43 protein-coding genes and 1 pseudogene (1 of these 44 cut by a window edge) are annotated in these 47872 nt (G+C 70.3%); 17 read left to right on the plus strand and 27 right to left on the minus strand.

Annotation, left to right across the window (positions count from 1 at the left end):
- Together H537_RS0127940 and H537_RS0127945 are read right to left on the minus strand one after the other, a co-directional pair.
- Positions 1-292, minus strand: partial view of a DUF2269 family protein gene (locus H537_RS0127940; RefSeq protein WP_029000487.1) — the 5' portion only. Its footprint begins 173 nt before the window's first position; 292 of the gene's 465 nt are visible here — the first part of the coding sequence; it begins with the start codon at positions 290-292; its stop codon lies beyond the left edge, outside the window.
- Entirely contained in the window at positions 292-1614 is a 1323-nt protein-coding gene (locus tag H537_RS0127945; RefSeq protein WP_029000488.1) for an SDR family oxidoreductase, read from the minus strand. The genes H537_RS0127940 and H537_RS0127945 overlap by 1 nt, the downstream gene beginning before the upstream one ends.
- Positions 1615-1713: 99 nt before the next feature.
- Here H537_RS0127945 and H537_RS0127950 point away from each other — a divergent pair, with 99 nt between their 5' ends.
- A complete protein-coding gene (locus tag H537_RS0127950; RefSeq protein WP_043460359.1) occupies positions 1714-2217 on the plus strand; it encodes a hypothetical protein in 504 nt (167 codons plus the stop codon).
- Positions 2218-2339: 122 nt separating this feature from the next.
- Positions 2340-4211 (plus strand): molecular chaperone HtpG, encoded by a 1872-nt coding sequence (gene htpG, locus H537_RS0127955; protein ID WP_029000490.1) that lies wholly within the window; start codon positions 2340-2342, stop codon positions 4209-4211.
- 98 nt (positions 4212-4309) lie between these two features.
- On the opposite strand, the gene H537_RS0127960 is transcribed toward htpG, so the two are convergent.
- On the minus strand, positions 4310-5335 hold the full coding sequence (locus H537_RS0127960) for a serine/threonine protein kinase (protein WP_029000491.1): 1026 nt from the start codon (positions 5333-5335) through the stop codon (positions 4310-4312).
- 65 nt (positions 5336-5400) lie between these two features.
- Positions 5401-6054, minus strand: coding sequence for a GNAT family N-acetyltransferase (locus H537_RS45960; protein WP_043460362.1), 654 nt, complete (start codon positions 6052-6054; stop codon positions 5401-5403).
- Between the two features lie 316 nt (positions 6055-6370).
- Here H537_RS45960 and rplM point away from each other — a divergent pair, with 316 nt between their 5' ends.
- From rplM to erpA, 3 genes are all read left to right on the plus strand, one after another.
- The gene (gene rplM / locus H537_RS0127970; protein ID WP_029000492.1) at positions 6371-6799 is read left to right on the plus strand and encodes a 50S ribosomal protein L13; all 429 of its coding nucleotides are present in this window, start codon (positions 6371-6373) and stop codon (positions 6797-6799) included.
- Between the two features lie 9 nt (positions 6800-6808).
- Positions 6809-7201, plus strand: a complete 393-nt coding sequence (rpsI, locus tag H537_RS0127975) for a 30S ribosomal protein S9 (RefSeq protein WP_029000493.1) — start codon at positions 6809-6811, stop codon at positions 7199-7201.
- Positions 7202-7430: 229 nt separating this feature from the next.
- The gene (gene erpA / locus H537_RS0127980) at positions 7431-7808 is read left to right on the plus strand and encodes an iron-sulfur cluster insertion protein ErpA (protein WP_029000494.1); all 378 of its coding nucleotides are present in this window, start codon (positions 7431-7433) and stop codon (positions 7806-7808) included.
- Between the two features lie 88 nt (positions 7809-7896).
- Here the strand turns inward: erpA and H537_RS0127985 are convergent, their stop codons facing one another.
- Together H537_RS0127985 and H537_RS0127990 are read right to left on the minus strand one after the other, a co-directional pair.
- Positions 7897-9045, minus strand: coding sequence for an anhydro-N-acetylmuramic acid kinase (locus H537_RS0127985; protein ID WP_029000495.1), 1149 nt, complete (start codon positions 9043-9045; stop codon positions 7897-7899).
- Complete coding sequence (locus tag H537_RS0127990) at positions 9042-10406, minus strand: M23 family metallopeptidase (RefSeq protein ID WP_029000496.1); 1365 nt, start codon at positions 10404-10406, stop codon at positions 9042-9044. Before H537_RS0127990 ends, H537_RS0127985 begins: the two co-directional genes overlap by 4 nt.
- Before the next feature lie 214 nt (positions 10407-10620).
- Between H537_RS0127990 and tyrS the strand changes: the two genes are divergently transcribed.
- The 3 genes from tyrS to dtd all read left to right on the plus strand — a co-directional run bounded on the left by tyrS (position 10621) and on the right by dtd (position 13297).
- Positions 10621-11874 (plus strand): tyrosine--tRNA ligase, encoded by a 1254-nt coding sequence (gene tyrS, locus H537_RS0127995; RefSeq protein ID WP_029000497.1) that lies wholly within the window; start codon positions 10621-10623, stop codon positions 11872-11874.
- Positions 11875-11963: 89 nt separating this feature from the next.
- On the plus strand, positions 11964-12860 hold the full coding sequence (locus tag H537_RS0128000; protein ID WP_029000498.1) for a cation diffusion facilitator family transporter: 897 nt from the start codon (positions 11964-11966) through the stop codon (positions 12858-12860).
- Positions 12857-13297 carry a D-aminoacyl-tRNA deacylase gene (gene dtd / locus H537_RS0128005; RefSeq protein WP_029000499.1) on the plus strand — a complete coding sequence of 147 codons (441 nt, stop codon included), beginning with the start codon at positions 12857-12859 and terminating at the stop codon, positions 13295-13297. Before H537_RS0128000 ends, dtd begins: the two co-directional genes overlap by 4 nt.
- Positions 13298-13354: 57 nt before the next feature.
- Here the strand turns inward: dtd and H537_RS0128010 are convergent, their stop codons facing one another.
- Positions 13355-14323: a tripartite tricarboxylate transporter substrate-binding protein gene (locus H537_RS0128010; RefSeq protein WP_029000500.1), complete on the minus strand. Its 969-nt coding sequence runs from the start codon at positions 14321-14323 to the stop codon at positions 13355-13357.
- 371 nt (positions 14324-14694) lie between these two features.
- Between H537_RS0128010 and H537_RS0128015 the strand changes: the two genes are divergently transcribed.
- Positions 14695-15516, plus strand: coding sequence for a GNAT family N-acetyltransferase (locus H537_RS0128015; protein WP_029000501.1), 822 nt, complete (start codon positions 14695-14697; stop codon positions 15514-15516).
- A 974-nt stretch (positions 15517-16490) separates the two neighbouring features.
- On the opposite strand, the gene H537_RS0128020 is transcribed toward H537_RS0128015, so the two are convergent.
- The 3 genes from H537_RS0128020 to H537_RS0128030 all read right to left on the minus strand — a co-directional run bounded on the left by H537_RS0128020 (position 16491) and on the right by H537_RS0128030 (position 20491).
- On the minus strand, positions 16491-17696 hold the full coding sequence (locus H537_RS0128020; protein ID WP_029000502.1) for a hypothetical protein: 1206 nt from the start codon (positions 17694-17696) through the stop codon (positions 16491-16493).
- Positions 17697-18099: 403 nt separating this feature from the next.
- Positions 18100-19455, minus strand: coding sequence for an erythromycin esterase family protein (locus H537_RS0128025; protein ID WP_029000503.1), 1356 nt, complete (start codon positions 19453-19455; stop codon positions 18100-18102).
- 154 nt (positions 19456-19609) lie between these two features.
- A complete protein-coding gene (locus H537_RS0128030; protein WP_029000504.1) occupies positions 19610-20491 on the minus strand; it encodes a PhzF family phenazine biosynthesis protein in 882 nt (293 codons plus the stop codon).
- Between the two features lie 488 nt (positions 20492-20979).
- Here H537_RS0128030 and H537_RS0128035 point away from each other — a divergent pair, with 488 nt between their 5' ends.
- The 6 genes from H537_RS0128035 to H537_RS0128060 all read left to right on the plus strand — a co-directional run bounded on the left by H537_RS0128035 (position 20980) and on the right by H537_RS0128060 (position 27672).
- A complete protein-coding gene (locus H537_RS0128035; RefSeq protein ID WP_029000505.1) occupies positions 20980-21414 on the plus strand; it encodes a c-type cytochrome in 435 nt (144 codons plus the stop codon).
- Between the two features lie 4 nt (positions 21415-21418).
- Entirely contained in the window at positions 21419-22861 is a 1443-nt protein-coding gene (locus H537_RS45965) for a cbb3-type cytochrome c oxidase subunit I (RefSeq protein WP_043460365.1), read from the plus strand.
- Positions 22862-23013: 152 nt separating this feature from the next.
- The gene (locus H537_RS0128045) at positions 23014-23820 is read left to right on the plus strand and encodes a CbbQ/NirQ/NorQ/GpvN family protein (protein WP_029000506.1); all 807 of its coding nucleotides are present in this window, start codon (positions 23014-23016) and stop codon (positions 23818-23820) included.
- 21 nt (positions 23821-23841) lie between these two features.
- Positions 23842-24915 carry a 4Fe-4S binding protein gene (locus H537_RS0128050; RefSeq protein ID WP_238446827.1) on the plus strand — a complete coding sequence of 358 codons (1074 nt, stop codon included), beginning with the start codon at positions 23842-23844 and terminating at the stop codon, positions 24913-24915.
- Positions 24916-24961: 46 nt separating this feature from the next.
- Positions 24962-26824, plus strand: coding sequence for a nitric oxide reductase activation protein NorD (locus H537_RS0128055; RefSeq protein WP_029000508.1), 1863 nt, complete (start codon positions 24962-24964; stop codon positions 26822-26824).
- Positions 26825-26979: 155 nt separating this feature from the next.
- On the plus strand, positions 26980-27672 hold the full coding sequence (locus H537_RS0128060) for a Crp/Fnr family transcriptional regulator (protein ID WP_029000509.1): 693 nt from the start codon (positions 26980-26982) through the stop codon (positions 27670-27672).
- A 41-nt stretch (positions 27673-27713) separates the two neighbouring features.
- Here H537_RS0128060 and H537_RS0128065 read toward each other — a convergent pair whose 3' ends face one another.
- From H537_RS0128065 to H537_RS0128100, 9 genes and pseudogenes are all read right to left on the minus strand, one after another.
- On the minus strand, positions 27714-29300 hold the full coding sequence (locus tag H537_RS0128065) for a nitrite reductase (protein WP_051243479.1): 1587 nt from the start codon (positions 29298-29300) through the stop codon (positions 27714-27716).
- A gap of 59 nt (positions 29301-29359) precedes the next feature.
- Positions 29360-30586, minus strand: coding sequence for a heme d1 biosynthesis radical SAM protein NirJ (gene nirJ, locus H537_RS0128070; protein ID WP_029000511.1), 1227 nt, complete (start codon positions 30584-30586; stop codon positions 29360-29362).
- Between the two features lie 2 nt (positions 30587-30588).
- On the minus strand, positions 30589-31071 hold the full coding sequence (gene ahbB, locus H537_RS55135; protein WP_211235100.1) for a siroheme decarboxylase subunit beta: 483 nt from the start codon (positions 31069-31071) through the stop codon (positions 30589-30591).
- Positions 31072-31236: 165 nt separating this feature from the next.
- Positions 31237-31671 (minus strand): annotated as a pseudogene (locus H537_RS56595) (Lrp/AsnC family transcriptional regulator); the annotation flags it as partial.
- Positions 31664-32650, minus strand: coding sequence for a siroheme decarboxylase subunit beta (ahbB, locus tag H537_RS0128080; protein ID WP_029000513.1), 987 nt, complete (start codon positions 32648-32650; stop codon positions 31664-31666). The gene ahbB (H537_RS0128080) and the pseudogene H537_RS56595, both read right to left, overlap by 8 nt.
- Entirely contained in the window at positions 32647-33855 is a 1209-nt protein-coding gene (locus H537_RS0128085; RefSeq protein WP_029000514.1) for a cytochrome D1 domain-containing protein, read from the minus strand. Before H537_RS0128085 ends, ahbB (H537_RS0128080) begins: the two co-directional genes overlap by 4 nt.
- Positions 33852-34181: a c-type cytochrome gene (locus tag H537_RS0128090; protein ID WP_029000515.1), complete on the minus strand. Its 330-nt coding sequence runs from the start codon at positions 34179-34181 to the stop codon at positions 33852-33854. The genes H537_RS0128085 and H537_RS0128090 overlap by 4 nt, the downstream gene beginning before the upstream one ends.
- A gap of 10 nt (positions 34182-34191) precedes the next feature.
- Complete coding sequence (locus tag H537_RS0128095; RefSeq protein WP_029000516.1) at positions 34192-34506, minus strand: c-type cytochrome; 315 nt, start codon at positions 34504-34506, stop codon at positions 34192-34194.
- 102 nt (positions 34507-34608) lie between these two features.
- On the minus strand, positions 34609-36345 hold the full coding sequence (locus H537_RS0128100; RefSeq protein ID WP_029000517.1) for a nitrite reductase: 1737 nt from the start codon (positions 36343-36345) through the stop codon (positions 34609-34611).
- Positions 36346-36495: 150 nt separating this feature from the next.
- On the opposite strand from H537_RS0128100, the gene cobA reads away from it, so the two are divergent.
- Positions 36496-37326, plus strand: coding sequence for a uroporphyrinogen-III C-methyltransferase (gene cobA / locus H537_RS45970; RefSeq protein WP_051243389.1), 831 nt, complete (start codon positions 36496-36498; stop codon positions 37324-37326).
- A 103-nt stretch (positions 37327-37429) separates the two neighbouring features.
- On the opposite strand, the gene H537_RS0128110 is transcribed toward cobA, so the two are convergent.
- From H537_RS0128110 to ppk1, 5 genes are all read right to left on the minus strand, one after another.
- Positions 37430-39646 carry a PhoX family protein gene (locus H537_RS0128110; protein WP_043460367.1) on the minus strand — a complete coding sequence of 739 codons (2217 nt, stop codon included), beginning with the start codon at positions 39644-39646 and terminating at the stop codon, positions 37430-37432.
- A gap of 122 nt (positions 39647-39768) precedes the next feature.
- Positions 39769-40599, minus strand: coding sequence for a PPK2 family polyphosphate kinase (locus H537_RS45975; RefSeq protein ID WP_051243391.1), 831 nt, complete (start codon positions 40597-40599; stop codon positions 39769-39771).
- Positions 40600-40624: 25 nt separating this feature from the next.
- Positions 40625-41152, minus strand: coding sequence for a hypothetical protein (locus H537_RS0128120; RefSeq protein ID WP_029000519.1), 528 nt, complete (start codon positions 41150-41152; stop codon positions 40625-40627).
- Positions 41153-41271: 119 nt separating this feature from the next.
- Positions 41272-41736 (minus strand): phosphohistidine phosphatase SixA, encoded by a 465-nt coding sequence (sixA, locus tag H537_RS0128125; RefSeq protein ID WP_029000520.1) that lies wholly within the window; start codon positions 41734-41736, stop codon positions 41272-41274.
- A 6-nt stretch (positions 41737-41742) separates the two neighbouring features.
- Positions 41743-43887 carry a polyphosphate kinase 1 gene (ppk1, locus tag H537_RS0128130; RefSeq protein WP_084150994.1) on the minus strand — a complete coding sequence of 715 codons (2145 nt, stop codon included), beginning with the start codon at positions 43885-43887 and terminating at the stop codon, positions 41743-41745.
- Between the two features lie 248 nt (positions 43888-44135).
- On the opposite strand from ppk1, the gene H537_RS49785 reads away from it, so the two are divergent.
- Positions 44136-44897 carry a winged helix-turn-helix transcriptional regulator gene (locus H537_RS49785; protein WP_156901988.1) on the plus strand — a complete coding sequence of 254 codons (762 nt, stop codon included), beginning with the start codon at positions 44136-44138 and terminating at the stop codon, positions 44895-44897.
- 56 nt (positions 44898-44953) lie between these two features.
- Here the strand turns inward: H537_RS49785 and H537_RS0128140 are convergent, their stop codons facing one another.
- The 3 genes from H537_RS0128140 to H537_RS45985 form a co-directional block, all read right to left on the minus strand.
- Positions 44954-45934, minus strand: coding sequence for a sulfite exporter TauE/SafE family protein (locus tag H537_RS0128140; RefSeq protein WP_029000523.1), 981 nt, complete (start codon positions 45932-45934; stop codon positions 44954-44956).
- Between the two features lie 126 nt (positions 45935-46060).
- A complete protein-coding gene (gene phoR / locus H537_RS0128145) occupies positions 46061-47422 on the minus strand; it encodes a phosphate regulon sensor histidine kinase PhoR (protein WP_043460369.1) in 1362 nt (453 codons plus the stop codon).
- A 4-nt stretch (positions 47423-47426) separates the two neighbouring features.
- Positions 47427-47872 (minus strand): winged helix-turn-helix domain-containing protein (locus H537_RS45985; RefSeq protein ID WP_043460467.1); only part of this gene is annotated, 446 nt, incomplete at its 5' end.

The following is a 47872-nucleotide window of genomic DNA, read 5'->3' on the forward strand; positions in this document are numbered from 1 at the left end:
GCAGCCAGCAGGCGCCGGCCACGAAGTACAGGACGAAGGTCCAGAAGATCCACGGCGTGGTGAGCGGGATGCCGGCCAGGTGCACCATGTACCAGCCGCTCAGGGGCTGGAAGATGATGGTCGTGGTGGTGAACAGCCAGTCCGCCAGCACCACGTAGCGCACCACGATGGCCACGGCCCGCGGGTCGCGCGTGAGGCTGGTGAAGAACATGTAGTAGGCCGATCCCAGCCCGGTGCCGAACAGCAGCGTGCTGGAGAGGATGTGCAGCCACTTGGCGACGAGGTAGTCCATCAGCGGGTCTCTTTCGGAGCGCCTGCCTCGCGCGGCTCCAGCGCGGCCAGCAGGGCCAGCGCCGCCAGGATGGGCAGGTTCTTGGTCAGCGGTCCGTAGGGGTGGAGCCAGAACTCGGGCAGCCGCCACGTGATCAGCAGCGTGTAGAAGCCGATCAGCCCGGCCTGCGTGGCCCACAGCCAGCGCCGCGCGCGCGGGCGCAGCGGCCACAGCGTCAGGATGCCCAGCACCAGGTCGAAGCCCGCGGCGCCATAGAGCATGAGCGGCTGCAGCGCCGGCGGGATGCCGGTGCGCGCCAGCAGCTCATAGCTCTGCTGCACCGGGTACAGGCCGAAGGAGACGGCGGCCGTGATGAGCCACACCAGTGCCAGCGACAGGCGCAGCAGCGGCAGCGTCCAGCCCAGCCGCGCCTGCACGCGGGCGCCGGCGGCGCGCTCGGGCGGGATGAAGGCCTGCGGCGGCCGGGGCGCGCGGCCCAGCAGCGCGGTGATGGCCTCGGCCGAGCCGGCGTTGCCCTGCTGCAGCATCGCCCAGCTGTCGGCGTCCAGCATGGAGCTGCCCAGGCGGCCGGCAAGGCCGGCGCCCAGGGCCGCCAGCGGCGCAGGCACGCGCAGCACCGGCGCGCGCGGCAGGCCCTGGGCGGCGCGCAGCGCCTGCAGGTATTCGGTCAGCGACAGCGGCTGCGGCCCGACCAGCGGCACGCGGCGCGCGCTCCAGGCCGCGGCCGGGGCGCGCAGCAGCGCTACCAGCGCCGTGACGGCATCGTCCACGTGCACCGGCTGCAGCGCGCCGCTGCGCGGCAGCGCCAGCAGCGGCAGGCTCGCCAGCATCAGGAAGAAGCCGGCGCTGGGGCCCTCCTCGCCGAAGACCAGCGAGGGCTGGACGACGGTGGCGTCCAGCGGCAGCGCCAGCAGCGCCTCGTCCGCGGCGTGCTTGCTGCGCTGGTAATCGGTGGCGCCGGCCTGCACGCCCAGCGCCGAGATCTGGATCACCCGCCGCACGCCGGCCTGGGCACAGGCCTGGAACAGCGCCACGGGCGCGCGGTGGTGCAGCGCCTCGAAGGTCTGGGAGCCCCTCTCGCGGAAGATGCCCACGGCGTTGACCACCGCTTCCACGCCCTGCAGGTGCGGCAGCCAGTGCTCGGGCGTGAGGGCCTGGGCGAAGTCCAGCGCCAGCCCGTGCAGGCGCGGCGGCGCGGTGCCGGGCGGGGCAGGGCGTGGGACGTGGCGCGAAACGGCGACCACCTCGTGGCCGGCCGCCAGCAGGGCCTGGCACAGCCGGCGTCCGATGAAGCCGGTGGCGCCGGTAAGCAGCACTTTCATTCGTCAGGAAGCAGGCAGAAGCCCGGGGAACGGCGCTTGCCGAATTGGCGTGCCGGTTCGGCAAGCCGCATTCCTTTAATCACAGCAGAGGTGACTTCCATGGGCCTGACTACCCAATTCCTCGTTAACACGGCGCAGCGCGCGATCAAGGACGGCCTGCTGGCCGCGGCCCTGTCCGGCGGTTCGATGGCCGCGCGCAGCAAGGCCGACAGCGGCAGCGCCGTGGCGGGCGTGAACGCGCCGGCGCACTGGGTGCATGGCGAGGAGTCGATCCAGCGCGAGGACGTGTCGGCCAAGCACACGCTGGTGGGCGCGGCCATTCACACCGCCTCGGCCATGCTGTGGGCCGGGCTGTACGAGGCGCTGCAGACGCGGCGCGAGCGCCGCACCGTCGCCGGCGCGCTGGTGGACGCTGCCGGCGTGGCGGCGCTGGCGGCGGTGGTCGACCTGAAGCTGGTGCCCGAGCGGCTGACGCCCGGCTTCCAGCACCGCATGAGCAAGGAAAGCCTGTGGATGGTCTACGGCAGCTTCGCGCTGGGCCTGGCGCTGGGCGGGCTGCAGCGGCGCGGGGAGGCACCCACGGTGCGGGACCTGCGCGAGTGAGCGCGGCGGCCCTCGGCGCGTGAAGTGGTGTTTTGATGCGCAGCCGGCTCTTGAAGCCGCGCGGGGGTGTCCCCATCTGGGGCCCGCCCCGCGCTGGAGCGGGTTGACGACTTCACAACACCATGCACAAACAGACGCTTTCGTTCCAGGCCGAGGTCAAGCAGATCCTGCACCTCGTCACGCACTCGCTGTATTCCAACAAGGAGATCTTCCTGCGCGAGCTGGTCTCCAACGCCTCCGACGCCTGCGACAAGCTGCGCTTCGAGGCGCTGAACAACAACGGGTTGTACGAGGACCAGCCGAACCTGGAAGTGCGGGTGAGCTTCGACGCCGAGGCGCGCACCATCACCATCAGCGACAACGGCATCGGCATGAGCGCCGAGGAAGCCACCGCGCACCTGGGCACCATTGCCAAGAGCGGCACGCGCGAGTTCATGTCGCGCCTGGAAGGCGACCAGAAGAAGGACGCCTCGCTCATCGGCCAGTTCGGCGTGGGCTTCTACTCCGGCTTCATCGTGGCGGACCGCATCACGGTCGAGTCGCGCCGCGCGGGGCTCTCGGCCGACGAAGGCGTGCGCTGGAGCAGCGAGGGCGCGGGCGAGTTCGAGGTCGAGGCCATCACGAAGGAAAAGCGCGGCACGGACGTGACGCTGCACCTGCGCGAGGGCGAGGAGGAGTTCCTCTCCACCTGGCGGCTGAAGTCGATCGTCGGCAAGTATTCCGACCACATCTCGCTGCCCATCCTGATGCGCAAGGAGGTCTGGGACGCCGAGAAGAAGGAGCAGGTCGTCACCGACGAGTGGGAGACGGTGAACAAGGCAGCGGCGCTGTGGGCGCGCAGCAAGAGCGACGTGACGGACGCCGAGTACAAGGAGTTCTACAAGCAGCTGTCCTACGACAGCGAGCCGCCGCTGGCCTACACGCACAACCGCGTCGAGGGCCGCACCGAGTACACGCAGCTGCTCTACATCCCGTCCAAGGCGCCGTTCGACCTGTGGAACCGTGACAAGCGCGGCGGCGTGAAGCTCTACGTCAAGCGCGTGTTCATCATGGACGACGCCGAGGCGCTGATGCCGGTGTACCTGCGCTTTGTCAAGGGCGTGATCGACTCGGCCGACCTGCCGCTGAACGTCAGCCGCGAGCTGCTGCAGGAGAGCCGCGACGTGAAGGCCATCCGCGAGGGCTCCACCAAGCGCGTGCTGTCGATGCTGGAGGACCTGGCGGAGAACCAGGCCGAGCAGTACGCCAAGTTCTGGGAGCAGTTCGGCGCGGTGATCAAGGAAGGCGTCGGCGAGGACCAGGCCAACCAGGAGCGCCTGGCCAAGCTGCTGCGCTTCGCCTCCACGCACGCGGACTCGGGCGTGAGCTTCGCCGACTACGTGTCGCGCATGAAGGAAGGCCAGGAGGCCATCTACTACATCACCGCCGAGACGCTGGCCGGCGCGAAGAACAGCCCGCAGCTGGAGATCTTCCGCAAGAAGGGCCTGGAGGTGCTGCTGCTGTCCGACCGGGTGGACGAGTGGATGCTCTCGCACCTGTACGAGTTCGACGGCAAGCCGCTGCAGAGCGTGGCCAAGGGTGCGGTGGACCTGGGCAAGCTGCAGGACGAGGAAGAGAAGAAGCACGCCGAGGAGGCGGCCGAGGCCTTCAAGCCGGTGCTGGAGAGGCTCAAGGAAGCGCTCAAGGACCGCGCCAAGGACGTGCGCGTGACGAGCCGCCTGGTGGAGTCGCCCGCGTGCATCGTGGTGGAGGAGGGCGACATGAGCGCGCACCTGGCGCGCCTGCTCAAGCAGGCCGGCCAGCAGGCGCCGAAGTCGCAGCCGATCCTGGAGGTCAACGCCGAGCACCCGCTGGTGAAGAAGCTCGAAAGCGACGACGGGCGCTTCGACGACCTAGCGCACCTGCTGTTCGACCAGGCCTGGCTGGCCGAGGGCGGCCAGCTCGACGACCCCGCGAGCTACGTGCAGCGCGTGACGCGGCTGCTGAGCGCGTAAGCGTCAGACGCTGACGCCGGCAGGAAATGCCGTCATGCCCGCGAAGGCGGGCATCCACGAACCACGCGGTGCCGCCCGGACCGCGTGGTTTTTTCTTGTCAGTACATCTCCAGCGGCGGCTCCGCCATCGCCGCGAGCTGTTCGCGCAGCTGCGAGGTCTGCTGCGACCAGTAGGCGGCGGTGCCGAAGAAGGGGAAGGCGGCCGGGAAGGCCGGGTCGCTCCAGCGTTCGGCCAGCCAGGCGCTGTGGTGGATCATGCGCAGGGTGCGCAGCGGCTCGATCAGCGCCAGCTCGCGCGTGTCGAAGGGCATGAACAGGCGGTAGCCCTGCAGGATCTGCCCCATCTGCGCCGCCATGGCCGGGGGCTCGCCCGAGAGCAGCATCCACAGGTCCTGCACCGCGGGGCCGGTGCAGGCGTCGTCCAAATCCACCACGTGCGGACCCTCGTCGCGCCACAGGATATTGCCGGGGTGGCAGTCGCCGTGCAGGCGCAGCCGGCGCACGGCGCCGGCGCTCTCGAACAGCTCGCGCACCGCCGACAGCGCCGCGTCGCAGGTGCTGCGCCAGCCCGGGAGCTGGTCCGGCGGGATGAAGTCGCCGTCGAGCAGCCGCTGCCGCGCGGCCTCGCCAAAGGTTGCCACGTCCAGCGTGCGGCGGTGCTCGAAGCTTGCCTGCGCACCCACCGCATGCAGCCGGCCCAGGAAGCGGCCCAGCCACTGCAGCACCATCGGATCTTCCAGATCGGGCGCGCGGCCGGCGCGGCGCGGGCTCACCGAGAAGCGGAAGGGCTCGCCGTCGAAGCGGATGGTGGCCAGGGTGGGCGGGTCGCCGTGCAGCGTGAGGAGGTGGTCGTCGTCGCGGGGCTGCAGCGGCAGCGGCGCCACCACCGGCACGTCGGCCGCGTCCAGGGCCAGCGCGAAGGCGTGCTCTTCCAGGATCTGCGCGTCGCTCCAGCGCTCGGGACGGTAGAACTTGGCGACCACCACCGCGCCGTCCTCCAGGAAGACCTGGAACACGCGGTTCTCGTAGGAGTTGAGCTGCAGCAGCCGGCCGTCGGGATCGAAGCCCGCGGCGGCCACGGCATCGAGGACGGATTCGGGGCGCAGTGCGGCGTAATGAGGCATGCGCCGATGCTAGCCCGGGCCCCGCAGCGTGCCGGGCGGCAGGGCCAAGCGCTGTTTGACGCGGCTCAGTTGGCCGTGCGCGGCAGCATCATCCGCCACCACTGCTGCAGGCGCAGCGCCTGGAGCTTGAGCTGGTAGTCGAACTCGCCGGCCTGCTGCGCCACCAGCGCATCCATGTGCGAGCTCGCGTCCTCGGGCGGCAGGCGCAGCATCGCCTGGGCCTCGCCACCGTCGCGCTCGATGGTGGCGCCGGCCTTGCGCGCGATGCGCAGCATGGGCGTGTTCTCGCTCAGGGCGTGGATGATCATCATCTCCGCGCCCCAGTTGCGCGCGTGCAGCACGGCGCGCTCGAACAGCCGGCTGCCCCAGCCGCGGCCTCGGGCGCGCGGCAGCACCGAGACGCCGAACTCGGCCATCGGTGCGGCGCCGTTGGTGCCCTCGATGCGCGCCAGGTGCGCCACGGACACCAGCTCCAGCGCCTCGTCGAAGATGCCCACCACCTCGTCGCGGCCGAAGTCGATGCCATCCACGTAGCGGCGCACCTGCTCGTCGCAGGCCTTGTAGCCGAAGCGCAGGTAGCGGTCGCTGTCGGTCAGCGCCAGCAGGTGCGCCAGGATCAGCGGGCGGTGCCGCACGGCCAGCGAGCGGATCGGCACCCAGGCCGGACGCGAGGCGGGCGTGGCGGGGCGGCGGATCGGCGTGAGGGTGCTGGCGGACATACGATAACTACGGGTTTCCCCGGTGGGGTTTGCCCGGATGTTACCCCATGCGAGGGTTAACCCTATCCTTGCTTCAAGCGAGGCGGATGTTCCGTGAAGCCTGCACGCTAGGCACGCCGGATCTTTCTGGGATAGAATGCTCGGCTTTCCTGTCAACGGCGGGGAAGTTGCGCCTGTTCCAGCGTTCCATCGAATGCCTGGGACACGAGCCCAGAGGCGGCTGGTTTTCCAGCTGCACCGGGGCCGAGCGCAGCAAAAGCAGCCGTAGCCGGGTCGTCCGCTTCAATTGGGCGGCCCACAACCGAAAGATCCCCTCATGAAGACCTTCAGCGCCAAGCCGGCCGAAGTCGTGCACGAGTGGTTTGTGATTGACGCCACCGACAAGGTGCTCGGACGTGTCGCCAGCGAAGTGGCACTCCGTCTGCGCGGCAAGCACAAGGCCATCTACACGCCCCACGTGGACACCGGTGACTTCATCGTCGTCGTCAACGTCGACAAGCTGCGCGTGACCGGCAACAAGGCCAACGACAAGGTGTACTACCGTCACTCGGGCTTCCCGGGCGGCATCTACGCCACGAAGTTCAAGGACATGCAAGCCAAGCATCCGGGCCGTGCCCTGGAAAAGGCCGTCAAGGGCATGCTGCCCAAGGGCCCGCTGGGTTATGCGATGGTCAAGAAGCTGAAGGTGTACGCCGGTGCCACGCACCCGCACACCGCCCAGCAACCCAAGGTCCTCGAGATCTAAGGAGCGGTGATGATCGGAGAATGGAACTACGGCACCGGCCGCCGCAAATCGTCGGTGGCGCGCGTGTTCATCAAGCGCGGCACGGGCCAGATCGTGGTCAACGGCAAGCCGGTCGACCAGTATTTCGGCCGTCAAACCTCGATCATGATCGTCAAGCAGCCCCTGATGCTGACGAACAATGGCGAGGCCTTTGACATCAAGGTCAACGTCGAAGGCGGTGGCGAGTCCGGCCAGGCCGGCGCCGTGCGCCACGGCATCACCCGCGCCCTGATCGACTACGACGCGACGCTCAAGCCCGAGCTGAGCCGCGCCGGCTTCGTCACGCGCGACGCGCGTGAAGTCGAGCGTAAGAAGGTCGGTCTGCACGGCGCCCGTCGCCGCAAGCAGTTCAGCAAGCGCTGATCGATCTTGCGCCGCCGCGACACCCTCACGGGTGCCGCGGCGCCAGGGTGGCGTGCCCTGCAATCCACGCCCCGCAAAGGCCGCTTCTCACCGAGCGGCCTTTCGCTTTTTGTGTGGCGGAATTGGCCTTTTGCCTGAAGGTTCTATCTCCGCTGCCGCGCCGGTACCCGAGAAGATTCATGGACAATTCCGGTGCTTCGCGTTTTCTAGATTCCCAGGAGAGCACCGCATGAGCGCAGTCGCTGAACAAAGCACCGACCTCACCACCGACGGCATGCCCGCGCCGATCGTCTTCACCGACAGCGCCGCGGCGAAGGTGGCCGACTTGGTGGCCGAGGAAGGCAACCCGGAGCTGAAGCTGCGCGTGTTCGTGCAGGGCGGCGGCTGCTCCGGCTTCCAGTACGGTTTCACCTTCGATGAGATCGCCAACGAGGACGACACCCAGATGCAGAAGAACGGCGTCACGCTGCTGATCGACGCCATGAGCCTGCAATACCTGATGGGTGCCGAGATCGACTACAAGGAAGACCTGCAGGGCGCGCAGTTCGTCATCAAGAACCCCAACGCCACCACCACCTGCGGCTGCGGCTCCAGCTTCTCGACCTGAGCCTCGCATCCTTGCGCACATGGAAAAGCCGCCCTCGGGCGGCTTTTTCGTTGCCTGCGCGACGATGTGGCGCGCACCGGGATTTCGTTCAGGCCGGGTACAGAGCGCCCAGCACGCGCGGGCCGCGCGCACCCGTGACTTCCACGCGGTTGCCGGTCTGGCGCAGCACGTGCGCATGCGCCAGCCAGGCGAAGGCCGCGGCCTCGACCTGCTCCGGGTCCAGGCCGCGCTCGGCGGTGGTGAGCACCGCCACGCCAGGCAGCAGGGCGCGCAGCCGCTGCAGCAGGTCCAGGTTGAACGTGCCGCCGCCAGCGGCCAGCAGCTCGCGCGTGCGCGGTGCCTCGCGCCGCAGCGCGTCGGCCACAGTGCGGGCAACGAAGGCGGAGAGGGTGGCCTGCACGTCCTGCGGCGCCGGCATCGCGGCCAGCGTCGCCAGCCGCGCGTCCAGCCAGGCCAGGTTGAAGTCGTCGCGCCCGGTGCTCTTGGGCGGGCGGCGGGCGAAGAAGGCATCGCTCAGCAGCGCCGCTAGCAGCGTCTCATCCACCCGGCCGTCGGCGGCCCAGCGGCCGGCGCCGTCGAAGCGCTGGCCGGTGTGGCGCTCGCACCAGCCGTCCAGCAGCGCGTTGGCCGGGCCGCAGTCGAAGCCGCAGATGCCGCCATCGGCGCGCAGCAGCGTCAGGTTGGACTGCCCGCCCAGGTTCAGCACCGCGACGTCCACCTCCTCGCGCGCGAACAGCGCCTGGTGGAAGGCGCACACCAGCGGCGCGCCCTGGCCGCCAGCGGCCACGTCCCGGCTGCGGAAGTCGCACACCACGTCGATGCCGCAGAGTTCCGCCAGCAGGGCGCCGTTGTGCAGCTGCAGCGTGTAGCCGCGACCGTCGTGCAGTCCGGGCTGGTGGCGCAGCGTCTGGCCATGGGCGCCGATGGCGCGCACCGCCGTGCCCTCGACGCCGGCGCTCTCCAGCAGCGCGCGCACGACGACGGCTTCCAGCTCGGACAGGGCATTGGCCGCGAGCGCGGCGCGGTGCAGCTCGTCCGCGCCGCTGTGGTTCAGTGCCAGGAACTCGGCGCGCAGCGCCGGCGGCAGCGGCCGGTGTGCGTGGGCCAGCACCCGCAGCGCCGCGCCGGTAGGCTGCGGCGCGAAATCGACCAGCACGCCGTCCACGCCGTCCAGCGAGGTGCCGGACATCAGGCCGATGTAGAGCGCCGAGGCGGCGCCCGGCGCGGAATCGCTCACTCGGCGCGGACCGCGCCGATGCTGCGGGCCGCCGCGATCTGGGTGCGGGCGCTGATGGCGAACTGCTGCAGCTCGGCGCGCGACACCGACGCCATCGGCGACTGGGTGGCCTTGGCCACCTGCAGCGGGTCCTGGTGCACGCCGCGGATGCGGAATTCGAAGTGCAGGTGCGGGCCGGTGGCCCAGCCCGTGGCGCCCACGGCGCCGATGCGCGTGCCCTGGTCCACGCGCTCGCCCTGGTGCACGTCGATGCGGCTCAGGTGCGCGTAGAGCGTGCTGCGCTCGCCGTCGTGCTGGATCTCGACCACGTTGCCGTAGCCGTTGCGCCAGCCGGCGAAGTCCACCACGCCACTGCCCACGGTGCGCACCGGCGTGCCCACCGGCGCGCCGTAGTCCACGCCCTGGTGCGCGCGCATGGTCTGCAGGATCGGATGCATGCGCATGGCGAAGCCCGAGGTCACGCGCGAGAACTCCATCGGGCTGGCGAGGAAGCTGCGCTGCTTGGGCTGGCCGTCCATGCCGACGTAGGCGCCGCGGCCCATCGCGTCGCGCACCCACATGCCCTGGTACACGCGGCCGCGGTTGATGTACTCGGCTGCCAGCAGGTGGCCCGCGCCTTCGTTCCAGGTGATGGGCTCGCCGTCGGCGGTGAGGGTCTCGTAGGCGACGCTGAAGGTGTCGCCCTTCTTGATCTCGCGGTGGAAGTCCACCTCTTCGGAGAACATCTCCGACAGCTGCGTGGCGATGGTGTCCGGCAGGCCGGCGTCGTCGGTGGCGGCGAAGAGCGAGTTGCGCACCGTGCCGCTGCCCAGGCGAACCTGCGACTCCAGCGCCGCCTGCTCGCGGTTCACCTTCCAGCCGCCGTGCCCGTCCGGCTGCAGCGTCACGCGCGTGAAGTGCGTGGTGATCTGGTCCTGGCGTTCCGCCGGGGTGCGGGCCACCAGCTCCTTCAGGCGGCCGCTTTCATCGGCGCGCGCGGTGAACAGGCGCGGCACCTTGCCGTCGAGCAGCTCGCGCACGCTGCGGTCGCGGCGCAGGAAGGCAGCGGCGGAGGCGTCGCTCACGCCCAGCCGCGACAGCAGCCGGTCGACCGTGTCGTTGGCACGGCCGGCGGTGCTGCGGTTGAGCTCCAGCTGGTGCGCGGCCAGCGCTTCCAGCTGCTCGTGCACCGGCAGCGGCTGCACGTCCTCGCTGACGATCTGCTGCGCGATCTCGGTGCCAGGGGCCGAAGGCGAGGCCACACCAAAAGCGGTGGCGGCGAATCCGGCCAGTGAAAACATCACCCCCGCGGCCACGGCCCGGGGATTGCGTTGAGCAAATTTGTGCGCGTTTTCGGCCGCGCGGTCGAGCCATCCCGTCATTTGAACTTCAATGCCGGGCGAAGCCCGCTAGGTTTGCAGCACGGAAGTGAGACTGGCTGCAGGTGTCTGAAAAAAACCTCAGGGCCAATCGCTAGAATTGCGACTTTCGGCCGGAAGTTGTACGTCTTTGGGTCGCGTCAATGCCGCAACCCCGCGGAGTATATCAACCGCGTGACGGGCACTTACATTCAAAAATCCTGCAAATCTCTGTGCCATGTCAGAAAACGTGACGCCCACCACGCCCTCGGCGCCTGTGAACCACCCGGTGACGGACGAAGTGCGCGCCGCGCTGGCCGTGACGCTGCGAGGCTGTGAAGAGTTGTTGCCGCAGCCGGAATGGATCGCCAAGCTGGCGCGCTCGCAGGCCACCGGCGTGCCGCTGCGCATCAAGCTCGGCCTGGACCCCACGGCGCCCGATATTCACCTGGGCCACACGGTGGTTCTCAACAAGCTGCGCCAGCTGCAGGACCTGGGCCACCAGGTGATTTTCCTGATCGGCGACTTCACCTCGACCATCGGCGATCCCTCGGGCCGCAACACCACGCGTCCGCCGCTCACGCGCGAGCAGATCGAAACCAACGCCCAGACTTATTACAAGCAGGCCAGCCTGGTGCTGGACCCGGCGCGCACCGAGATTCGTTACAACTCCGAGTGGTGCGACGCCCTGGGCGCGCGCGGAATGATCCAGCTCGCCGCCCGCTACACGGTGGCGCGGATGATGGAGCGCAACGACTTTGCCGAGCGCTTCAAGGCCGGCACGCCTATCAGCGTGCACGAGTTCCTGTATCCGCTGATGCAGGGCTACGACTCGGTGGCGCTCAAGTCCGACCTGGAGCTCGGCGGCACGGACCAGAAGTTCAATCTGCTCGTGGGCCGCGCGTTGCAGGCCGAGTACGGCCAGGAGCCGCAGTGCATCCTGACCATGCCGCTGCTCGAAGGCCTGGACGGCATCGAGAAGATGTCCAAGAGCAAGGGCAACTACATCGGCATCAGCGAGCCGGCCAACGACATGTTCGCCAAGCTGCTGTCCATCAGCGACACGCTGATGTGGAAGTACTTCCAGCTGCTGAGCTTCCGCTCCGAGGCGGAGATCGCCGCGCTCAAGGCCGAGGTCGAGGGCGGGCGCAACCCGAAGGACGCCAAGGTGCTGCTGGCCAAGGAGATCACCGCGCGCTTCCACTCGCCGGCCGCCGCCGAGGCCGCCGAGCAGGACTTCAACAACCGCTCGCGCGGCGGCATCCCGGACGACATCCCCGAGCTGTCGCTCTCCGGCGCGCCGCTGGGCATCGGCGCCTTGCTGAAGCAGGCCAACCTGGTGCCGTCGTCCAGCGAGGCCATGCGCATGGTCGAGCAGGGCGGCGTGCGCGTGGACGGCTCGGTCGTCGGCGACAAGGGCCTGAAGCTCGAAGCCGGCACCTACGTGCTGCAGGTGGGCAAGCGCAAGTTCGCGCGCGTCACGCTGGGCTGAGCCGAGCGGCGGCAGCGCGCTTGCTGTGGTGAGCGGCACAAGCCCGCAGCGTCGGGCGGGCGCCGTGGGCGCGTACTGACAATCACGCCATGCAGGTCAGCAGCTATCTGAAACTCTCGGTGGGCGTGGCGGTGGTGACCATCGCGCTCAAGACGCTGGCGTGGTGGCTCACCGGCTCGGTGGGCCTGCTCTCCGACGCCATGGAGTCGCTGGTCAACGTGGCCGGCGCCAGCTTCGCGCTGGCCATGGTGACGCTGGCGGCGAGGCCGCCGGACGAGGAGCACCCTTACGGCCACCACAAGGCCGAGTACTTCTCCAGCGGCTTCGAGGGCGTGCTGATCCTGGTGGCGGCGCTGGCCATCGTCTACGCCGCCGTGGGGCGGCTGCTGCATCCGCAGCCGCTGGAGGCGCTGGGCGGGGGCCTGGCGCTGTCGGTCGTGAGTTCGGTGCTCAACGGCGTGCTGGCCTGGGCCATGCTGCGCAAGGCGCGCGAGCACCGCTCGATGGCGCTGGAGGCCGACGCGCGACACCTGTTCACCGACGTGTGGACCTCCGCCGGCGTGGTCGGCGGCCTGATCGCCGTTCACTTCACCGGCTGGCTGTGGCTCGACCCCGCGCTGGCCATCGCCGTGGCGCTGAACATCGTGCGCGAGGCGCTGCACCTGCTCAAGCGCTCCGCCGACGGGCTGATGGACCACGCGCTCGATCCGCAGGACCAGGCCCACATCGAGCAGACGCTGCAGCGCTTCTACAGCCCGCAGGTGCGCTTCGACCACGTCACCACGCGCCGCGCCGGCCAGCGCCGCTTCGTGGACCTGCACCTGCACCTGCCGGCCGAATGGCCCCTTGGGCGTGCCGTGGCCATGCGCGGCGACGTGGAGCGCGCGCTGATGGAGGCCGTGCCGGGCCTGCGCGCCACGATCCAGCTGCTGTCCAGCGACGTGGAGGCGGCCCAGGTGGAAGAACAGGAGGAAGTTGCATCGTGATGGCGTTGATTCAGCGCGTGCGCCGGGCGCGTGTGCAGGTGGGGGCGGAAACCGTGGGCGAGATCGGCCAGGGGCTGCTGGTGCTGGTGTGCGCGCAGCCCGCCGACACCGAGGCCCAGGCGGTGAAGCTGGTGGACAAGCTGCTGAAGCTGCGCGTCTTCGGCGACGACGCCGGGAAGATGAACCGCAGCGTGCAGGACGTGCAGGGCGGGCTGCTGATCGTTTCGCAGTTCACGCTGGCGGCCGACACCAGCGGCGGCAACCGGCCCAGCTTCACCGGTGCGGCGCCGGCGGACTTGGGGCGCCACCTCTACGAGCGCGTGCTGCAGCTCGCGCGCGAGCGCCATCCGCGGGTGGCGGCGGGCGTCTTCGGTGCCGACATGCAGGTGGAGCTGGTCAACGACGGGCCGGTGACGATCCCGATGACGGTCGTTTGAGGCGCCCATGAAAAAGCCGCCCGAGGGCGGCTTCTGCTTCGGCGATGCGGGCCTGGATCAGTCCGCGTACTGCCCGGCGGCCTTGATGACCGGGCCCCACTTGGCGATCTCGTCGGAGACGAACTTCTTGTGCTCGGCCGGGTTGACGCGTGCGTCCGTGACCACCACGGCGCCCAGGTCCTCCTCGCGCTTGATGAAGCCCGGGTCCTTCAGCGCGGTCTTCAGCGCCGCATTCACCTTGTCCGCCACCGCCTTGGGCGTGCCCTTGGGCGCGTACAGGCCGTGCCAGATGGTCACGTTGAAGCCCTTGAGGCCCGATGCGTCCAGCGTGGGCAGCTTGGACAGCGCCGGGGTGCTCAGCGGCTTGAGCGTGGTGACGGCGTAGGCCTTGACCTTGCCCGAGGCGATCTGCGCCGAGGTGTTGGTGGTCTGGTCGCACATCAGGTCCACCTGGCCGCCCATGATGTCCGTCATGGCCGGGCCGGTGCCCTTGTAGGGCACGGTGGTCATTTCCATCTTCAGGCTCTGCTGGAACAGCAGCCCGCACAGGTGCGAGGCAGCGCCCAGGCCGGCGTGCGCCAGGTTGACCTTGCCCTGGTTGTCCTTGAGCCACTTCTGCAGCTCGGCCCAGTTGTTGGCCGGCAGCCCGGGCTTGCCGATGATGGTCATCGGCACCTCGTTGATCAGGCCCAGGTACTCGAAGTCCTCCACGGGCTTGAACGACAGGCTGCGGTACAGCGCCGGCGAGGTCGCCATGCCGATGTGGTGCAGCAGCAGCGTGTAGCCGTCCGGCGCGGCCTTGGCGACCTTGGCCGCACCCAGCGTGCCGCCGGCGCCGCCGACGTTCTCGATGACGATCGTCGCCTTCAGCGGGCCGCGCAGTGCCTCGGCCAGGTCGCGCGCGACCTTGTCAGTGGGGCCGCCCGCGGCGAAGGGCACGATGATCGTGACGGGCTTCTCGGGGTACTCCGCCAGCGCGGCGGAAGTGGCGGCCAGGGCCATCGTGGCCAACAGCATTTTTTTCATCGAATGTCTCCTGAGCTTTGAGAGGACGGACGGGAATCGGCCCGGCTGCGACGCCCTGGCCGCGTTTTCCGGAACGGCGGCCAGCGGGAAAAACTCCCCGCGTCGGGTTTGACGGGTCTGCATCGGCCCTAAGTGGCGAGCGCGTCTCCATTGCAAACCGGATGCCATGGGCACTGACAGCGCCAAGTGCTTGACGGGCCGCGGTTTTGTCACTGGGACACGGCGCGGGTCGTCCGACATTCCGGACAAATGTGGCTTTCTCGGTCCGGTCAGCCGGACGCCGAGCCGAGCTGGGGACCTTCGGTTTCCTTCACCAAGCCGTCACGGCGGCTTCATGGCCTTGTCATGCTCGTTTCAGAGCATGACCGGCCATGGAACCGACGACGCTCCTCCTCCCCACCGCCGCGAGCTCCGTGCCCGCCGCCGATGCCACGCCCGCCGACCGCGCCCGTCCCGCGCGGCTGGAAGCCGTCTGGGCCCGCCACGAGGACGAGGTGGCGCAGGCCCAGCGGCTGCGCTACCGGGTGTTTGCCGAGGAGATGGGCGCGCGGCTGCGCCCGCCCGGTGGCACGCCCGAAGGGCATGACGCCGACCTGTTCGACCGCTACTGCGAGCACCTGCTGGTGCGCACGCTGCCCAGCGGCGACGCGCCCGCGCAGGTGGTGGGCACCTACCGTGTGCTCACGCCCGAAGGCGCGCGCCTGGCCGGCGGCTTCTACAGCGACCTGGAGTTCGACCTCGTGCGCCTGCGCCCGATGCGGCGCCACATGGCCGAGCTGGGCCGCTCCTGCATCGACGACCGCTGGCGCAGCGGCGGCGTGATCCTGCTGCTGTGGTCGGCGCTGGCGGCCTTCATGCAGCGCAACCGCTTCGAGCACGTGATCGGCTGCGCCAGCCTCTCCATGCGCGACGGCGGCCATGCCGCGGCGAGCCTGTGGGAGCGGCTGCGCCGCACGCACCTGGCGCCGGTGGACCTGCACGTGCGCCCCCGCCTGCCGCTGCCGCTGGCGTCGCTGCGCTGCGACCTGCCGGCGGAGGCGCCGGCGCTGGTGCGCGGCTACCTGCGCTGCGGCGCCCGCGTGCTGGGCGCCCCCGCCTGGGACCCCGACTTCAACACTGCCGACCTGCCGCTGATGCTGCGCCTGCAGGACTTGCCGACCACCTACCGCAAGCATTTCGGCGCCGGGGACTGATCGGATCGGGACGGGCTTTCAGCCTCGGCCGCGCAACGGGCGAGAGGCGGCTGACACCGCGGCAGGCGGGTGCCGGCGGGCTTGCCGCGCCGTCCCGGCGCCAGGGCGTCGATGCGGCGATCCATGCAAGGCTCCCCTCGCCTGCGAATCCGGTTGCGGCAGCAACAGGAAGCCGAAGCCGGTGGCCTGTTCGGGAATGGCCCGGTCGTGTTGCAGGTTGCAGGGCAGCGCCCGGCCGGCAGCCATCACGCGCTGCGTCCTGGCCTCGCGCAGCGGGCCGGGGTGAGCGGGACGCGGCGGCAGCATCGCTCCCGCTCCAGGACGGGCAAGTGAGAACCGTTGTCATTCCTGGGTACAAGTTGCCACCGTGAGCGTGGGGAAGCGCTTTGAAAGGGGATTGACCAACGCTGCCAGCGTCACGCTGGGTTACAGCTTCACCGGCATTTGCGGATCCGGGAGCCGGTCTCAGCGGCGCTTGCACTGTCCTGTGGTGCGGCTGGCATGCGACGTTTCGCCGGGTATTCAAGCGCTTGAGGGGTACCTGGACTGGCCGCGGTGCGGGCGATGCCGAGGTGTCGCCTGGCTCGGTCAGGCACGCGCTGGCCGGCCGGCACAAGAGACAGGGATGGAGAACAAGTTGCTTTGGCAACGAGATGGGCGGCCCGCGCGCCTGGCTTGGCGGGTCCGTGTGCGGACTGCATCCATCTCAGGCGGCGTGGAGGCCGCTGCAAGGGCTTGCGGCGCGGTTCATGTAGGGAGGTAGAGGCACGGCCGGCACGGGCCGCTGGTGACCTGCAAAGCCGGTGGCAACGCGGCGACGGATCGGCTGCACGAAAAAAGGGCCGGCAATGCCGGCCCTTCGGAGTTGAGATCACGGGAGTTGCCGCGGATGGCGGCGCTGGCGGGTTTGCAGCAGCCGGCGCCGGGATTTCAGGAATTCGCTATTTCCCGCCGGCGCCCGGCCTCGGCGGCAATTACAGCCTGGGCGCGCAGGACGCGAATTTCGACGGGCAAGCCGCGTTCAATCCGCCGGCGCTGCCGCTGGGGAAAGCCTCGCCCTTGAACATCTGCAGCACGTCCTGCCAGGGGTTGTGCTTGGCGGTATAGCGGTTCCAGAAGATGTAATTGCTGTGCAGGCGGTCGCGGGCAAAACTGTAGATCTTGCGCACGTCAACCTTGGTATACGGGCCGCCGTGCCTGACCGCGTTATAGCAGTCGGATTCCACCTTCATGCCGATGGGAATCACGCCCCTGGCCTTCGGGTTGAACACATAAGCCGAGCGTTCCAGGTCCGGGTCGTTGATGAAAACGTCCGGGCCGCCCATGCCCACGCCCTTGTCCTTCATGTTCTCGAACAGCGGCGGGACCAGATTGGACGGGTAATTCATGAACTGGATCACCACGCTGTTGGAAAATGCGGACCGCGTGGCGGTATCCACCTTCGCCAGGTTGGAGAAGAACTTGTTCTTCTGCGAATCCGACAGCGGCTTGACCATCTTGCCCCAGGCCGTTTCGTTGAACGCCACGCCCTCGAAGTTGTTGTCCTTGTTGTAGCGCTTGGCCAGGGCCTGCATGAGGGCGACCAAGCGGTCGCGCACGTCGTCGTCGTACAGCGCCATGTTCTCGCCGTAGGTGCCCTTGATGGTGCCGATGCGGAAGGCGCCACCGCTGTACTGCGAGGTGCGCAGGTAATCGGGAATGGCCTTGTCGCCGTCGAAGGTCTTGGTGCCCACCATCAGGAACAGGCGCTTGTTCTTGGCCTTGGCCTTGTTCAGGTAGCGATCAATACGCGAGAAATCGTATTGGCCCTTGCCCTTTTCCAGCTGCCACCAGCTGGCGCGAATCATGATGCCCTTGACGAAGGGCATATTGGCCGTTTCCTTCAGCGCCGCGTCGATGACGAAATCATTGGCATTCGAGCCGAACTGGATGTAATGGCCCGGATTCCATTTGTGCACATTACCGGCCACCAGGGCGGACGAAATCGGACCGCTTTCACGGGCCTGTTCCGTAACGAAGGCCAGCGGGTCCAGCATCGGCAGCTCGTCGCCCGCGAAATCGTCCGGACCAAAACGCGCGGACGTGTCTTCGGTCGAATCGCTGCTCAGCGAAGCAGAGCTCAAGCTGGCAGCGGATTCTCTTTCCACGCTGGCCAGCGCGGTTGCAGCCTCGGTCTGCATGGCAGTTTCATTCTGGAGGTCTTCGCCTCCGCCGCATGCGCTCAGAAAAACGGAGCATGCAATGGAAATGGCCAGGATTTTTCTTTGAGACGGGATTTTCATCGGTCAGTCGATGGCTCGCCCAGGCAGGCACGCCGAAAGCGTGATGCCAGGACTTGGACACAGGCGGACCTGGCGGGCGCTTGAAGAGGACGCCTTCTTTGCTCAGGGTCGATAAGGATTGCGCCGAACCGAAGCTCGTGGCGCGGAACGAACCATGCCACGCGATGCTGCAGCACGCGTTACGGCATCTTTGAAGGCGTAAATGGATGCAGCGAAGCCCCGGCGGGCGAGCCGCCGGAGATTTCGTGAGGGATGTTACTCAGGCAACCGGTGTGCCACCGCCCTTCCGGAGCGGGTGCCTTCACAACCCGCTGGGGTAGGTCTCCGGCTCCTCGGTGTGCTCCCACGGGTGCTCATGCTCCAGCGGCTGCAGCGCGCGGGTCTGGTCCAGGTGCACCACGGCATCGAACTGGTCGGCCAGCGCGGCGTGGAAGTAGTGGCTCCAGCGCTCGGTCTCGGGCCGGTAGATCACGCCGATGGCCCGCTCCAGGCGCGGCTGCTGCAGCGCGCGGCGCAGTGCATCCGGCGCGCTGCGGTTCAGCGGCAGCACAAAGCGGCCTGCTTCGCTCTCGTGCATCAGCCGCTCGATGCTGTCGATGCGCGAGGGCCGCACCGCCTTGAGCTCCACCGGCGCGTCCCAGTCCGAGGCCGCGGCCACCGTGCCCGTGTGGGTGGTGAAGCCGAGCAGGAAGGTTTCGTCCGCATCGTGCTGCTGCTCGCGCACCAGCTGCCCCAGGTTGAGCTGGCCGCGCTCGCTGCGGTCGGTGGCGCGGGCGTCGCCGATGTGCGAGTTGTGGGCCCACACCACGATGCGCGCCGGCCGCTCGCGCTGCGCGGTCAGGTGCGAGCGCAGCGCGCCCAGCGTGGCGGCCATGTGCCGGTCCCGCACGTTCCAAGACTCGGCGCGGCCGGCGAACATGCTGCGGTAGTAGCTCTCGGCGCTGCGCACCACGCGCGCGTTCTGCTGCGCGTAGAACAGCTCCTCGCCCCGCGGGGTGCCGTGGCGGGCGAGGTCGCGCCCGGCCTGGCGCATCAGCTCGGTGAGCTGCGTCACCACCTCGCGCTCGCAGTCCTCGCGCAGCCCGAAACTCACCGCGTGGCCATAGGCCTGCGGGTGGTAGGCGAAGTCGTCGAAGCAGCCGTAGCGGGCCCGGGCGCGCTGCGCGGCCTCGGGGTCGACCTCGTCGAGGTAGTGCAGCACGGCCTGCATCGAGTCGCGCAGGCTGTAGAGGTCCAGCCCGAAGAAGCCGACCTGCTCCGCCGGGTTGTCCTGCACCGCGTTGTAGGCGCGCAGCCACTCCAGCAGCGCCACCACCTCGGTGTTGCGCCACATCCAGCGCGGGAAGCGCTCGAAGCCGCCCAGCGCCTGCCGCGCGGAGGCCTCGGTGGATCGCCCCCGCACCCAGCGGCTCACGCGCAGCGCAGCCGGCCAGTCGCCTTCCACCGCAATGGCGTCGAAGCGCTTCTCGATGATCAGCCGCCGCGTGATCTCGGCGCGCAGCCGGTAGAACTCCTGGGTGCCGTGCGTGGCCTCGCCCAGCAGCACGATGCGCGACTCGCCGATCAGGTCGAGCAGGCGGTCCAGGTCGTTCAGGTCCTCCAGCGGCTGGGCCGCGCGCTGGATGGCCTGCACGGCGTTGTCTCGGGTTCTTCCCATGGCGAGTCCTCCGCTGGCGGTTGCGCATCCGCACACGCCGCCGCGCGCTGCCTGGGCCTGCACGGCGGCATGGCGGGCTCCCGGAGCCGGCAACGCTCGTGCCGCCAGGGGACGGAAAGACCTCGGGAGTTTCCCAGGTGGCCCGGCCGCCGTTTCAGAGTGCCATGCGCCCGTCGATGCAGGTGACGGCCTGGCCGGCGACGCGGATGCGTTGCGGCTCCACGCCCACGCGCACCCGTCCGGCGCGGCCCAGCACCGTGCCTTGGGCAGCGACGTAGTCGTGCCCGATGCGCGGCGCCAGCCCCGAGTCGCGGATGAACACCGCCACGCAGCCGTTGCCGCTGCCGCACACCGGGTCCTCCTCGATGCCGCAGGCCGGCGTGAAGGAGCGCACCTCGATGCGCGCCGCGCCGCCGGCCGCGTGCTCGCCGAAGACGGTCACGCCGGTGGCGTTGTCATGCAGGTCCAGGCGCTTCATGCGCGCGAAGTCGGGGCGGCACGCCAGCACGGCCTGCGCGTCCTCCAGCTGCGCCACGACCCAGCGCGCGCCCACGTCGATCAGCCGCGGTGCCGCCTCGCCGCGCCGCAGGCGCCGGCCCAGGATGGACTCCAGCTCCGCCACGGTGGCCTCGTCCAGCGGCGTCACCTTGGGCTGCGGCAGCTCGAAGGCGATCCAGGGCGCGCCGCCCTCGCCCGGTTCCAGCTGCAGCCGCACCAGCCCGACGCTGCACTCCTGCACCAGCATGCCGTCGCGCGCGGCCACGGCGCCGCTTTCCAGCAGCGCATGCGCGCTGCCGATGGTGGGATGCCCCGCGAAAGGCAGCTCGCCGCCGGGCGTGAAGATGCGCAGCCGGTAGTCGGCCCCGGGCTGCGTGGCGGGCAGCACGAAGGTGGTTTCCGACAGGTTGGTCCAGCGCGCGATGCGCTGCATCTCCGCGTCGCTCAAGCCCTCGGCCTGCAGGATCACCGCGACCGGGTTGCCCAGGAAGGGCTGCTGCGTGAAAACGTCGACCTGCTTGAAAGGCGTGCTGCGCATGGGGTGTTTGAGGCTTGAAGGTTGATGGGCCCCGCCGGTGCGGCCGGCGGCCAGGGGCCCGATGCTAGGCAGCGCCGCGGCGGCGCGACAGGTGCAGTGGCCCGCCAACCCGACCGTTACAGATGCGTTCGCGGGCAGACGCGCCAGTCTTGAACCCGTTCAAGGAAATGCGCCGGCAAAGACCTACGATGCCACTCAGGCAATCGCGAAACGCCGTTGTTGACTCAACCACCCCCAGGAGGTGCCGCCACTGACATCCACCCGATTTGTTCTTTTGTCCTCCTCTCCGTGTGCAACCACCCCTTTGTCTCCTTTGCCACGGAAGTGTTTTGGGCCGGTGCTCGTTCGTGCACCGGCCCGTTTTCTTTTCACGGTCGCGAAAAGCGTGTTGTCAGGTGTTGGCCGATCCTTGAACCGGTTCAAGGAAATTCCTGACTGAATCACTAGGCTGAGTACCTGTCGCAAGTCAAATCTAGGAGGGCTCCCTCATGAGCCAGAGCAGCGGCGGGTTCACCAAACAGAAAGCCCGCAATATTTTCTGGGGTGGCAGCGTGTTCTTCGCGCTGCTGTTCACCGGCCTGATCCTGGACGCGGAGCGGCAGATACCGCAGCGCTCCAATGCCGCGGAGATCACGCCCGCGGTGGCGCGCGGCAAGGCGGTCTGGGAAACGCGCAACTGCATCGGCTGCCACACGCTGCTGGGCGAAGGCGCGTACTTCGCGCCCGAGCTGGGCAACGTGCACCAGCGCCGCGGCGGCGAGTTCATCAAGGCCTGGATGAAGGCGCAGCCCAGCGGCGCGCCCGGCCGGCGCCAGATGCCGCAGTTCAACCTGAGCGAGCAGCAGCTTGACGACCTGGTGGAGTTCCTGAAGTGGACCGGCCAGATCAATACCGAGAAGTGGCCGCCGAACATCGAGGGCTGACACCATGAAACCCATTGCACTCAAGTACAAGTCGCAGGCCGTCGCGAAGCTGTATTTCATCGCCGCCCTGGCGCTGTTCGCCGGCCAGATCGTGTTCGGCCTGAGCCTGGGCCTGCAGTACCTCGTGGGGGACTTCCTCTTCCCCTACATCCCCTTCAACCAGGCCCGCATGGTCCACACGAACCTGCTGATCGTGTGGCTGCTGTTCGGCTTCATGGGCGCGGCCTACTACATCGTGCCCGAGGAGACCGAGACCGAGCTGTGGAGCCCGAAGCTGGCCATCGTGCTGTTCTGGATCTTCCTGACCGCCGGCGCGCTGACCATCGTGGGCTACCTCGCGGTGCCCTACGCCAAGCTCGCCGAGCTCACGGGCAACGAGCTGCTGCAGACCATGGGGCGCGAGTTCCTGGAGCAGCCGCTGCCGACCAAGGTGGGCATCGTGATCGTGGCGCTCGGTTTCCTGCTCAACCTGACCATGACCATGCTCAAGGGCCGCAAGACCAGCGTGGGCCTGGTGCTGATGATGGGCCTGTGGGGCCTGGCGCTGCTGTTCCTCTTCAGCTTCGTGAACCCGCACAACCTGGTGCGCGACAAGATGTACTGGTGGTTCGTGGTGCACCTGTGGGTCGAGGGCGTGTGGGAGCTCATCATGGGCGCGCTGCTGGCCTTCGTGCTGGTCAAGACCACGGGCGTGGACCGCGAGGTCATCGACAAGTGGCTCTACGTCATCATCGCCTTCGCACTGATGACGGGCATCCTGGGCACCGGCCACCACTTCTACTTCATCGGCATGCCCGGCTACTGGAAGGTGATCGGCAGCGTGTTCTCGGCGATGGAGCCCATCCCCTTCTTCATGATGACGGTCTTCGCCTTCAACATGGTGCAGCGCCGCCGCCGCGAGCATCCGAACCAGGCCGCCGTGCTGTGGGCCGTGGGCACCGCGGTGATGGGCTTCCTGGGCGCGGGCCTGTGGGGCTTCATCCACACCCTCTCGCCGGTGAACTACTACACGCACGGCACGCAGGTCACGGCGGCCCACGGCCACCTGGCGTTCTACGGCGCCTACGTGCTGGTGGTGATCGCGATCATCAGCTACGCCATGCCGATCCTGCGCGGCCGCGAGGCCAACCCGCGCCGCGCGCAGTCGGTGGAGATGTGGAGCTTCTGGACCATGAGCATCGGCATGGGCGTGATGGTGCTGGCCCTCACCGGCGCGGGCATCCTGCAGGTCTGGCTGCAGCGCCTGCCCGAGACCGGCGCCATGCCCTTCATGGCCACGCAGGACCAGCTCGCCACCTTCTACTGGGTGCGCCTGGCCGGCGGCGTGGTGTTCCTCGGCGGCCTGCTGATGTACCTGTCGAGCTTCTTCATCAAGGCCTCGGCCGACGAGCTGGAAACCTTCCGCGGCGGCGCCCAGCTCAAGGTGAGCCCCGCGCAACGCGCCTGATCCACAGGTCGCACGCGGACGGAAAGGGGCCCCGCCCCTTTCCCTTCCCAAGCCGGCCAGCCGCCGGCTCGCGCCCTGAGGCATCGGCGGGCGCACCACGCCCCGATGCCTCAGGACGTACCTTCCCCACAACGCACACAGGACAACGCCCCATGGAACTCGCATCCGCCAGGCAAGTCGCCGCCGTGCCCTTCTACATGGCGCAGGCGGCCGAATGCGGCCTCTTCGAGCACGCGTTCCGCGAGCGGCTGCCGCTGCTGATCAAGGGCCCCACGGGCTGCGGCAAGACGCGCTTCGTGGAGCACATGGCCGCACGGCTGGGCCGCCCGCTCATCACCGTGAGCTGCCACGACGACCTCAGCGCCGCCGACCTCGTGGGCCGCCACCTCATCGGCGACGGCGACACGGTCTGGTGCGACGGCCCGCTCACCCGCGCCGTGCGCCAGGGCGCGATCTGCTACCTCGACGAGGTCGTGGAAGCGCGCAAGGACACCACCGTGGTGCTGCACCCGCTGGCCGACGACCGCCGCGTGCTGCCCATCGAGCGCACCGGCGAGATGCTGCAGGCCGCGCCCGGCTTCATGCTCGTCATCAGCTACAACCCCGGCTACCAGAACCTGCTCAAGAGCCTCAAGCCCAGCACGCGCCAGCGCTTCGTGGCGCTGAACTTCGGCTACCCGGTGGCCGAGGTCGAGCAGCGCATCGTGGAGGCCGAGGCCGAGGCGCCGCCGCAGCTCGCCGCCACGCTGGTGCGCCTGGCGCAGGCGCTGCGCCGGCTCACCGACCACGACCTGGAGGAGACTGTCAGCACCCGGCTGCTGGTGGTGGCCGCGCGCCTGGTGCGCTCCGGGCTGCCGCTGGCCACGGCCTGCCAGGCCGCGATCGTGGACGCGCTCACCGACGACGCCGAGACGGCGGCGGCGCTGGCGGAGCTGACGGGCGCCGTCATCGGCGGCTGAGTTTCCCTGGGCAGTACCACCATGGCTTTCGAAGGTCCGCCGCCGGGGCGTGAAGACAGCGGCGGCACGGGTGGCGGCAACGCGCCCGCCCCGCGCCGCAAGATGACGGTGCGCAAGCCGACGGCTTCATCCTCGTCCCCCTCGTGGCCGACCGTGCGCAACGCGCACCGCCTGCAGCGCCGGCGGCACTGGATGCAGGCCGGCTTCTTCGCCTTCTTCGTGCTGGCGCCGGCGCTGAACCTGCTGCGCTTCGACCTCAACGAGACCCAGCTCTGGGTGCTGGGCATGCGCTGGTCGCTGGGCATCGACGCCTTCACGGCCGGGCAGATCACGGCGCCGCAGGTGGCGCTGAATTTCCTGCTGCGCGCGGTGCTGCCGGCGGTTCTGCTGGTGGGCGGCTTCCTGGCCGTGGCCTGGCGCTGGGGGCGCCTGTGGTGCGGCTGGCTGTGCCCGCACTTCTCGGCGGTGGAGCTGGTGAACGACCTGCTGCACCGCGCCTGCGCCAAGTTCAGCCTCTGGGACCGCCATGCCACGCCGCGCAGCGACCGGCCGGCTCGGAAGCGCTGGTGGCCGCTGTTCGCGCTGTCGTGCCTGATCCTGGGCTTCACCTGGGCCGTGACGCTGCTGAGCTACCTGCTGCCGCCGGCGGAGATCTGGGGCAACCTGGTGCACGGCACGCCCACGCCGAACCAGGCGAAGTTCCTGCTCATCGGCACGACCGTGTTCACGCTGGAATTCGCCTTCGCGCGGCACCTGTTCTGCCGTTTCGGCTGCGCGGTGGGGCTGTTCCAGAGCCTGGCATGGATGGCCAACCCGCGCGGCATGGTGGTGGCCTTCAGCCGCGACCGCGCGCGCGACTGCCGCGGCTGCGAGACCGTGAAGTCGCCCTCCGGCAGCGCCTGCGACAACGCCTGCCCGATGCGGCTGCACCCGCGCAACATCAAGCGAATGATGTTCTCCTGCGTGCAGTGCGGACGCTGCCTGACGGAGTGCGACGTGTCGCAGACGCCGAAGGACAACGAGCCGCTGCTGAGCTGGGAGGAAGGCGAGGCAGCACGGCGCGAGACGGAGCGGCAGAAGCGGGAGGAGCGGTGATGCAACGGCGCTGCTCCCCCACCGGACCTGATTCCGAGGACAAGCCATGGAAGAACTCGTAGGCGCCTGGTGGCACCGCGCCGTGACGCGCGTGGCCGACCGCTCGCATCCCGAAGCCGCCGTCGAGCTGCCGCAGGTGCAGCGCGCCATCGGCATGTTGTTTCGCGGCGCCGGCGGCGCCGCGGCCGTGCGCATCGCGCCGGCCACCGAGCGCCGCAGCGGCGGGCCGCGCGGCTGGCTGCAGCGCATCGCGGGCGCCGGCGAGCGCGCCGCGCTGCCGCGGCTGGAGCACGAGGTGCTGGCGCTGCCGCCGAGCATCGCCGTGTTCCCCGACACCGCCCTCAACCGCGACCTGTACCTGTGGCTGGCGGCGCTGTCGGCCGGCATGGACGAGGCCGCGGCCGATCCGCTCGCCGCGGGCGCGGGCTGGATCGCGCTGAACCTGGCTGCCGGGCGCCTCGCCTTGCAGCGCTTCCCCGGGCTGCGCGAGCGCCACGCGCGGCTGGTCCAGGCGCACCTGGCGCAGCGCCCGAACCCGCAGCGGCTCAAGGGCCGTGCCGCCGAGGCCGAGGCCGCCGTGCAGGCCGCGCTGCGCGCCTCGCTGCAAGCCGATGCCGACCTGCCCCTGCCCGGCGTCGAGGTGCGCCCCGACGAGGTCGCGCCGCTGTGGCTGTGGGTCGAGCACGCGCCCGGGGCGGCGCCCCTGCCTGCGCGGCCGGACGCCGCCATGCCCGAAGGCGGCGAGAAGCGCGCGCCCGGCGTGACGGACAAGAAGCGCCGCGCCGCGCAGCGGACCAGCGACGACCGCGACGGCAACCCCTTCCTGCTGGTGTTCCGCGCCGAGGCGCTGCTGTCGTGGAGCGAGCACGTCAAGGTCAACCGCGGCGACGACGACAGCGACGACGGCAACGCGCTGGACGCGGCCAACGACATGGAGAAGCTCTCCATCGCCCCCGACGGCCAGACGCTGGCGGCGCGGGTGAAGTTCGACCTGGACCTGCCCAGCGCCAGCGCCGACGACCTGCCGCTGGGGCCGGGCCTGCAGCTGCCGGAATGGGACTACAAGGCCGGCGTGCTGCGCCCTGCGCATTGCGCGGTGCAGACCTTCGTGGCGCGCCCCGGCGAGGCCTTCGTGCCGCCGCCGGCGCTCAAGGCCACGGCGCGGCGCGTGCGCCGGCGCCTGGAGCTGCTGCGCGCGGCGCCGCGCTGGCAGCGCGGCGAGGTGTCCGGGGATGAGCTGGACCTGGACGCCTGGGTGCGGCTGCAGTCCGACGCCGGCCCGCGCAGCGAGGCGCCCGCGGTGCACGCGCGCCGCGTGAAGTCCGAGCGCAGCCTGGCCACGCTGCTGCTGGCGGACCTGTCGCTGTCCACCGACGCCTACGCCACCAACGACGCGCGCGTGATCGACGTCATCCGCGACGCGCTGTTCGTGTTCGGCGAGGCGCTGTCGGCCAGCGGCGACGCCTTCGAGATGCTGGGCTTCAGCTCGGTGCGGCGCCAGCACGTGCGCATGCAGCACCTCAAGGGCTTCGACGAGGCCTGGGGCGCGGGCCCGCGTGCCCGCGTGGGGGCCGTCAAGCCCGGCTACTACACGCGCATGGGCGCGGCGATCCGGCTGGCGACGTTGCGGCTGCAGCATCGCGGCGAGCGGCAGCGCCTGCTGCTGCTGCTCACCGACGGCAAGCCCAACGACCTGGACCAGTACGAGGGCCGCTACGGCCTGGAGGACACGCGCCACGCGGTGCAGGCCGCGCGCGCGGCGGGGCTGGTGCCCTTCTGCGTGAGCATCGACGACCAGGGCCATGACTACCTGCCCCTGCTCTTCGGCAGCAAGGGCTACGCGCAGGTGCACCGCGCCACGGAGCTGGTGGGCCGGCTGGCGCAGGTGTACGCGACGCTGACGCGCTGACGCGCTGACGCGCTGACCCGGCGCGGCTGGGGGCGACACCAAGGCCTTGGGCTCGGCGCACCGGCGCGGCGTGGCCTCGGATTGACTGACATCAAGCACCAAATCGGGGCTTGCAACCACACTCCCCCGTCCAGAACAAGAGGAGACCTTTGCCCATGGACCTGCGCCAGTTCGACACCCCGCGCTATCTCTCGGTGCTGCCGCTGTTCAACGCGCTGCAGCCCGTGGAGTTGCAGCGCCTGGCAGAAGGTTGCGTGCTGCAGCGCTACGCGCGCGGCGAGGCCGTCTACCGCACGGGCGAGCCCTGCGAGGCCTTCCACGTGGTCGTCACCGGGCAGGTGAAGCTGCACGCCATCTCGCCCGCGGGGCAGGAGAAGGTGATCGAGCTGGTCGGCCCGGGCAACAGCTTCGGCGAGGCCCTGGTGTTCACGGACAAGCCCTGCGTGGTCAACGCCACGGCGGTGACGGACTCGCTGCTGCTGGGCGTGCGCAAGGAAACCATGTTCAGCGAGATCTCGCGCGAGCCGCGCTTCGCGCTGCGCATGCTCGCGGGCATGTCGCGGCGGCTGCACGGGCTCATCCACGACGTGGAGTCCTACGCCCTGCACAGCGGGCTGCAGCGCGTCATCGGCTACCTGCTGCGCGAGCAGTCGGGCGAAGGCGGCGAAGGTGGCTGCACCGTGTCGCTGCCGGTGAGCAAGGCGACCATCGCCTCGCGGCTGTCCATCACGCCGGAGTACTTCTCGCGCGTGCTGGGCGAGCTCGAAAGCGCAGGGCTGATCGAGGTGGACAAGCGCGACATCCGCATCCTGGACACCTCGCGGCTGGCGCGCTATCCGATGCAGTGAGACCGCGGGTGGGGTCGGGCTTTCTCGCCCGGCCCTTGCCCTCAATGCGAGGTCCCCTCCGACCGCGTGATCTTGTTCCACACGTTGTACTTGCCCACCGGCTTGCTCATGGGCAGGCGCTTGACCTCCTTGAGCGTGCGCGCGTCGTAGACCACCAGCGCACCGTCCATCTCCCACACGCTCACCAGCGCGTAGCGGCCGTCCTTGGTGAACTCGGTGTGCGCCAGCGTGCGCCCGGGCTCGCGGATCTGCGCCGCCACCTGCAGCGTGCGCTTGTCGATGAGCGTGAGCGTGTCCTTGGCGCCGGGGCTCATCATCGAGTCGGTCCAGGCGTAGGGCGTGCTCTCGTGGCTGCGCATGAAGAAGCCCGGGCCCGGCGTGGCGATGCTGCGCAGCGGCTTCCAGGTCTTCATGTCGATCACGTCGATGGCGCCGCCCTGCAGGTTCGGGCTCGCCAGCACCGTGGTGCCTTCCCACGCGAACGTGATGCCCGAGCCCAGGTGCGGCATGCCGGCAATCGGCAGCTCGGCGATCTTCTTGCGGATGTCCAGGTTCACCACCTGCGCCGTGGGCACCGGCGCCGCGGCGGCGCCCGAAGCGGCTGAGGCGGCTGAGGCGGCCGCGACCGGCGCCTTGGGCCGCGTCGCGCCCAGCGCATGCCGGTAGCTCTGGTCGAAGAAGAAGTCGTCCAGCGGCTCGTCCAGCAGCGTGCGGCGGATGCCGAAGGTGCCCGGCTTGGCGATGCCCTCGCCCATCTTGTAGTCGTGCACGTAGCCGTCGAAGATCGGCGCGGCCTTGGGGTCGTAGCTAATCTCCCACAGCTCCGGCAGGTCCTTGAGCGCCACCACGAAGCTCTTGCGCGGCGCGGCGTCGTAGACGGCCGACACGCGCGAGCTGCTCTTGCCGTCCAGCGTCGTGGCGGCGTAGCTCTTGACCAGGTGGAGGTCGGCATCGAACAGCGCCAGCGTGTGCGGCAGGTAGTTCGCGGCCATCACCCACTGGCCGTCGCCGCTCACGGCCACGTTGCGCATGTTCAGCCCGGCGCGCACCTCGGCCACCACCTGCAGGTTCCACAGGTCGTACTTGGTGATCCAGCCGTCGCGCGAGCCGAAGTAGACGAAGCGTCCGTCGGGGCTGAACTTCGGGCCGCCGTGCAGCGCGAAGCGCGAGGCGAAGCGGTGGATGACCTCGAAGCGGTCGCCGTCCACCAGCGAGACGTGGTGGTCGCCGCCCTCCACCACCACGAACAGGTTCATGGGGTCGGCCTTCCACAGCGGCTTGTTCGGCAGTTCCTTCGCCTTGGGCGTCTCGGTGCGCGAGGCGCGGATGTCCGCGTCGGCCCACGTGGGCGCGGGCGACACCGGCGCGTAGATCCACTGAGCCAGGGCCTGGATGTCCTCGGCGCCCAGCTGTTCCTTGAAGGCCGGCATCTGCGTCGCGGCGCGGCCGTGGGTGATGACCTGCTTCGCTTCGGCGGGCTTCAGCCGCTCCAGGCTCTGCGGCAGCAGCGCCGGGCCCATGCCGCCCAGGCGCTGCTCGCCGTGGCAGGCGGCGCAGTGCTCCTTGTAGAGCGCGGCGGCGCGGGCCGTCGTGTCGGCGCCTTGCGCGTGCGCGAGGTCCACGCCCATGGCGACCAGGCCTGCGGCCACGGCCACGCGCCAGGCGGTGCTGAGCCAGGCGGTGTCCATCACGCGGCCCTCACGGTGATGGTGCGCGGCCGGTGCCTGAAAGGCGTGATCTCGATGCGCTGCGACGGCGCCTGCAGCCCGATCTCGGCATCCTCCAGGTAGCAGCCCGGGTCCTCGGCCCACGGGTCGCCGGTGAGCTGCTGCGCGCGCACGCGCGTGTTGCCGCCGCAGATGGGCAGGTGCCGGCAGTCGGCGCAGCGCCCCGTCACGGCGCGCGGCTGCTGCTTGAGGCCCGCCATCAGCGGGTCGGAGAGGTCGTTCCAGATGGCCGAGAAGGGCCGCTCGCGCACGCTGCCCAGGTCGTGGTGCCACCACATGGTGTCCGGGTGCACGTGGCCGAGGTTGTCGATGTTGGCCACGTTCAGGCCCGAGGCGTTGCCGCCCCACTGGCGCAGGTGCGCTTCGAGCTGCGGCGCCCAGTGCGGCAGGTGGCGCTGCGCCCACATCAGCAGGTAGGGGCCGTCGGCGTCGTTGTTGCCGGTGACGTACTCCTCGCAGCCGCCGCGGCGGGCATCTTCCCAGGCGCGGTCGAACAGCAGGTCCAGCGCCTCGCGCGTGGCGGTGAAGCGCGCGTCGCGCCCGCGGTGGATGTTGCCGCGCCCGGCGTAGTTCAAGTGCGAGAAGTAGAACTTCGGGATGCCCTCGGCGCGCATGAGCTCCAGCAGCGGGCGCAGGTCGCCGGCGTTCATGTCGGTCATGGTGTAGCGCAGGCCCACGCGCACGCCGCGGTCGCGCAGCAGCCGCACGGCCTTCAGGCTGCGGTCGAAGGCGCCTTCCAGGCGGCGGAAGCGGTCGTGCACGGCGCCGATGCCGTCCAGGCTGATGCCCACGTAGTCGAAGCCGACCTCGGCGATCTGGTCCGCCAGTGCGGTGTCGATGAGCGTGCCGTTGGTGGACAGCCCCGCGTAGAAGCCCATCGCGCCCGCGCGGCGGCCGATGTCCAGGATGTCCGGCCGCAGCAGCGGCTCGCCGCCGGAGAGGATCAGCACCGGCACGCCGAAGGCCCTCAGGTCGTCCATGACGCCGTAGACCTCGCCCGTGTCCAGCTCGCCGGTGTAGGCGTGGTCGGCCGAGAGCGCGTAGCAGTGCTTGCAGGTCAGGTTGCAGCGGCGGATGAGGTTCCAGATCACCACCGGCCCGCGCGGCTTGCGGCTGCGCGTGTCGGGGTAGGTGCCGGTGCGCTCGGCCTGCGCCAGCGCGTGCATGTAGTGGGAGATGCGGAACATGGTCAGACCCCCTGCGGGTGCAGGCGCAGCCCGGTCTTCTTGAGCACCGCGCTGCTGAAGAGGATGTCGTGCGAGCGGCAGGCCGGGCCCAGCAGCTCCGCGATGGCGCGCGCCTGCGCGTGCACCGCCTCGCGCGAGCGGCCGTGCAGCATCGCGAACAGGTTGTAGGGCCACTCGGGCGCATGGCGCGGGCGGCGGTAGCAGTGGCTCACGCCGGGCAGGCGGCCCACGGCCTCGCCCAGCGCGTCGACCTGCGCGTCGTCCACGTCCCACACGCTCATGCCGTTGGCGGTGAAGCCCAGCCGGACGTGGTGCGGCACGGCGCCGATGCGCCGGATCACGCCGCGCGCGAGCAGGTCCTCCAGCGTCAGCCGCACCGTGAGCGCGTCGGCACCGACCACGGCGCCCACGGCTTCATAGGGGCGTTCCACCAGCGGCAGCCCGCTTTGCGTGGCGGCCACCAGCGTGCGCTCGAAGTCGCTCAGCGGCTGCGCCCCGCCGGGACGCGGGCCGAGGCGCGGCGGGGCCTTGGGCAGCGGCGCGTCCTCGCCGCCGGCCGCCGCGCGCAGCGGCAGGCGCAGCTCCACGTGGTACTCGCGTTCCTTGGGGAAGGCCCAGACCTTGAGCGCCGTGGCCTGGGCGATGCGCCCCAGCGCCGCCTGCGCCCCTTCGGGCGTCTCGGCCGCGACCACGAACCACATGTTGAGCGCGTGCTCGCGCCGGTAGTTGTGCGCCACCTCGGGCATGGTCTGCAGCAGCGCCGCCACCTGGCCGAAGTCGGCTTCGGGCACGGCCATGGCGGCCAGCACGAACAGGCCGCCGGCGCGCTCGATCTGGTAGAGCGGCCCGAAGCGCGAGAGCAGCCCGCGCGCCAGCAGCCGGTGCAGCCGCTCGATGACCTGCGTCTCGCCCATCTCCAGGCGGCGGCCGATCTCGGCGAAGGGCCGCTCGGAGAGCGGGAAGCCGCCGTGCAGCGTCTCCATCAGCACCGCGTCGGCCATGCTCAGCAGCGGCGCCGGCGCGCCGGGCGCGCGGCCATCGTCGCCGGCACAGGCGGTCGCGGAGGGTTTCCTGGAATCAGGCATGTTGCAGCTCCCGCGGCGCGTCGAAGTAGCGCGCGCCGCGCTGGGTGAAACGGCGCCGGCTGAAGAGCACGGCGCGGGGCACGGCCAGCAGGTCCACCGCCGTGGCGGCGGCCTCCACCTGCGCCAGCACTTGGTTGCGCTCGCGGCCGTGCACCATGGCGAAAAGGTTGTAGCGCCAGCCCGTGTCGCGCTGGCGCCGGTAGCACAGGGTCACGCCCGGCTGCTGCGCCAGCAGCGCGCCGGCGGCATCGACCCGGTCGTCGGCCACGTCGAACACGCACATCGCGTTCTGGTCGAAGCCCAGCTCGTGGTGGCGCACCACCACGCCGAAGCGGCGCAGCGTGCCCCGCTCTTGCCAGCCCTGCAGCGTGGCGAGCACCGCCCCGGTGGAGCGGCCGAGCTGCGCGGCCCACGCGGCGTAGGGCTCGTCCACCAGCGGCAGGCCTTCGCCGGCCAGCGCGGCCAGCGCCCGGTCGGCCTCGGCCACTGGGGCCGCGGCGCGCGAGTGGCCCGGCGCCGCGCGGCGGCGGCGCGCATCGAGCAGGTCGAAACCCAGGTCGATGCGGTAGGGGCGCAGCATGGGCAGGCGCAGCGCGCGCAGCCCCGTGGCGGCGTCCAGCGCGTCGATGCCCGCGTGCACCGCGGCGCGGTCGCAGCCGGTCATCACGAACCACAGGTTGAAGGCGTGCTCGCGCTCGTAGTTGTGGTTGACGCCCGGATGCGCCGAGACGGTGGCGGCGACGGCCTCCAGCCGTTCCGGCAGGGTCGCGTAGGCGCACAGCGCCGCCGCGCCGCCGGCACCGGCGGCGAACACGCCGCCGATGCGGCTGAGGCTGCCGGCCGCCTGCAGCGCGCGGTACTGCCGCAGCACCTCGGCGCCGTCGCAGCCCAGCTCGCGGCCGATCAGGTCGAAGGGGCGCGCCAGCAGCGGAAAGCCGTGCTGCCAGTCGTTGAGCAGGCGCAGGTGGTGGCCGCTCACAGGCCCACCCTCGCGGCGCGGCTGGTGAAGAAGATGCCGCTGGGCGCTTCCAGCGGCAGCTGCGCCAGCGTCTGGAAACCGTCGGTGGCGATCACGGACACCCGGTTGGCGTCGCGCGAGCTGATCCACACCGCCTCGCCGCGCGGCGTGAACTCCATGTGCAGCACGGCCTCGCCCGGCTCCAGCGTGCGCACCACGCGGCGCGAGGGCGTGTCGATGACCTGCACGCGGCTGTAGTCGGGCACGGCGAAGTTGACCCACACCTGGCGCCCGTCGGGGCGCGCCATGGCGAACACCGGCTGCCCGGCCACGGGGATGCGGTCCACCTCGGCCCAGGTCTCGGTGTCCACCACCAGCACCTCGTGGCGGCCGATGGCGGGCAGGTAGGCGTGGCGCCCGGCCACGGCCCAGCCGCGCAGGTGCGGCATCTTGAACACCGGCAGCGGCGCCTGGCCGCGGCCGTAGCCGGCGAGGATGCGGCGCGCGCGCGGCTGCTCGTCCCACAGGTCGATCAGCGCCAGGCCGTCCTCGCCGAACAGCCCGGCGATGTAGTGGCGGCCGTTGGGCGTGACCAGCGCGTCGTAGGGCTGCTTGCCGATGTCGCGGAACTTGGTCAGCTTGGGCACCCCGGGCTGGCTCAGGTCGGCGATCCAGATCTCGCCCGCGTCGAAGAGCGCGTAGATGAAGCGGTGGCCCGGCAGGTCGGCCAGTCCCACCACGCGCGAGGCCTTGCCGTCGGCGCCGATGGCGGGGAGGTCGGCGACGAGTTCCAGCGTGCGGGCGTCGAAGACCTTGATGCCGCCGGGCTGGTAGTTCTGGGCCGCAACCAGGCGGCCGTCCTGCGAGATGGCGCCGCCGATGGAGTTGCCGGCCTGCATCACGCGGCCGGTGATGCGGCGCTGCAGCAGGTCCACGCGGCTGAGCGCGCCGTCGCGGCCGAAGACGAAGGCGCTGGCGGCGTCGCGAGAGAACACGACCGAGGCATGCGACAGGTCGCCCAGCCCTTCCACCTCGGCCAGCACGCGCGGCTGGCTGGTGTTGACGATGGCCAGCTTGCCGGTGGCGCGCTCGACCACCACGCCCAGGTCGCCCGTTCCGGTGCTGATCGCAGGCGTCGTCGCAAAGGGCGTGCTGGCGCAGCCGGCCAGGCCCAGCAGCGCGGCGCTGCCGGCGGCGGACTGCAGCCACTGGCGGCGGTTGATCATTGGCTTTCCTCCGGCACGCCCGCGAGCAGCAGGCGGGCGAGCCATTGCGCCTCGTCGGCGCTCATGAACGAGCTCCACGGCGGCATGGGCGTGCCGGGCCGGCCGTGGTAGATGGTGGCGGCCAGGCTCTCCAGCGGCATGTCCGCCAGCGCCTGGCGCGTGAGGGCGGGACCGAGCCCGCCGGTGAGCCGCATGCCGTGGCAGGAGCCGCAGTCCTGGCGCAGCAGGCGCTGCAGCTGCGCCTGGCGCGCGGGGGACACTTCCTGCGCCCAGGCACCGGCGCAGGCCAGTGCGAGTCCAAGGGCGGCCAGCAGCGGCTTGGTCATGGCGAGCGGCTCAGGACTTGAGGATCTGCTCGACCGCGGCCTTGAGGTCGCCGTCGCTGATCTTGTCCGCGTTGTGGGCGGGCATGGGGATGGGGCCGAAGCTGCCCGAGCCGCCCTTGCGCACCTTGTCCATCAACTGCGCGGTGGCGTCCTGGCCCTTGTACTTGGCGGCCACTTCCTTGAAGGCGGGGCCCACGAGCTTCTTGTCCTTGGCATGGCAGGCCATGCAGCCGGCCTTGTTCATGGCGGCGTCGGCATCGGCGAAGGCGGGCGCCGACAGCAGCGCGGCGGTGGCCGCCGCGGTGGCGATGAGCAGGGATTTCATGGTGAGTTCCTTGGTCGGGCCGCAGCCCTCTGCCCTGCTCCTCTCCCGCCTTGCGGGCGGGGCAGGAGCCGGGGATCAGGTTGCGGCGTCAACGGCGACGGCTCAGTAGACGTCGTGCTGGGTGTTGTGGATGTTGAAGTGGCCCGTGGGCGTGACCAGGCGCGGATCCTTGATCACGGCCTTGAGCTTGAGCGTCTTGTCGTCCACGACCACCAGCGCGCTCTGCTTGTCCTTGGCGGACCACACCGAGAACCAGACCTCGTCGCCGGCCTTGTTGTACTCGGGCTGCACCACGCGCATGGCGCCGCCGTCCTTCATGCCCGCCCACTCGGCGATGGGCAGCACGGTGAAGCCCTTGTCGAGGTTCTTGATGTCGTACACCGCCACCGACTGCGACATCTTCGGGTCCGGGTTGAGCGGCGTGTCGACGTACAGGTGCTGCGAGTTCGGGTGGCTCTTGAGGAAGAGGTTGCCGCCGCCCTGGCCCTTGAGCGTCTGCACCACCTTGAAGGCCTGCGCCTTGTGCTTGACGGGGTCGGTGCCGATCAGGGAGATGGTCTCGTCGCCCAGGTGGCCCGTGGCCCACACGGGGCCGAACTTCGGGTGCACGAAGTTGGCGCCGCGGCCCGGGTGCGGGATCTTGCCCACGTCCACCAGCGCGGCGAGCTTGTCTTCCTTGGCGTCGATCACGCCGATCTTGTTGGACTGGTTGGCCGCCACCATGAAGTAGCGCTTGGAGGCGTCCCAGCCGCCGTCGTGCAGGAAGCGGGCGTTGGCGACCTCGGTGACCTTTAGGGCGTCGAGGTTGGAGTAGTCCACCATCAGCGTCTTGCCGGTTTCCTTGACGTTGACGATGAACTCAGGCTTGAAGTGCGAGGCCACGATCGAGGCCACGCGCGGCTCGGGGTGGTACTCCTGCTTGTCCACGGTCATGCCGCGGGTGCCCATGATCTTGAGCGGCTCCAGCGTGTCGCCCTTCATGATCACGTACTGGGGCGGCCAGTAGGCGCCGGCGATGGCGAGCTTGTCGGTGAAGTCGCCGTCCTTGCCCTTGTACTTGCTGGTGTCCACCGAGCGGGCTTCCAGGCCGATGCGGATCTCGGCCACGTTGTCGGGCTTGGCCATCCACAGGTCGATCATGTTGACGCGGCCGTCGCGCCCGATCACGTACAGGAATCGTCCCGAGGCCGAGGTGCGCGAGATGTGCACCGCGTAGCCGGTCTTGACGACGTTGATGATCTGCTTGGTGTCGCCGTCGATCAGCGCCACCTCGCCGGCGTCGCGCAGCGTGGTGGAGAAGATGTTGGCGATGTTGTAGTTGTTCTCCTTCTTCGTCGGACGCTTCTCGGGCGGGATCAGCACCTTCCAGGTGCCCTTCATCTCGGCCATGCCCCACTCCGGCGGCTGCGGAGGGTCCTGCTGGATGTAGCGGGCCATGAGGTCGACTTCCTGGTCGTTGAACTCGCCCGACGTCAGCCAGTTGGGCATGCCCGCGGCGGAGCCGTAGGCGATGAAGACCTTGAGGTAGTCGGTGCCCTTGGCCAGGGTGATGTCGGGCGTCAGCGGCTTGCCGGTGGCGCCCTTGCGCAGCACGCCGTGGCAGCCGGCGCAGCGCTCGAAGTAGATCTTGCGCGCCTTGTCGAACTCGGCCTGCGTCATCGGCGGGGCCTTGGGGTTCGTGCTTTGGTACATGGGCTCGCTGCCCACCGGGGAGCCGCCGGCCTGGTAGCCGACTTCGGGCGGCGACACGTGCGCCTTGGGCTCCTCGGCATGGGCTTGCAGCGCCACGGCCGCGATGAACGCCGCGGTGGCCAGGGGGGTGAGTCTGTGGAAGTTCATGTGTTTTCTCCGACTGGTGCAGCGTTCTTGCTGTGCCGGGGGCGATGCTCCGCCTGCCCCTGCGGGCCGTCCTTGAACTGGTTTAAGGACGGCTTCGCTGCTTGTGGGGACCATGAAGGCCAACACAACCGACATGAGCCGGAGACCCCCATGAGCGTCCTCGATGAACCGCTGTACTTCGGCCCCGTGCCCAGCGTGGCGTCGGCGCCGCGCGCGGCCCGCGTGACGCTCGTCGGTGCCGGCCCGGGCGACCCGGAGCTGCTGACGGTGCGCGCGGAGCGCGCGCTGCGCCGGGCCTCGCTCGTGCTGTACGACCACCTGGTGTCGCGCGACGTGCTGCGCCTGGTGCCCGAAGGGGCCGACCTGATCTACGTGGGCAAGGAGAGCGCGCACCACACGCTGCCGCAGGAGGACATCTGCACGCTGATGATCCGGCTCGCGCGCAGCGGGCGCGCGCTGGTGCGGCTCAAGGGCGGCGACCCCTTCATCTTCGGCCGCGGCGGCGAGGAGGCGCAGGCGCTGGCCGCTGTGGGTGTGCCCTTCGAGGTGGTGCCGGGCATCAGCGCCGCGCAGGCCGCGGCGGCCGAGGCCGGCATGCCGCTGACGCACCGCGACCACGCGGCCTCGGTGGTGCTGGCCACCGGCCACCGCCGCAGCGAGGCCGGCGTGCTGGACATGGACTGGGCCGCGCTGGCGCGCCCGCGCCAGACGGTGGTGATCTACATGGGCGTCTCGACGCTGCCGTCCATCTGCGCGCAGCTCACCGCGCACGGCCTGCCGGCCGACACACCCGCGGCGCTGGTGGAGCGCGCCTCGCAGCCCGACAGCCGCCGCGTGGTGGGCACGCTGCAGACGCTGCCGGGGCTGGCCACGCTGCACAGCGTGCGCGCGCCGGCGCTGCTGATCGTGGGCGGGGTGGTGACGCTGCATGCCGCGCTGGCTGCGCCGGGGTGCGGGCTGGCGGCGCAGGTCGGCGGCTGAAAGGAACAATGCCCGCTGGCGCGGGCATTGTCGGAAGCGGTGGGCTCAGCGGCGGCCGCCAGGGCGCGGCGCCGCCGGCCCGGTCACTGGCTGCCGCTCAGGCTCACACCCCCACCGTCCCGCCGTCCGTGCGCGTGACCACCACCGTGGCCGAGCGCGGGCGCCTGGTCGAGGCGGCGTTGGCCTGGCTGTCCGGCCAGTGGCTGGTGGGCGCGGTGAGGCTGCCGTCCTCGCCCGGGTGCTGCACGTTGACGAACAGCGTGCGCCCGTCGGGCGTGACGGCGATGCCGGTGATCTCGCACTCCACCGGGCCGACCAGGAAGCGCCGCACCGTGTCCGGCGTGGCGTTGGCGCCCTTGACGGTGGCGGTGCCGCCCGCGGCGGTGGCCGCGCCGCCGTCGCCCACCTGCCCCGGCACGGCGGCCAGCATCATGCAGTTGGTCACGTCGGTGTAGGCGCCGTCGTCGGTCTGGATCCACAGCAGGCCGCGCGGGTCGAAGTACAGGCCGTCGGGGCTGGAGAAGTCGTTGACGGCGGTGAGGCCCGAGAGGTTCACGTCCGCCGGGGCATCGGCCTGGGCGCCGAAGAGGTAGACGTCCCAGTTGAAGCTCGTGGCCGCGACGCTGCCGCCGGCCTCGCGCCAGCGCACGATGTGGCCGTTCGGGTTGCCCTTGTTGACCGCCGTCGTGCCGTCGGCCTTGGTGTAGCTGTCCTCGTAGTAGCGCGGGTTGGCGGCGTCGGGCTTGAGCTGGCTGCTGCTGGTGGCCGTGGCCGTCGGCGCGATGCGGTTGCTGTTGTTGGTCAGCGTCATGTAGGCCTCGCCGTTGCGCGGGTTCACCGCGCCCCACTCCGGGCGGTCCATCATCGTCGCGGCCACGGCGTCACCGGCCAGGCGCGCATGCGTCACCACGTCGGCCTGGTCCGCGAAGCTGTACTTGGCGTAGCCCTTGATGGCCGGGTTGTCGATGGACAGCTCGATCCACTGACCGCTGCCGTCGGCGTTGAACTTCGCCACGTACAGCTTGCCGTCGTCGAGGTACTTGGCGCCCGCGGCCACGCCGCCACCCACGTCCTTCGCGTCCCACAGGGCCTTGGAGACGTACTTGTAGATGTACTCGTTGCGCGAGTCGTCGCCCATGTAGATCACGATGGGCTGGCCCGCCACGGCCGGCGCCGGCCAGGCGCCCTCGTGGTTGAAGCGGCCCAGCGCGGTGCGCTTGACGGGCGCGGACTCGGGGTTGAAGGGGTCGATCTCCACCACCCAGCCGAAGGTGTTGAAGACGTTGCGGTAGTCCTCCGCGGCGGCGGCGCCGGTGACCGAGGAGGTCCAGCGCGCAAACAGGTCGTCGCTGCCGGCGGTGTCCCAGAGGTAGGGGCTGCGGCGGTTCTCGGGCAGGCCGTAGCGGGTCAGCGCGGTGACCTCCTTGGCGCTGCGCTTGGCGTTGTCACCCGCGGCGCGCGCCAGCACGTTGAGGTAGTTCTCCTCGCAGGTAAGGTACGTGCCCCAGGGCGTGTAGCCGTTGGCGCAGTTGTTGTTGGTGCCGCGGGTCTTCACGCCCGTGGGCGAGAACTTCGTCACCAGCAGCGCGCTGCCGCGGACCGGGCCGGCGATGTCCATCTCTGTGGCCGAGGTGATGCGGCGGTTGAAGCGCGAGCCGCGCACCATGCTCATGGCCGTGCCGCTGCTGCCACGCTTGACCTCGCACACGCTCACGCCGTGGGCGTAGATCTCCTTCTCGACCTCGGCGGCCACGGTGCGCACGTTGTTGACGATGGTGCGGCCGTTGGCATGCAGCGCGTAGGGTCCGACCACGTACTCGTGGTTCACGCACAGCAGGCCGCGGTCGGAGCGGTCGGCCTGGTAGGCACCGGCCTCGGACAGGCCGAAGTAGTACATGCCGTCGTGGCCGTCGCCGATGCGGCGGTTGTAGGAGGCGGCGCTCTCGCTGCCGTCGTCCTTCCACGAGGCCATGTCGTCGCCGTAGTGCAGCGGATCGCCCAGCGCGTGCAGGATGCTCACCTGGTAGCCCGCGGGCACGGTGACGAGGTCCTTCTTGTTCTTGTCCACGGCGGTGAAGGCCAGGCTCAGCGCCTGCGAGGTGGCCGTGCCGCTGGTGCCGTCGTCGCCGCCGCCGCAGGCCGACAGCGCGGAAGTGCCCAGCAGCGCGCCGGCGGCAACGCCCACGTAGCCCTTGAGTGCCTGGCGCCGGCTCAGCCGCGCGGCCAGCAGCTCGTTCATGTGCGGATTGGCGCCGGGATTGACGATCTCGTTGTCGTCGTAACCATTGGGCTCGTCGGCGGGCGTGATGCTGTGGTTCATTGGAGAACGCGGTTGTTCGTGGAAAACCACCGCATTCTTGGAAGGCTTCATGTCGCCGCCGTGACAGCTTCATGGCAGTTGCATGAAAGCCGGCGCGGCGCCCGCCGGCGCCGCGTCCCGCGTCACTCGATGCGCAGCCCCTTCAGCGCCGGGTCGCCCGGCGGGAAGCGAAGATCGAGCCCCTGCAGCGTGCGCTCCAGCAGCGTGGCGATCATCAGGTTGCGGTGCGTCTTGGAGTTGGCCGGCACCACGGTCCACGGCGCCCAGGGCGTGCCCGTGGCCGAGATCAGGTCGGCATAGGCGGCCTGGTAGTCGTCCCAGTGGCGGCGCGCTTCCACGTCCTCCATCAGGAACTTCCAGTGCTTGGCCGGATCGTCCAGCCGCGCCTGCAGCCGCTCCTGCTGCTCCTGCCTGGAGATGTGCAGCATGAACTTGCAGACCACGGTGCCGGTCTCGGTGAGCATGCGCTCGAAGTCGTTGATCTGCGCGAAGCGCTGCTTGACCTGTTGGGCGGTGATCTGGCCCTTGACTACCGGCACCAGCACGTCCTCGTAGTGGCTGCGGTTGAACACCGTGATCTCGCCCGCGGCGGGCACGCGCTGGTGGATGCGCCACAGGAAGTCGTGGGCGCGCTCGTCCTCGGTGGGCGCGCGCCAGGAGACGGCGTGCACGCCCAGCGGGCTCATGCGGCCGAAGACGTGGCGCAGCGTGCCGTCCTTGCCGGAGGCGTCCGTGCCCTGCAGCACCACCAGCAGCTTGTAGCGGCGGTCGGCCCAGAAGCGGTTCTGCAGCTCGTCCAGGCGCACGGCCAGCTGCTCCACCGCCGCCTTGTCCTGCGCCTTGTCGCCCTGGGAGTACGGCTTGGAGGACGGATCGATGCCCGAAAGGTCGATCCGCGCCTTGGGATCGGCGTACACCAGGCCGTGCAGCCGCTTGTCATCGGACTTGCTCATGCCTGGCGCTCCCGCGTGGGTGCGGTCACAGCGACCGCAGGGGTTGCGCGCCCGCGCGGCGCAATGCGGCGACGGCGGCCTGCGCCCTCATCTCGTTCATCGGGTGCACGACCACCGCATGGGCGCCGCGCGACAGCGCCGCGCGCACCTTGCGGATGACGATGGCGTGGTCCGGGCGCAGCGTCAGCAGCCCGGCGACCAGGCCGCCGAAGAAGGTGCCCATCATCCCGAGAAAGCCCATGGCGAAGTAAGGCGAGTCGGCCACCGCGCGGATGTCCGCCGCGGCCAGCGCCAGCGCGACGGCCACGCCCAGCAGCGCACCCGCGGACATGAACAGGGCGTGACTGCGCAGCAGCGTGCGCCAGATGCCCCGCTGTTCCGGCTCCAGCTTGCGCCCGATGCGCTGGTCGCCAGGATGAATGACGGTGGTGTGCAGGCCCGGGGCCTGGCGCAGCGAGGCGGCGGCCTGCTCGGCGCTTTGCTCGTCGTCGAAGACGCCGGCCACCAGGGTCAGCGAATGTTCACCGAAGGGGCTCAATGGGGAGTTGTTCATGGCGGCAGCCTGTTTCGTGGGACACGATGCATCCATTGAGCGCCTTGCGCCGTTGCGCCGCCATCAAGCATTACCGCATTTGCCGGTCGGACTTCTCCTACAGTCGCGGCCCCCTCGGCTCAGAGCAGCGACGGCGACTGCACCGTCAGCAGCGTCACCTGCTGGCGGCCGTCCTTCTCCTTGCAGCGCAGCCACCAGATCGCGCCCTTGCGGATGCTCCAGGGCTGCGCCGTGCCCGCGAGCAGGTACGCCGCCGCCAGCCCCAGCGTGGGCTGGTGCCCCACCACCAGCACCGGCTCGCGCGCCTCGGGCCAGCGCGTCACGTCCAGCAGCGCGTCCACCGTGCCGTCCGGCGCCAGCGCCGCCACGGTCTTGAACTTGCGCTCCAGCGCCGCGGCCGTCTGCTGCGTGCGCACCGCCGGGCTCACCAGCACGCGCGTGGTGGCCGGCAGCACCTGGTTGAGCCAGTGCGCCATGCGCACGGCGTTGCGCTCGCCCTTGGGCGTGAGCGCGCGCGCGAGGTCGTCGGTCTCGCCCTCGCGCAGGTCATGCGCCTCGGCATGGCGCCACAGGATCAGGTCCATCTCGCTTCACCCCTGGTACAGGTTCATCAGCGCCGGCTGCGCCCCGATGCCCTCCGGCTCGGCCAGGCTGCGCCAACTGCCGTCGGACTGCAGTGCCCAGCTGTCACGCGTGTCGTACAGGTAGGGCACCAGGCATTCGTCGATGACGCGCTGGCGCAGCACGACGTCGCGCATCGGCCACGCCACCTCGACGCGGCGCAGCATGTTGCGGCTCATCCAGTCGGCGCTGCTCAGATACAGCGCCTCGTCCTCGTCGGCGGGACCCCAGCGGAAGTAGAAGACGCGCGTGTGCTCCAGGAAGCGCCCCACCACCGAGCGCACGCGGATGTTGTCGCTCAGGCCCGGCACGCCCGGCGGCAGCATGCAGGCGCCGCGGATGATCAGGTCGATGCGCGCGCCGGCCCGGCTGGCCAGCACCAGCGCGTCGATGAGCAGCGGGTCGGTGAGCGCGTTGCACTTGACCACCACGCGCGCCGGCAGCCCGTGCAGCGCCGCCTGCGTCACCTGCACCAGGTGGTCCAGCATGGCCGCCTGCAGCGCGAAGGGCGCGGCCAGCAGCCGGTGCAGCTTGCCCAGCTCCACCTGGCCGGTGAGCTGCTGGAACACCGCGTCTGCGTCCGCCGTGAGCTCGGGATCGGCCGTCATGCAGCCCAGGTCCGTGTAGAGCCGTGCGGTGCGCGCGTTGTAGTTGCCGGTGGACAGGTGCGCGTAGCGGCGCAGCACGCCGTCCTCGCGCCGCCCGCCGGCGGTCTTGGCGCCCTCGCGCCGCGTCACCAGCAGCAGCTTGGCGTGGGTCTTGAGGCCCACGATGCCGTACACCACCTGCGCGCCCACGGCCTCCAGCCGCTCGGCCCAGTTGATGTTGGCCTCCTCGTCGAAGCGCGCCTTGAGCTCCACCACCACCGTGACTTCCTTGCCCCGGCGCGCGGCTTCGAGCAGCTGCTCCATCAGCACCGACTCCGTGCCGGTGCGGTAGATGGTCTGCTTGATGGCCAGCACGTCGGGGTCGGCCACCGCCTCGCGCAGGAACTGCACCACCGGCTCGAAGCTCTCGAAGGGATGGTGCAGCAGCACGTTGCCCTGCTGCAGCCGCTCGAAGATGGAGGTGCCCTGCGGCAGGCTCGCCGGCCAGGCCGGCTCCCACGGCGGAAAGCGCAGGCTGCGCGCGTCGGCCTGGTCGATCAGCTCCGTCAGCCGCACCAGGTTGACCGGGCCGTTGACGCGGTACAGCGCCCAGGGCTGCAGCTGGAACTGCTGCAGCAGGAACTGCACCAGCGTCTCGGAGCAGCTGTCCACCACCTCCAGCCGCACGGCTTGGCCGAAGTGGCGGGTGTAGAGCCCGCTGCGCAGGGCCTGGCGCAGGTTGGTGGCGTCGTCCTCGTCCACCTCCAGGTCGGAGTCGCGCGTGACGCGGAATTGCGAGAAGGCCAGCACCTGCCGCCCAGGGAACAGCTCGTCGAGGTGCGCACGGATCACGCTGCTCAGCAGCACGAAGGCCTGGCGCCCTTCCGACACCTCCTCGGGCAGCCGGATCACGCGCGGCAGCACGCGCGGCACCTTGACGATGGCGATGGCGTTCTCGCGGCCGAAGGCGTCGCGGCCACCGAGCTGCACGATGAAGTTCAGCGTCTTGTTGGCCACCGTCGGAAACGGGTGCGCCGGGTCCAGCCCCACGGGCACCAGCAGCGGCCGCACCTGCGACTCGAAGAAGCCCGCCACCCAGCGCCGCTGCGCCGCGTTGCGCTGGTGGTGCTGCACCACCCGCAGCCCTTCGCGCTCCAGCGCCGGCATCACCTCGTCGTTGAACACGGCGTACTGCTCGTTCACCAGCGCGCGCGCCTCGGCCGCGACGGCCTGCACCTCGCCCGTGGTCACCGCGGTGCCGGGCAGCCGCGCGGCTTCCATCACGTCGGCGAAGCGCACCTCGAAGAACTCGTCCAGGTTGGAAGACACGATCGTGACGTAGCGCAGCCGCTCCAGCAGCGGCACGTCCTCGCGCCGCGCCTGCGCCAGCACCCGGCGGTTGAAGGCCAGGATCGCCTTCTCGCGGTCGAGCATCACCAGGCCCGGCGCGGCAGCGGCGGCGGCTGTACCGCTCGGGATGGTCAACGAAGGCGCAGGGCCGGCCTCCGTGGATGAGAAATCGTTCATGGACAAGGACTCTATGAATCGATTGCGACAACTCTGTGACAAAGCGGGCGTGCCCTCCTGCTAAGCGAGTGCCGTGCGCCGTGGCATGCCCGGAAACAGCACCCCATGCGGCAAGCGGCCGGCCTTGTCCCCGCGGGCGCGGCGGCGGCGCGCGGGCCTGTCAAGAGACTGTCACATCGAGGCTTCACCATGGGCGGCCGTACCCGGTGGCTCATGCCTGCCGTGGCAGGCCTTTCACGCACATGTCCATGCCCATGCCCGGAACCGCCACAGTCCCCTCCCGCAGCGCCGTTCCCCGCTCGGTTCTCGTGATCATCGAGAACCCGGCCATTCGCCAGCTGGTCGGCTCGCACCTGCAGCATGCGCGGCTGCTGCCCATCCTCGCCGCCTCGGCGCAGGAGGGCCGCCAGCTCGCCAGCGAGGTGCGGCCGGACGCCGTGCTCGTGGATGCGGACTCACCCGCCTCCGCGGCCTGGCTCGATACCCCGGCGGACGAGGCGCAGGACGAGGAGACGCCCACGCTGGTGCTGTCCTCGCAGATGCCCGACGCCGATGCCGGGCAGCCCGGCGGCGCCCGGCGCCGGATGTGGATGCTCAAGCCCTTCGTGCCGCGCGAGGTGGTGCGCCGCCTGGGCGAGCAGCTCGGCCCGCGCGTGCCGGCCCCGCTGCCGCCGGAGAAGGCGACGCTGCGCCTGGGCCCGCTGGAGCTGGACACGCTGCGCCACGAGGTGCGCGTGGCGCGCGGCCACAAGACCGACGTGATCTCGCTGCCGCGCGCGGAGCTGGAGCTGCTGCGCTGCCTGATCGAGCACCAGGGGCGCGTGGTCAGCCGCGAGCAGATCATCGCCGCGACCTGGGGCCCCGACCACACGGTGGACGTGCGCACCGTGGACCAGAACATCAAGCGGTTGCGCCGTCACCTCGACGGCAGCCGCGGGCGCTCCATGATCCAGACCCAGCGCGGCTACGGGTACCGGCTCAACTTCGGGGCGCTGGGGGTGCAGGCATGAAATGAAAACGGCGCGGGAGCTCCCGCGCCGTCGTCCCGTTCCTCAGGGCTGCAAACTCAATGCAGCGCCTTGTAGATGTTGAAGGCGCTGATCAGCGTGATCAGCACGCCCACGACCGTCATCAGCGTGCGCGGCTTGAGGCTCTTGCACAGCAGCGCGGCCAGCGGCGCGGCGAACATGCCGCCGAACACCAGGCCCGCCACCATCAGCCACGTGGCGGGCTCGCCGGCCAGCAGGATGAAGGAGGTGGCGCTGGAAAGCGTCAGGAAGAACTCGGCAAAGTTCACCGAGCCGATGGTGGTGCGCGGGTCGCCGCCGGCGCCGATGAGGTTGCTGGTGACCACCGGACCCCAGCCGCCGCCGCCCGCGGCGTCCACGAAGCCGCCCACCAGGGCCAGCTTGCCCACGTGGCGCGGCTCCTGCTGCTTCTTGAACTTGCCGCGCCAGGCCTTGCGCAGGATGTACACGCCCATCAGCAGCAGGTAGGCCGAGATGAAGGGCTTCATCACCGCGCCGTCAAACTGCGTCACCAGCACCGCGCCCAGCACCGCGCCCAGGATGCCCGGCACCAGCAGGCGCAGGAACAGCGACTTGTTGACGTTGCCCAGCTTCACGTGCGAGATGCCCGACAGCCCGGTGGTGAACACCTCGGCGATGTGCACGCTCGCGCTGGCCGCCGCCGGCGTGGCGCCGGCCGTGAGCAGGAAGGTCGTGGCCGTGATGCCGTAAGCCATGCCCAGCGCGCCGTCCACCACCTGCGCCAGGAAGCCCACCGCCAGCGCGCTCCAGAAGGTGGGGTTCGACAGCGCGCCGCTGATCAGCTCCATGCCGCTGTGGCCGCCGTTGTCGCCGAAGAACAGCCGCCACACCACCGCCACCACCAGCGTCGCCAGCACCGCCACCGCCGCCCACATCGCCAGGCGCAGCACCGGGTGCTGGTCCGGGTGCGAAACGAGGTCTTCCACCGGCGGCAGCCCCGCCGCCTGGTGCTGCAGGTTGATCGGACTGGCGCTGAGGTCTAGGTCGCGAATTTTCATGATGTGGAAAGGTCAGTGCGATGGTTCGCGGCTTATGACTGACCTGTATAAGCAATCGCGCAAAGATACGCTGCAGTGCTTATGACCCAAAAGAAGATTTGCGAGCTTGAGTATGCGTTTTTGTACTTAAAGCCTCAGCGCCGTTGGCATGCTTGCAGCGCGTGACGGCGTTGGCGCTGCCGGCCGTATCCGGGCTGCCGGCAGCAGCAGCCTGAAGGTGGAGCCCTTGCCCGGGCTGCTGGTGATGCCCAGCTCGCCGCCGTGTCGGCTGAGCACGTGCTTGACGATGGACAGCCCCAGCCCGGTGCCGCCGGTCTCGCGCGAGCGGCTGCCGTCCACGCGGTAGAAGCGCTCGGCCAGCCGCGGCAGGTGCTCGCGCGCGATGCCGATGCCGCTGTCGCGCACGCTGATCTCCAGCCGGCCGTCGCCCAGCCGCTGCAGCTGCACGCTGATGCCGCCGCCCGGCGGCGTGTAGCGCACGGCGTTGCTCAGCAGGTTGGTGAGCGCGCTGTCGATCTCGCTTTCGCTGCCGGCCAGCTCCAGGCCCGCCCCGGGTGGGAACTCGATGGCGTGCTGCCCGGCCGAGAGCGAGCGCGTGCGCGCCTCGATCCGCTCCAGCAGCGCGTCCAGTCCGAACCAGCCGTCTGGCGCCGGGCGCGGGCTGCCCTCCAGGCGGGCCAGTGCCAGCAGGTCGTCCAGCAGCGAGCGCATGCGCGTGGTCTGCTGCGACATCAGCCCCAGCACGTGCCGGCGCTCGTCCTCGGACAGCGCCAGTGCCTGCATGGTCTCCACGAAGCCCGACAGCGCCGTCAGCGGCGTGCGGACCTCGTGCGAGACGTTGGCGACGAAGTCGCGCCGCATGGCCTCGTGGCGCTCGCGCTCGGTCACGTCCTGCGACAGCACCAGGCGCTCGTCGGGCCCGTAGCGGCGCACCAGCACCGACAGCGTCCCGGGGCGGCGCAGGTCCGACAGCAGCTGCGGCTGCAGCGGCGCGTCGGGTGCCTGCAGCAGGGCCACGAAGCCCGGCGCCCGCACCAGGTTCGTCACGCGCTGCCGGCGGTCGCGCTCGGGGTCCAGCCCGAAGTGGTCGGCCGCGGCCGGGTTGCACCAGGTGATGGCGTCCTCGCCGTCGAGCAGCAGCACGCCGTTGGGCGAGGCCTCGATGGCGCTGAGGAACTGCGCATGCGCCGCCCGCTCCTGCGCCAGCTGCTGCTCGCGCCGGCGCAGCGCGCGCTCCATGCAGTAGCCCAGCTCGCCCCAGAAGGCCGGGCCGCGCGGCGCGCCGCCCTCCTGGGCGCCGCTGAGCCAGCGCAGCAGGCGCTGCCCGCGCAGGGCGTCCAGCGAGGCCAGCAGCGTGACGCCCACGGCGCCGCCGAAGGCCAGGCCGGTCAGCGGCGCGCCCAGGTGGTTGCCCAGCAGCAGTCCGGTGGCCGAGCCCACGCCCCAGGACGCCAGTGCGCCCAGCGGGTGCCCCAGCAGATGGCGCATGCGCTCAGCCCGCTTCGGCCCACTGCGCCAAGCGGTAGCCGGCGCCGCGCACGGTCTCGATCAGCGCGGCGCACTCCACCGGCGCCAGCGCCTCGCGCAAGCGCTTGACGTGCACGTCCACCGTGCGCTCCTCGATGAACACGTGGTCGCCCCAGACGCGGTCCAGCAGCTGCGAGCGTGAGTGCACGCGCTGCGGATGCGCCATCAGGAAGTGCAGCAGCCGGAACTCCGTGGGCCCCACCTTCACGTCGCGCACGTTGCCTTCGAGCGTGCGCGTGACGCGGCGCGTGGCCGGGTCCAGCCGCAGCCCGGCGATCTCCAGCGCCGCCTCCAGCGCCTCGGGCGCGCGCCGGCGCAGCACGGCGCGCATGCGCGCCTGCAGCTCCTGCATGGAAAAGGGCTTCACGAGGTAGTCGTCCGCGCCGGCGTCCAGGCCGCCGACGCGGTCGG

This window comes from Azohydromonas australica DSM 1124 (assembly GCF_000430725.1).
GTDB classification, from domain to species: domain Bacteria; phylum Pseudomonadota; class Gammaproteobacteria; order Burkholderiales; family Burkholderiaceae_C; genus Azohydromonas; species Azohydromonas australica.

Coding starts and splice junctions, on each gene's coding strand:
- H537_RS0127945 (WP_029000488.1), bottom strand. CDS start 1,614: ATGAAAGTGCTGCTTACCGGCGCCACCGGCTTCATCGGACGCCGGCTG.
- H537_RS0127950 (WP_043460359.1), top strand. CDS start 1,714: ATGGGCCTGACTACCCAATTCCTCGTTAACACGGCGCAGCGCGCGATC.
- htpG (WP_029000490.1), top strand. CDS start 2,340: ATGCACAAACAGACGCTTTCGTTCCAGGCCGAGGTCAAGCAGATCCTG.
- H537_RS0127960 (WP_029000491.1), bottom strand. CDS start 5,335: ATGCCTCATTACGCCGCACTGCGCCCCGAATCCGTCCTCGATGCCGTG.
- H537_RS45960 (WP_043460362.1), bottom strand. CDS start 6,054: ATGTCCGCCAGCACCCTCACGCCGATCCGCCGCCCCGCCACGCCCGCC.
- rplM (WP_029000492.1), top strand. CDS start 6,371: ATGAAGACCTTCAGCGCCAAGCCGGCCGAAGTCGTGCACGAGTGGTTT.
- rpsI (WP_029000493.1), top strand. CDS start 6,809: ATGATCGGAGAATGGAACTACGGCACCGGCCGCCGCAAATCGTCGGTG.
- erpA (WP_029000494.1), top strand. CDS start 7,431: ATGAGCGCAGTCGCTGAACAAAGCACCGACCTCACCACCGACGGCATG.
- H537_RS0127990 (WP_029000496.1), bottom strand. CDS start 10,406: ATGACGGGATGGCTCGACCGCGCGGCCGAAAACGCGCACAAATTTGCT.
- tyrS (WP_029000497.1), top strand. CDS start 10,621: ATGTCAGAAAACGTGACGCCCACCACGCCCTCGGCGCCTGTGAACCAC.
- H537_RS0128000 (WP_029000498.1), top strand. CDS start 11,964: ATGCAGGTCAGCAGCTATCTGAAACTCTCGGTGGGCGTGGCGGTGGTG.
- H537_RS0128010 (WP_029000500.1), bottom strand. CDS start 14,323: ATGAAAAAAATGCTGTTGGCCACGATGGCCCTGGCCGCCACTTCCGCC.
- H537_RS0128015 (WP_029000501.1), top strand. CDS start 14,695: ATGGAACCGACGACGCTCCTCCTCCCCACCGCCGCGAGCTCCGTGCCC.
- H537_RS0128020 (WP_029000502.1), bottom strand. CDS start 17,696: ATGCAGACCGAGGCTGCAACCGCGCTGGCCAGCGTGGAAAGAGAATCC.
- H537_RS0128025 (WP_029000503.1), bottom strand. CDS start 19,455: ATGGGAAGAACCCGAGACAACGCCGTGCAGGCCATCCAGCGCGCGGCC.
- H537_RS0128030 (WP_029000504.1), bottom strand. CDS start 20,491: ATGCGCAGCACGCCTTTCAAGCAGGTCGACGTTTTCACGCAGCAGCCC.
- H537_RS0128035 (WP_029000505.1), top strand. CDS start 20,980: ATGAGCCAGAGCAGCGGCGGGTTCACCAAACAGAAAGCCCGCAATATT.
- H537_RS45965 (WP_043460365.1), top strand. CDS start 21,419: ATGAAACCCATTGCACTCAAGTACAAGTCGCAGGCCGTCGCGAAGCTG.
- H537_RS0128045 (WP_029000506.1), top strand. CDS start 23,014: ATGGAACTCGCATCCGCCAGGCAAGTCGCCGCCGTGCCCTTCTACATG.
- H537_RS0128050 (WP_238446827.1), top strand. CDS start 23,842: ATGGCTTTCGAAGGTCCGCCGCCGGGGCGTGAAGACAGCGGCGGCACG.
- H537_RS0128055 (WP_029000508.1), top strand. CDS start 24,962: ATGGAAGAACTCGTAGGCGCCTGGTGGCACCGCGCCGTGACGCGCGTG.
- H537_RS0128060 (WP_029000509.1), top strand. CDS start 26,980: ATGGACCTGCGCCAGTTCGACACCCCGCGCTATCTCTCGGTGCTGCCG.
- H537_RS0128065 (WP_051243479.1), bottom strand. CDS start 29,300: ATGGGCGTGGACCTCGCGCACGCGCAAGGCGCCGACACGACGGCCCGC.
- nirJ (WP_029000511.1), bottom strand. CDS start 30,586: ATGTTCCGCATCTCCCACTACATGCACGCGCTGGCGCAGGCCGAGCGC.
- H537_RS0128085 (WP_029000514.1), bottom strand. CDS start 33,855: ATGATCAACCGCCGCCAGTGGCTGCAGTCCGCCGCCGGCAGCGCCGCG.
- H537_RS0128090 (WP_029000515.1), bottom strand. CDS start 34,181: ATGACCAAGCCGCTGCTGGCCGCCCTTGGACTCGCACTGGCCTGCGCC.
- H537_RS0128095 (WP_029000516.1), bottom strand. CDS start 34,506: ATGAAATCCCTGCTCATCGCCACCGCGGCGGCCACCGCCGCGCTGCTG.
- H537_RS0128100 (WP_029000517.1), bottom strand. CDS start 36,345: ATGAACTTCCACAGACTCACCCCCCTGGCCACCGCGGCGTTCATCGCG.
- cobA (WP_051243389.1), top strand. CDS start 36,496: ATGAGCGTCCTCGATGAACCGCTGTACTTCGGCCCCGTGCCCAGCGTG.
- H537_RS0128110 (WP_043460367.1), bottom strand. CDS start 39,646: ATGAACCACAGCATCACGCCCGCCGACGAGCCCAATGGTTACGACGAC.
- H537_RS45975 (WP_051243391.1), bottom strand. CDS start 40,599: ATGAGCAAGTCCGATGACAAGCGGCTGCACGGCCTGGTGTACGCCGAT.
- H537_RS0128120 (WP_029000519.1), bottom strand. CDS start 41,152: ATGAACAACTCCCCATTGAGCCCCTTCGGTGAACATTCGCTGACCCTG.
- sixA (WP_029000520.1), bottom strand. CDS start 41,736: ATGGACCTGATCCTGTGGCGCCATGCCGAGGCGCATGACCTGCGCGAG.
- ppk1 (WP_084150994.1), bottom strand. CDS start 43,887: ATGAACGATTTCTCATCCACGGAGGCCGGCCCTGCGCCTTCGTTGACC.
- H537_RS49785 (WP_156901988.1), top strand. CDS start 44,136: ATGCCCATGCCCGGAACCGCCACAGTCCCCTCCCGCAGCGCCGTTCCC.
- H537_RS0128140 (WP_029000523.1), bottom strand. CDS start 45,934: ATGAAAATTCGCGACCTAGACCTCAGCGCCAGTCCGATCAACCTGCAG.
- phoR (WP_043460369.1), bottom strand. CDS start 47,422: ATGCGCCATCTGCTGGGGCACCCGCTGGGCGCACTGGCGTCCTGGGGC.